This window comes from Streptomyces sp. NPDC051636 (assembly GCF_044453765.1).
Taxonomy (GTDB): Bacteria; Actinomycetota; Actinomycetes; order Streptomycetales; family Streptomycetaceae; genus Streptomyces.
Genome location: NZ_JBITDA010000010.1, coordinates 108,269 through 164,430, shown reverse-complemented (window position 1 = coordinate 164,430; position 56,162 = coordinate 108,269). Strand labels below are relative to the sequence as shown.

Sequence of the window (56,162 nt, the reverse complement as noted above, 5' to 3'; positions counted from 1 at the left end):
CGATGTTCGTCGTCTTCATCGTCGGCATGTTCTGGAAGCGGGCGTCCGCGAAGTCCGGCTTCTGGGGGCTGCTCGCCGGGACGGTGACCGCGATGGTCAACTACTTCGTGATCTACAAGAAGGGCATCATCGGCATCCCCACCGACCAGGGCGCCAACTTCGTCTCCGCGATCGCCGGGTTCGTCGCGGGCGCGGTCGTCATGGTCGCGGTGTCACTGTTCACCCGGCCCAAGCCGGCCCATGAGCTCCAGGGCCTGGTGTACGGCACCCGCTCCCCCGGCATGTCCGAGCCGCCCGCCGCCGGGGACGACGCCTGGTACCGCCGGCCCGCGCTGCTCGGCTGGGGCGCAGTGATCCTGGCCGCCGCCTGCTACATCCCGTTCTCGTTCTGACCGCGGGAGAATGGAGAGACCATGTCCGAGTACTCCGGGTATTCCGAGGAAGACGTCCAGCGGGAAGTCACCGAGCTGGAGCACAAGTCGGCGACCGCCGCGCGGATCTTCGACCTGCGGCGGATCATCGGTGGGCTGTTCGTGCTGTACGGGATCATCGTGACGATCGCCGGGATCACCGACTCCGACGCGGAGATCAACAAGGCGCAGGGGGTGAACATCAACCTGTGGACCGGGATCGGGATGCTGCTGCTGGGGCTGTTCTTCCTGGCGTGGCTGAAGCTGCGGCCCACGCCTCCGCCGGTGGTCCTGCCGGACGAGGACGAGTCACAGGTGCCGTGAGGGGTAGGGCACCCGCCGTCGATGCGGGCGGCGCTGGGGGCTGCCGCCCCCGGACCCCCGCTTCGGCCCAGAACGGGCCTCGTCCTCAAAGGCCGGACGGGCCGAGTAACACGGACCGGCACCGTCCATCCGCCCCCGGGCCTCACTCGGGCCCCGTTGACGCCCGATCCAGCAGCCCCGTCCGCGCGGCCAGCGCCGCCGCCTCCAACCGGGAACCCACCCCCAGTTTCATCAGGACCCGCTGGACATGCGTGCGAGCAGTCGACGGGGCGATGCCCATGCCCGCCGCGATCACCCGCGTGTCCTCGCCGTCGGCGACCCGGACCAGGACCTCGACCTCTCTCCGGGTGAGCATCTGCAACAGGCGCTGGCCCTCGTCGTCGGGCTGGGCCGCGGGATTCAGCAGCTCGCTGAAGGCTCCCTGCAACAGCTGTGGAGCGACGGCCGCCTCCCCGGTCCTGGCCTTCATGATCGCCCGCTCGACGCCCTCGATGCGCTCGTCGTGGCGTACGTAGCCGGAGGCGCCCGCCGCGAAGGCCGCCGCGATGCCCCGGGGCGACGGCACCGGGCCCAGTACCAGGACCGCGACCTGCGGGCGCTCCCGCTTGATCTTCACCACGGGGTCGAAGGCCCCCGGCTCGGCCGGCGCCGCCGTGCCCAGCAGGCACACCTCGGGTGCCCGGCTGATCACCAGGTCCGCCGCGCCCGCGGCCGGCGCCGCCGCCGCGAGCACCCGGTGTCCCCGCAGCTTGAGCGCCGAGGCCAGCGCCTCCGCGAGCAAGCGGTGGTCGTCGACCACGATGAGCCGCACTCCCATAGAGCAACCCCCCAGTCCCCCCATGGATGCCCCACTATGGATCCCCACGGTCCTCTTGGACAGAGGGCCCCCCGGCACCCCGCCCTTTCATGCCGGGGAAGCTACACGCTTGTTCGACATTGCGCTGCCCTACCGGTGAGAAGTGCCCGGATCTGATGACGACCGGATCAGCCACCCGCGCCGAACGCGACCACCAGGTACTCCTCGCTGTCCGTGGAGTCGTTTTTGTCCGCGTAGACCGCCGACATGTACAGGTGGCCCTGGGAGTAGAGGATCTCCGCGTAGTCCGGCAGCATGCTGGTCTCCGTGTCGCGGACCGACTCGGTGGCCGGGTTCTCCAGCAGCTTGGTCTCCTTGAAGGAGCCGCCGTCGATGCTGACGATCTGGCCGCCCTTGTCGTACGGCGGACGCTTGTACGCGATCAGGTTGCCGCCGTCCATACGCAGCGGGGAGATCGAGTAGCCGTCGCCGGCGTCGGCGCGCTGGCCGGTCTGCTTGCCGGTGCCCAGGTCGAACGCGACGATCTCGTTGGTCCTGCTGTACTGGCCGGTGCCGTCGTGCTCCTCGGTCGGCACGTACAGCTTGTCGTTGCCGACGACGATCTCCTTGCAGTACTCGATGCGGGTGATGCCGTCGCAGCGGCCGCCGAAGGAGTCGCCCGGCGCGGAGATGCGGGTACGCAGCTTGCCGGTCTTGTTGTCGATGGAGAAGTAGTCCGAGATGCCGCTGCCGTCGCCCGCGCTGTCGCCGACGTCGGCGGCGACCACCAGCGGGTTGGTGGAGACGACGGCGGCGTAGTCGATGCCGGAGGCCATCTTGTACTCGGAGATCACCTTCCCGGACTTCGGGTCGATGGTCTGGATGTGCAGCTGCCGGTTGTCGTAGTCGCCGCACTTGCGCACCGCCACCAGCTTCTCGCCGCCGCCGTACCCGGCGTCGTAGCAGGTGTCGTCCGGCTTGGGCTGCCACAGCACCTTGCCGGAGCCGATGTCGAAGGCGGCGCCGCCGCTGGTGCTGCCGACGGCGACCGTGTTCTGCGCGACCGTCACGTTCTCGAAGCTGACCGGGTAGTCACCGGAGTCGACCGACTTCGTCCACAGCTTCTTGCCCGCGTTGAGGTCGATCGCGGCGACCTGGCTGCATCCCGCGGAGGAGCCCTTCGCGGGCATCTTCGGCTGGAAGGTGATCGCCGTCCGGCCGTCGGAGGTGACGTGGTTGGTGGCCGAGCAGACCGGGCCGGACAGCTTGATCGTCCACAGCCTGGTGCCCTTGTCGGGGTCGTAGCCGACGATCTGCGCGATGCCGCTCTTGGCGTACACCTTGTCGGTGAGCCAGGAGCCGGAGGTGACGACCGTGTCGTTCGCCTTGGGGGACGGGACGTTGAAGAGGGGCTCGGCCGCGGTGTTGGCGGGCACCTTCTCCTCGCCGCCGGAGGACGTACCGCCGGTGCCGCCCTTGTTGTCGCTGCCGCCCGTGCCGCCGCTGGAGCTCGCGGTGTCCTTCTTCTTGCCGTCGTCGCCGGAGGACTTGGCGTACCAGACGCCGCCGCCGATGATCAGGGCGACCGCGACCAGCGCCGAGACGACGATGACCAGTGAGGTGTTCGGCTTGCGCCCGCCGCCGCCCGGCTGCCCGGGCTGCGGGTGCATCGGCATGGTCGGCTGCCCCGGGTAGCCGTAGCCGGGCTGCTGGCCGTACGCGGTCGGCTGCTGGCCGGGGTGGCCGTAGCCCTGCGGGGGCTGCGGCGCCTGCGGGTAGCCGTAGCCCTGCGGGGGCTGCGGCGCCTGCGGGTAGCCGTAGCCCTGCGGGGGCTGCGGCGCCTGCGGGTGGCCGTAGCCCTGCGGGGGCTGCGGGGGCTGCGGGTAGCCGTAGCCCTGTGGCGCCTGCGGGTAGCCGTAGCCGGACTGCGGCTGCTGGGCCGGCGGCGGTGGCGGAGGCGTCGGGGGGCTCTGCGGCGGCTGGGGCGGCTGGGATGGCTGCGGCGGGCCGAAGCCGCCCTGCGGGGGCTGGTGGGGCGGCGGAGGAGGCGGCTGGGTCATGGCTGGTGTACCTCGGCAGAAAGCTCGGGAAAGGCGGGAGGGAAGGCGACGAAGGGAACCGGTCTCACTTGCCGAAGGCGAGCATCAGCTTCTCCTTCGCGTCGTCGTTCCCCGACAGCCGGGTGGAGGAGATGTAGAAACGTCCGTCGGCCCAGTCCACGGCCCCGTCGTAGAAGCCGTCCTCGATCTCCGCGGCGCCGCTGGGGTTCTGCAGCAGCTTCGTCGTCTTGTGGCCGGCCCCGCCGGTCGGGATCGACACGACCTGGCCGCCGGTGTCGTACGACGGCCGCACGTACGCGACGAGCTTGCCGTCCTCGACCTTCACCGGGGTCATCGACTCGTCCGTCGGGGACTTCACACGCCACTTCGCCTTGCCGGTCGACAGGCTGATCGCGACGATCTCGTTGGCGCCGCTGGTGGTGTCGGTGGGCAGGTAGAGGGTGTTGGCGTCGGCCGCGACGCCCTGGCAGCCCTGGAGGTCGCGTTCGAGGACGGTCCAGCCGCAGTTCGGGGCGAACTTCTCGTCGACCTTCACCTCGGAGCGGAACCTGCCGTCGGGGGTGAAGGTGGCGATGTTCCAGGCCTTCTTGTCCTCGTTGGTCAGATAGACCACGAGCGGCTTGACGGAGTAGGTGCGCGCGACTCTCCAGCCCTTCTTGACCTTCTGGGTCCACTTGACCTTGCCGGTGGCCGGGTCGAGCCACTGGATCTCGTCGTGTTCGTCGCTGCCGCTGGCGTCGCAGGAGGCGACGGAGATCAGCCGGTCGGTGCCGCCCGCGAACGCGGTCGGGAAGCAGTCGGTGCCGTACTTCTTCTTGTCGTACAGCTTTTTGCCGCTGCCGAGGTCGTACGCCGTGCCCGACTGCGAGCGGCCCACCATCAGCGTCCTGCCGCTGATGGTCAGTTCGACGCTGATCGCGCTGTCGAACAGGCCGCCGTCGGCGACCGTGCCGCTCCAGCCCTTCTCGCCCGTGTTCAGGTCGATCTGCTGGAGCTGGTTGCACTTGGCGCGGTCGCTGGTGCCGCTCATGTACGCCACGACGACCTTGTCGTCGGCCGACTTCTGCGGGGTGACCGCGCAGACTTTCTGCGGGAAGGTGATGGGGTCCCAAGTGGGGGTGCCGTCACCGACGTTGTAGGCGAAGACCTGCTTGTACGCCGCCTTCACCGCCGTCTTGTCCGTGATCCACATTCCGGGTGCGTCGGCGCCGGAACCGGGCGCGTCGGGCGCCGTCTTGTACCAGAGCACCTTGGCCTCGCCGGACTTGCGGCCCGCGTTGAGGTTCTCCGGGTCCGAGCCGCCGTCGCCGCTGCCGTCACCGGGGTTGACCGGCGTGTCGGTGGCGGAAGGCCCCGAGGACTTCGCGTCGTCGCTCTCGTGGGCCACCGGCTTCTTCTTGCCGTCACCGCCGCTGGTGACCGCGTAGACGGTGCCGCCGATGACCAGCAGCGCGGCCACCGCGGCCCCGATGACCAGCGCGGGCTTCCCCTTGAAGAGGCCGCGCGGGCCGCCGGGCGGCGGGGTGCCGGGCGTGCCGGGGTACTGCGGCTGCTGCGGGTGGCCGTACCCGGGCTGCCCGCCGTACGGCCCCGGCTGCTGCGGCTGCCCGTACGGACCGGGCGTTCCGGCCGCGTACGGGCCGGGCTGGGCGTAGGGGCCGGGCTGCTGCTGCTGCGGGTAGCCGTATCCCGGCTGGGGCTGGGGCTGCGGCTGGGCCGGTGGAGGGGGCGCGGGGGCTCCGAACCCGCCCTGGGGCGGCTGGTCCTGCGGCGGGCCGAAACCGCCCTGCTGCGGCGGTTGGTTGGGCGGCTGGGTCATCAGCGCGTCTCCCCCTCGTTCACTGACTTTTAGCCACGCCCCGAGGTTCCTTCAACGGACCCAAGGTCGTACTCACACGGTTCACGGTTCTCAGACCGCTCTTTCTATCACTCGCCTCCGACAGCACGCCGGGCCGGATCATCCCCTGTTCCCAAGGGAGGACCGGCCCGTGATGCCGCCGTTACGCGCCTTCACGCCCCCTTCACGTGCTGCGCGCCCCCGCTACGCGTCCTCGGCGAGTTCCAGCCAGCGCAGCTCCAGTTCCTCGCGCTCCCCGGCCAAGTCCCGCAGCTGGGCGTCGAGTTCGGCGACCTTGGCGAAGTCGGTGGCGTGCTCGGCAATCTGGGCGTGCAGCCTGGACTCCTTCTCGGAGACGCGGTCCAACTGCCGCTCGATCTTCTGGAGTTCCTTCTTGGCGGCGCGCTGGTCGGCGGCGCTCCTCTCCGGGGCGGCGGCCTTGGGCGCCGACGCGGCGGCGGAGGCGGCGACCGCCTCCTCCATCCGCTGCCGCCGCTCCAGGTACTCGTCGATGCCGCGCGGCAGCATCCGCAGCGTGCCGTCGCCGAGGAGGGCGTAGACCCGGTCGGTGGTGCGCTCGACGAAGAAGCGGTCGTGGGAGATGACGATCATCGAGCCGGGCCAGCCGTCGAGGAGGTCCTCGAGCTGGGTGAGGGTCTCGATGTCGAGGTCGTTGGTGGGCTCGTCCAGGAAGAGGACGTTGGGCTCGTCCATGAGGAGACGCAGCAGCTGGAGCCTGCGCCGCTCACCACCCGACAGGTCCCCCACCGGCGTCCACTGCTTCTCCTTGTTGAAGCCGAACGTCTCGCACAGCTGTCCGGCGGTCATCTCACGCCCCTTGCCGAGGTCGACGCGCTCGCGCACCCGCTGGACGGCCTCCAGGACCCGCAGGTTCGGGTCGAGTTCGCCGACCTCCTGGGAGAGGTAGGCGAGCTTGACGGTCCTGCCGACGGCGATCCGCCCGCCGACCGGCTGTGCCTCGCCCTCGGTCCGGGCCGCGTCGGCCATGGCGCGCAGCAGGGAGGTCTTCCCGGCGCCGTTGACGCCGACCAGGCCGACGCGGTCGCCGGGGCCGAGCTGCCAGGTGACGTGCTTGAGCAGCACCTTGGGGCCGGCCTGGACGGTGATGTCCTCCAGGTCGAAGACGGTCTTGCCGAGCCGGGAGGAGGCGAACTTCATCAGCTCGCTGCTGTCCCGGGGCGGCGGCACGTCCGCGATGAGCTCGTTGGCGGCCTCCACGCGGAAGCGCGGCTTGGAGGTACGGGCGGGCGCGCCGCGCCGCAGCCAGGCCAGCTCCTTGCGGACCAGGTTCTGCCGCTTGGTCTCCTCGGTGGCGGCGATGCGCTCGCGCTCGGCCCGGGCGAAGACGTAGTCGGAGTAGCCGCCCTCGTACTCGTACACGGTGCCGCGCTGGACGTCCCACATGCGGGTGCACACCTGGTCGAGGAACCAGCGGTCGTGCGTGACGCACACCAGCGCCGACCGGCGCTCCCGCAGGTGCCGGGCCAGCCAGGAGATGCCCTCGACGTCGAGGTGGTTGGTGGGCTCGTCGAGGACGATCAGGTCCTGCTCCTCGATGAGCAGCTTGGCCAGCGCGATCCGCCGCCGCTCGCCACCCGACAGCGGCCCGATGACGGTGTCGAGCCCCTTCGGGAAGCCGGGCAGGTCGAGTCCGCCGAACAGCCCCGTCAGTACGTCCCTGACCTTGGCGTTCCCGGCCCACTCGTGGTCGGCCATGTCACCGATGACCTCGTGCCGGACGGTGGCCGCGGGGTCGAGGGAGTCGTGCTGGGTGAGCACCCCGATCCGCAGCCCGCCGGAGTGCGTGACCCGCCCGGTGTCGGTCTCCTCCACCTTGGCGAGCATCCGGATGAGGGTGGTCTTGCCGTCGCCGTTGCGTCCGACGACCCCGATCCGGTCCCCTTCCGACACGCCGAGCGAGACACCGTCCAACAGGGCACGGGTGCCGTACACCTTGCTGACGTTCTCGACATTGACCAGGTTGACGGCCATTTCACTCCTGCGTGCGGGGGTCGGTCAGCCTTCTAGCGTAGGGCCTGGGGCGCGGGGGACGGCGCGCGAGGGGCGGTCACTCTTTGTGATGACGTGATCGGGAATCGACCGCTACCGTGGAGGGCAGGCAGCAGGATCCCGTCCATGGGAGGAACCATGACCGCCGAGTCCGCAGAGCACCGCATGCAGTGGCCGGTGCCGCCGCAGGACGGCTACACCGTGGACGACCTGTTCACGCTGCCGGATCTCCCGCCGCACACCGAGCTCATCGACGGGAGCCTGGTCTTCGTGAGCCCGCAGCGCTACTTCCACTTCGCCACGATCGACCTTCTGGCGAACGGGCTGCGCAGCACCGTGCCGCCCGGCTTCAAGGTCGCGCGTGAGATGACGGTGGTTCTGGATCGGCGCAACGGCCCCGAACCGGACATCTCGGTGGTCCGTGCCGAAGCCGTCACGGACCGACGTCAGACCCACTTCAAGGCGGCCGACGTCCTCCTCGCCGTCGAGGTGGTCTCACCGGACTCCGAGGCCCGCGACCGCGACTACAAGCCGCACAAGTACGCCGCGGCCGGTATTGCGCACTTCTGGCTGGTCGAGATGGCGGGCCAGGACGACCACCCCGTGGTCCAGGTGTACGAACGCGGCGAGGCCACCGGCACCTACGCACTCACCGGCATCTACCACGATCACGTCAAGGTCGGTGTGCCTTACGACATCGACATCGACCTGACCGCCATCGACGCCCTCTGAGCCTCAGACGACCGTCGCCCCCGGCACCGGCCCCTCCGCGGTCCGCACCGTCCGGCACGTCCCCGACGCTCGCAGCGCCTGCGCCGCCTTCTCCGCCGACTCGGCGTCACGCGCGAGGAACGCCGTGGTGGGCCCCGACCCGGAGACCAGCGCGGCAAGCGCGCCCGCCGCCCGCCCCGCGTCCAGCGTGTCCGCCAGCTCCGGGAACAGCGACAGCGCGGCAGGCTGAAGGTCGTTCGACACAGCCCCCGCCAGCGCCTCCGGGTCGCCCTTCGCCAGCGCCTCCAGCAGCTCCGCCGAAGCCACCGGCTCGGGAATCTGCCGCCCCTCCGCCAGCCGGTCGAACTCCCGGAAGACCGCCGGCGTCGACAGCCCCCGCTCGGCCATCGCGAACACCCAGTGGAAGGTCCCGCCGACCTCCAGCGCCGTCAGCCGCTCACCGCGCCCGATGCCCAGCGCCGCCCCGCCCACCAGGCCGAACGGCACGTCGCTGCCCAACTCGGCGCAGATGGAGAGGAGTTCGGCCCGCGAAGCACCCGTACCCCACAGCGTGTTGCACGCGAGCAGCGCGCCCGCGCCGTCCGCGCTGCCGCCCGCCATGCCCCCGGCGACCGGGATGTCCTTGGCGATGTGGAGGTGCACGGCGGGCTCGATGCCCCGGCGCTCGGCGAGGGCGACGGCCGCGCGCGCGGCGAGGTTCGTGCGGTCCAGGGGGACCTGCTCGGCGTCCGGCCCGGCGCAGGTGACGCGCAGCTCGTCGGCCGGGGTGACCGTGACCTCGTCGTACAGGCCGACCGCGAGGAAGACGTTGGCCAGGTCGTGGAAGCCGTCGGGGCGGGCGGCTCCCACGGCGAGCTGGACGTTGACCTTGGCGGGGACGCGTACCGTGACGCTCACTGCTGACCGGACTCCTTCTTCGGGGGTGCGGGGGTCGCCCCCCGCGATGACGCGGCCTCGGCGATGCGCGCGAACTCCTCCACCGTCAGGGACTCCCCGCGTGCCTGCGGCGAGACACCGGCGGCGACCAGGGCCGCCTCGGCGGCCGCCGCCGACCCGGCCCACCCGGCGAGCGCGGCCCGCAGGGTCTTGCGGCGCTGCGCGAACGCCGCGTCGACGACGGCGAAGACCTCCCGCCTGGAGGCCGTGGTCCTGATCGGCTCGGGCCGCCGGACGAGCGAGACCAGTCCGCTGTCGACGTTGGGCGCGGGCCAGAAGACGTTGCGGCCGATGGCGCCGGCCCGCTTGACCTCGGCGTACCAGTTGGCCTTCACGGACGGCACGCCGTACACCTTCGAGCCGGGCGGGGCGGCGAGCCGGTCGGCGACCTCGGACTGCACCATCACCAGGGTGCGTTCGATGCTGGGGAAGGTCTCGAGCATGTGCAGCAGCACCGGCACGGCCACGTTGTACGGCAGGTTCGCCACCAGCGCGGTCGGGGCGGGGCCCGGCAGCTCGGTGACGTGCATCGCGTCGGAGTGGACCAGCGCGAACCGGTCCGCCCGCTCAGGGCTGCGGGCCGCGATCGTCGCGGGCAGCGCGGCGGCGAGGACGTCGTCGATCTCGACGGCGGTGACGCGGTCGGCGGCCTCCAGCAGTCCCAGGGTGAGGGAGCCGAGCCCCGGACCGACCTCGACGACCACGTCCTCGGGACGGACCTCGGCGGTGCGGACGATACGGCGGACCGTGTTCGCGTCGATCACGAAGTTCTGGCCGCGCTGTTTGGTGGGACGCACGCCCAGCGCTGCCGCGAGCTCACGGATGTCGGCGGGACCGAGGAGGACGTCTGGGGCGGGGCTGCTGCTCACGGGACAAGACTACGGGCCCGCCCGAAGACCGCCTCACCCGTGCAGCCGCGCCCCGCAGTGCGGCCAGGGACTCTCCCCCTGCCGCATGTACAGCTTCTTCGCCCGGTACGTCTGTTCCGCCGCCGGCGCGTCCTGGGGACGCCCCGTGCCGCCGAGGGCATGCCAGGTGCGGGTGTCGAACTGGTAGAGGCCGCCGTACGTGCCGGAGGGATCCACCGCGTCGGGCCGCCCCCCGGACTCGCAGGCCGCGAGCCCCTTCCAGTTGAGGTGGTCGGCGCCCCGCACGGACGGGGGATGCGGCTTGGTGCCCACCTTCACGAGCTGCGTCCGCGGCCTGCGCACGACCTCGGATCTCTCCCGGCGCGGCGTCTGCTTGACCCCGTTGACGGTCCGCTGGAAGTAGGTGACCCGCCGCAGCCCCGGCTGTCCGGGCCGCTCGACGACCTCCGTGCCCGTGAACAGGGAGGGGTCTTCGGTCCGCCGCACCTGGAAGGGGATCGCCTCCTCGCGGACCTCCTTCGCGCCGGTGATCCGCAGCACGGTCACCGTCTGCCCGTCGCGCGGGAAGCTGTCGGGCGAAACGGAGGTGGTGTCCTGGCCGTGCAGGGTGATCCCGGCCTCCTCCACCACCTCCCGTACGGTCGCCGCGTTGGTGCGGATGGTGCGGGCCCGGCCGTCCGCCATGATCGTGACCGCGCGCTCGGTGCGCACGTCGAGGGCGAGCCCGGCGCGCCCGATCCGCTGGGACCGCGAGGCCGACAGATACGCGCCCTCCGCCCGCACGCCCATCTGCTCGAGCGCCTCGTCCACGGTGTGCGCCGTCGTCCACACCTCGCGCCGGTGACCGTCGAGGGTGAGCCGCACGGGGCGCCCGTAGCGCACCGCGACCTCGTCGCCGCTGGCCAGAGCCGTGCCGGGGGCGGGCGCCACCACGTCGTGGGCGCCGACCGCCACGCCCTCCTCGGCCAGCAGCTCGGTCACGTCGTCGGCGAAGGTGTGCAGCGTGCGCGGCCTGCCGTCGACGCTCAGCTCGACCGCTTTGTCCTTGGCGACGAACGCGGTGGTGCCGCCGGCGAGGAACGCCACAACCAGCACCCGCGGCAGCAGCCGGCGCACCGCGGCCTCCGGGCGCTCGGTGCGGCGCGCCCTGCGCCGGTGCGCGGCACGCCTGCCGGCCTCGGCGGGCACGGCGGGCACGGCGGGCACGGGGGGCTCGGGGGTCACCGCCTCGGGCACGCTCGCCACCTGCCGCGGCACCGCCGGCTCGGTGACGAAGTACGCCTGTGCCTCGTAAGCGGGCCGATAGGTGTCCCCGTACCTCCCGTACGGCGGTGTCTCCGCGGGGTGCACGGAGGCGTCATGGCCGTACGGTCCGTACGTCTCGTACTGCGACTTGCTCACGCCGACACGCTCCAGGGGGCCAGAGGGGTCCGATCGGGCCCCCAGAACCTAGCGGAGCGGACGTCACTCTCCAAAGCGACGCGACTACACAGAGTAGTACCCGTCAGTAGCTGAACGCGCGTGCCGTGTTCGCGGCGAGCGCCGCCGCCAGGATGTCCTCGTCGATGCCGCGCACGGCGGCCATGGCACGCACCGTGACCGGGATCAGGTACGGGGCGTTCGGCCGCCCGCGGTACGGCGCCGGCGTCAGGAAGGGCGCGTCGGTCTCCACCAGGACCAGTTCCAGCGGGGCGACGACGAGGGCGTCACGCAGGTTCTGGGCGTTCTTGAAGGTGACGTTGCCGGCGAAGGACATGTAGTAGCCCTCGCGGGCGCACACCTCGGCCATCCCGGCGTCGCCGGAGTAGCAGTGGAAGACGGTGCGCTCGGGGGCGCCCTCCTCCTTCAGCACGCGCAGGACGTCGGTGTGGGCGTCGCGGTCGTGGATGACCAGCGCCTTGCCGTGCCGTTTGGCGATCTCTATATGAGCCCGGAAGGACCGCTCCTGCGCCGCCTTGCCCCCGGGCCCGGTGCGGAAGTAGTCGAGCCCCGTCTCACCGACGCCCTTCACCTGCGGCAGCCCGGCCAGCCGGTCGATCTCGGCGAGGGCCTCGTCCAGCGCGGCGTCGCCGCCCGGCTCGCGGGCGCCCTGCCGCGACCAGCCGTCGGGGTCGCCGTGGACGATGCGCGGCGCCTCGTTCGGGTGCAGGGCGACCGTCGCGTGCACGCTCTCGTACGCCGCCGCGGTCTCGGCGGCCCACCGCGAGCCCTTGATGTCGCAGCCGACCTGGACGAGCGTCGTCACACCCACCGACGCGGCCTTCGCGAGGCCCTCCTCGACCGTGCCGGACTGCATGTCGAGGTGGGTGTGGGAGTCGGCGACCGGCACCCGGAGGGGGTCCGGGAGCGGCGGGGCGGCGTTCTTTTCGTGCGTGCCGCCCGCGGCGGAGGCGTTCGAAGGCATGCCCCGATCCTACGAAAGGGGCATGCCCGGCCGGTCAGCTCGCCTTGCGCTGGAAGGGATGGAGGAGATCGGACAGATGCCAGTGGTGCTGGGCATTGCCCTCCGCGGGTCCGGCCGCCTCCGCCGGCGGCTTCGGCGCCTCGACCGGCCCGGCATGCGGAGCGCGGTGCCGCTCGGCCGCGTCGCGCACCGACGAGACCTGGCCCGCCCGCATGATCCGCACCACGTGCCCGTCGCAGTTCTGGCAGGCGGGCCTGCTCAGCGGGGACGGCACGACCTGGCCGCCGACTACGTACCTGACGAACTCGTGGCCGTCGGCGTCCGTGTGGTGCTCTATCTCGTACGACTGCTCCCAGCCGTGCCCGCACCTCATGCAGGCGAAGGAATACGACTCGTGAACGACTGCGGTCGCCGTACCGCGCGGGCCGGTCTGCCCAGCGATCTCACTCATGCCAGCTCCTCCCCTTGGGGGCGAGGGACAGGTGCGTCCCTTCGACCAGTGGACGCTTCCACCGGCGTGAACGCAGCAGCCCTGCCGAGTGTTGAAGGCGATTTGGACTCTGCTTGCCGAACCGGTCCCGGCGGCGGGTCTGCGCTTTGCCTTCCACGACAGCCCTTTGCCCGCCCATGGGGCGCCCGCTCATGGGAGAAGAGACCTGCTCACAGGGGGTGTGAGCCCCTTCACTACCCTGCGGCGTTCTTCGCCGCCACCACCGCGTCGAACACCTCCCGCTTGGGGATCCCGGCCTCGGCGGCCACCGCCGCGATCGCCTCCTTGCGGCGCTCCCCGGCCTCCTCGCGAACCCGGACCCGGCGCACCAGTTCCCCGGCGTCCAGTTCCCCGGGCCCGCGCTCGGGGGCGCCCTCGACGACGACGGTGATCTCGCCGCGCACGCCCTCGGCCGCCCAGGCCGCCAGCTCGGCCAGCGGGCCGCGCCGTACCTCCTCGTACGTCTTGGTCAGCTCGCGGCAGACGGCGGCCCGCCGCTCGGCGCCGAAGACCTCGGCCATCGCCGCGAGGGTGTCGTCGAGGCGGTGCGGGGCCTCGAAGTAGACCAGCGTGCGGCGCTCCTCGGCGACCTCGCGCAGCCGCGACAGCCGCTCCCCCGCCTTCCTCGGCAGGAAGCCCTCGAAGCAGAACCGGTCGACGGGCAGCCCGGACAGCGCGAGCGCGGTGAGCACGGCGGACGGGCCGGGTACGGCGGTGACCTTGACGTCCTTCCCGACGGCCGCGGCGACCAGCCGGTACCCCGGGTCGGAGACCGACGGCATACCCGCGTCCGTCACCAGCAGCACGCGCGCGCCGTTCAGGAGCTCCTCGACCAGCTCCGGCGTCCGCGCGGACTCGTTGCCCTCGAAGTACGACACCACCCGCCCCTTGGGCGTCACGCCCAGCGCCTGCGTCAGCCGGCGCAGCCGGCGCGTGTCCTCGGCGGCGACGACATCGGCGCCGGCCAGTTCCTCGGCCAGCCGGGGCGGCGCGTCCGCGATGTCGCCGATGGGAGTGCCCGCCAAAACAAGGGTTCCAGTCACGCTGTCATCCTCTCAGGGGCCGGCGGGGAGGCCCGCCGGGGCGGAACGAACGCCGACCGGTACCACCCATGCACGGGACTCACACAGAAGGGTTCCCTACGATGGCGCGGTGACCAGTACCGCGTCCTCCATGGACACCCGGCAGGGCCGGGCCCCGCACGACCAGCGGCCGGCCTGGCAGCAGCGGCTGCGCCGATTCGGCTACACGGCAGGGCCGAGAAGCGACCTGCGTGACCGCCTGGTGCCGCCGTACGCCGAGCCCAGCCCCCGTCTGTGGCTCGCCCTGGGCGTGCCGCCGACCCTGGCCGCGCGCATCACCCGCTGGTCGAGCTGGCTCGGCCCGCTGCTGGTGACGCTGATGGCGGGCGCGATGCGGTTCTGGAACCTGGGCAACCCGAAGGCGGTGATATTCGACGAGACGTACTACGCCAAGGACGCCTGGGCGCTCGTCCACCGCGGCTTCGAGGTCAACTGGGACAAGAACGCCAACGACCTGATCCTGCAGACGAACGGCCACGTCACCATTCCGGCGGACGCGGCGTACGTCGTGCACCCGCCGGTCGGCAAGTACGTCATCGGGCTCGGCGAGCAGTTCTTCGGGTTCGACCCGTTCGGCTGGCGCTTCATGACCGCCCTGCTGGGCACGCTGTCCGTGATGCTGGTCTGCCGCATCGGGCAGCGGCTGTTCCGCTCCACCTTCCTGGGTTGCCTGGCGGGCGCGCTGCTGGCAGTCGACGGCCTGGCCTTCGTGATGAGCCGCACCTCGCTGCTCGACGGCGTGCTGATGTTCTTCGTGCTGGGCACCTTCGACTGCCTGCTGCTCGACCGGGACATGGCGCGCGCGAAACTCGCCGCCGCGCTGCCGGCCGACGAGGACGGCCGCCTGCGTCCCGACGAGCACGTCGCCGACACCTTCCGCTTCGGCCTGCGCCCGTGGCGCTGGGCGGCCGGTGCCCTGCTGGGCCTGGCCATCGGCACCAAGTGGAACGGCCTGTACATCCTGGCCGCGTTCTGCGTGATGGCCCTGCTGTGGGACGTCGGCGCCCGCAAGGTGGCCGGCGCCCGGCACCCGTACCAGGCCGTCCTCAAGTACGACACGGGCCTGACCTTCCTGGCCACGGTCCCGGTGGCGATCGCCGTCTACCTGCTGTCCTGGATCGGCTGGATCCTCTCCCCCACCGACGGCTCCGGCGGCTACTTCCGCAACTGGGCGGCCACCGACGGCAAGGGCGGCCACTGGACCTTCCTGCCCGACTGGCTGCGCAGCCTGTGGCACTACGAGCACGAGGTCTACAAGTTCCACGTCGGACTGTCGTCTCCGCACACCTACCAGTCCAACCCCTGGAGCTGGATCGTCCTGGGCCGCCCGGTCTCGTACTTCTACGAGTCCCCCTCCCCCGGCACCGACGGCTGCCCCTCCGACGCCGGCCAGAAGTGCGCCCGCGAGGTCCTCGCCATCGGCACGCCCCTGCTGTGGTGGGCGGCCTGCTTCGCCGTCCTCTACGTCCTGTGGCGCTGGCTCTTCCGCCGCGACTGGCGTGCCGGCGCCATCGCCTGCGGCATCGCGGCCGGTTACCTGCCCTGGTTCATGTACCAGGAGCGCACGATCTTCCTCTTCTACGCCGTCGTCTTCGTGCCCTTCCTCTGCCTGGCCGTGGCCATGCTCATCGGCGCGATCATCGGTCCACCCGGCTCCAGCGACACCCGACGCGTGGTCGGCGCGGCGGGGGCGGGGGTGCTGGTGCTGCTGATCGCGTGGAACTTCATCTACTTCTGGCCGCTGTACACGGGAACGGCGATCCCGATCGACTCCTGGCGGTCGCGGATGTGGCTGGACACCTGGGTCTGACCGGGCGGACAAACACGAGGGCGCGGCGACCGGCCGCGCCCTCGTGGTCGTGAAATGCGGTCCTCGCGGTCCGCGAGATGCCGTGGGAAAAGCCGAACGATAAGCTTGACACTGCATCACATCCAACATGAGACGCTTTGCAGCCGAACCGGCGCATTGTTCACGCCGGGTGACAGGTGCTCGGCCTGACGGAGCGATGCCACCCACCCCTCACTGACCTGGGCGACCGCTGCCACGGGTGACCAACCGCCGCGCGCCGACGGCCGCACTGGCAGGCACTCAAGGGAGGTTGAACATGAACCGCACACGTCGTCTCGGAACAGCCGTGTTCCTCATCACCCCCGTGCTCGCGGTGAGCCCTGCGGTCGGCGCACGCGCAGCGACCGCCACCGCGCCCGACATTCCCTCACGCGCCACGTGCAACGTCGAGACGGAGTCGAACGGCAAATACCACCTATGGGGTGTCGGATTCCCCGCCTACGCGCAGGTGGCCTATTCGGGTTCCAGCACCGGCACCGTCTCCACGGACCAGTCGGGAAGGTTCGACCTCGGCGGTCTCAGCGGCAGCAAGTGGGCCGTCAAAACGGCCGACGGGAAGACGTACACCTGCGCCCTGGTCCGTCACTGACCCTCAGCTTCGCCGCCCTGTACACAGGCACCGCGATCCCGATCGACTCCTGGCGTTCACGTACGTGACTGGACGCCTGCATGAGAGGCATTTGCGGGCACACTCCTGATCTCTGTTCGGACACCATCCGAAAACACTCCTCACAGCGGCCCCTCCGGCCACTTACAGTGCGAGCACTGGAACGGGGGACGGGGGAGGAGAACGCGCCATGCGCAAGGGGGCCAAGGCCGCTGTCATAGGCGGGGTGTTCGCGGTGTTGGTGGGAGGGGCCGGGTATGGGGCCCTCAACATCATGTCCGCGTTGAGCGACGACGGGGGGACGGGGGCCGCGGCCGTGAAGACCGGGCCGCCGAGCGGGGACGAGGTGAAGGAGGCGACCGCGAAGTTCTTCGCGGCCTGGGAGAAGGGGCGGGCGGCGACCGCGGCGTCGTACACGAACTATCCGGAGGACGCCGAGTCGCTGCTGACGGCGTACGGGCAGACCGCGCACATCACCAAGGTGCGCATCACGCCCGGCACCGCGAGCGGGGACACCGTGCCGTTCACCGTGCAGGCGACCGTCTCGTACGACGGGAAGTCCAAGCCCCTCGACTACAAGAGCCGGCTGACCGTGGTGCGCGGCGAGACCACGCACCGCGCGCTCGTCGACTGGCAGCCGTCCGTCGTGTACCCGGAGCTGGGCAAGGGCGACACGCTCGAAACCGGGGAGGCGGCCACCCCGCCGATCGAGGCCGTGGACCGCGACGGGAACGTCCTGACGAAGGAGAAGTACCCGTCGCTGGGGCCCCTCCTGGACGAGCTGCGCAAGCGCTACGCCGACAAGGCGGGCGGCACGCCGGGCGTCGAGCTGGTGATCAAGCACGCTGATCAGAACAGCGCCGACACCACCCTGCTCACCCTCGCCAAGGGCAAGGCGGGCAAGCTCCCGACGACGCTCAGCGCGAGCGTCCAGGCGGCGGCGGAGACGGCCGTCGAGAAGTACGCAGAGTCGTCGGCGGTCGCCGTCAAGCCGAGCACCGGTGAGGTGCTGGCGGTCGCCAACCACCGCGCCGACGGGTTCAACGCCGCCTTCCTCGGCGAGCTGGCGCCCGGCTCCACGATGAAGATCATCAGCGCGGCCACCCTCATCGACAACGGGATCACCACGGCGAACGGCCCGGCCCCGTGCCCGCCGACCGCGACCTGGCAGAGCCAGACCTTCAGCAACCTCAAGAGCCTGGACCCCGACGAGCACGCCACCCTCGCCGACAGCTTCGCCCGCTCCTGCAACACCGCCTTCGTGCAGTACGCGGACAAGGTGAAGGTGGACTCCCTGACCAAGGAGGCCGAGGAGCGGTTCGGGCTGGGCGGCGACTGGAAGGTCGGCCTCCCGTCCTTCGACGGCCGGGTCCCCGCCTCCGGCGGCCCCGACACGGCCGCCGCCCTGATCGGGCAGGGCCAGGTCCAGATGAGCCCGCTGAACATGGCGTCGGTGACGGCGACCGCGATGACGGGCACCTTCCGGCAGCCGGTCATCGTGTCCCAGAAGCTGGACGGGCGCGAGATCGCCACCGCACGGGGCCTGCCGGCGGCCACGGTCGCCCAGTTGCGCTCGATGATGAACCGCACCGCCACCAGCGGCACCGCCGCCGGGGTGATGTCCGGCCTGAGCGGCAGCATCGGCGCGAAGACCGGCTCGGCGGAGGTCGACGGGCAGGCCAGGTCCAACAGCTGGTTCGCCGGTTACCGCAACGACGTCGCCGCCGCGGCGATGGCCCAGGACGGCGGCCACGGCATCGACGCCGCCGGTCCGATTGTCGCAAGCGTGCTACGGACAGGTGGCTGACGTCACGCCCCAAGGCAGGGACTCTAGGGTGGTTGCCGTCGTTGGGGACTGTGAGGGACACGAGGGCGACGGGAACCCGGGGAATCGCGGAGGATCGGAAAGCTGTGGGCAAGAGAAGACGCGTCGCCGAGCGGCGGAAGACCTCTCCCGCCGTGCTCGGCGGGATGATCGCCGTCGTCGTCGGCGGTGCCGGATTCGGTGCCTACGCGCTCTACGGCGGCGGTGCGGCGGCCGACGACGGCACGCGCTCCGCCTCCGCGGCCTCCGACCACAAGCCGGTCAAGACCGGCCCGGTGTCCGCCACCGAGGTGCGCACCACCGCCGAGCGCTTCCTGACGGCCTGGCAGCAGGGCAAGATCACGCAGGCGGCGGCCGCCACCGACGGCTCCAGCGCCGCCGCCGCCCTGCTCACCGGCTACACCAAGGACGCCCACATCAAGGGCCTCACCGTCACGGCCGGCACCCGCGCCGGAGCCAGGGTCCCCTTCTCCGTGAAGGGCACGGTGTCGTACAAGGGCGTCAGCAAGCCGCTGGCGTACGACAGCGCGCTCACCGTCGTCCGCCGTGCCAGTGACGGCAAGCCGCTGGTCGACTGGCACGCCTCGGTCGTCCACCCCGACCTGAAGGACGGCGACAAGCTGGTCACCGGCGAGTCCGGCACCCCGCCCGTCAAGGCGCTGGACCGCGACGGCGGGGAACTGACCGCCGCCACGTACCCGTCGCTCGGCACGGTCCTGGACGGGCTGCGTGAGAAGTTCGGCAAGACGGCGGGCGGCAAGGCGGGCGTGGAGCTGCGCGTGGTGCGCGGCAAGGCGTCGGCGAAGGCCAAGCTGTCCGACAAGACGCTGGTGGAGCTGAGCAAGGGCACGCCGGGCACGGTGAAGACCACACTCGACCCGACCCTGCAGGCCGCCGCCGAGCGGCAGGTGAGCAAGCAGGCGCGGGCGTCGGTGGTCGTGATGCGCCCGTCGACCGGCGAGATCCTGGCCGTCGCGAACACCTCCCACGGCTTCAACACCGCCTTCCAGGGCTCGCTCGCGCCCGGCTCCACGATGAAGATCGTGACGTCGACGATGCTGTTCGAGAAGGGGCTGGTCACCCCGGACGCGTCGCACCCCTGCCCCAAGACGTACAAACTCGCCGGCTGGACGTTCCACAACGACGCCGACTCCGAGATCAAGAAGGGCACGTTCAAGCAGAGCTTCGGGGCCTCCTGCAACAACGCCTTCATCAACTTCGCGCCGAAGCTGTCCAACAGCGACCTCACGAAGGAGGCGCAGCAGGTCTACGGCCTCGGCATGAACAACTGGGCCGTCGGCGTCCCGTCGTTCGACGGCTCCGTCCCGGTGCAGAGCGGCGCGCAGATGGGCGCCTCGCTGATCGGACAGGGCGGGGTCCGCATGAACCCGCTGAACATGGCCTCGGTGGCGTCGACGGTGAAGACGGGCGTCTTCCACCAGCCGTACCTGGTGTCCCCGACGGTGGACGACCGCACGCTGGCGAAGGCCTCGCGCACGATGTCGTCCAGGACGCAGGCCGAGCTGAAGGAGGTCATGCGGTACACGGCGGCGTACGGCACGGCAGCCAAGGCGATGGCGGGCCTCGGCCCGGACTACGGCGCGAAGACCGGCTCGGCCGAGGTCGACGGCCAGAAGAAGCCCAACGGCTGGTTCACGGCGTACCGCGGCGACCTCGCGGCGGCCGGCGTGGTCCAGGCGGGCGGCCACGGCGGTGACACGGCGGGCCCGATCGTGGCGACGCTGCTGAGGATGGGCGGCTGATCAGCGGACCGGACGGCGGCTGGTCAGCGCCGGACGGGCTCGCCGGCCATATAGGTCCGGCGCAGGAACCGGATGAGCGTCTTCGACTCGAACTGCACCACCGAGACGCCCTGCTCGTCGTGGAACTCCACGACGGCCTGCACACGCCCGCACGGCCACACCCGTACGTCCCCGCTCTCGGCCGGCGCCCGCAGGCCCCGCTCCAGCAGCGACCGGGAGAGCGTCCACTCGTGCGGTCCGGGCAGGCCGACCCGTACCGAACGCGGGTCGGTCTCGGGGTCGTAGCGCAGCACGACCCGGACCGCGGGGTCCTCCGTGATGTCCTCGTCGGTGACTATGTGGGCCCGCGCATACTGTTCGACTACAGACATCGGACCAGCCCCTTACGCTCAGTGACCTGTGCGGAAGCTGTGCATCCACCTCTCGTCCAATGTCCCACATTCTCCAAATCATGCCCGCCGGGCCGACGTATCTCTCGCTCTTGCAAGACGTTCGCAACAACCCCCTAAAATCAAACGGTGCACGTACCTGACGGATTCATCGACGCCCCCGCCTCCGCGGTCACCGGCGTGGTCGCCGCCGGCGCCCTCGCCGTGAGTCTGCGCGGCGCGCGGCGAGAACTCGACGAACGTACGGCGCCGCTCGCCGGACTGGTGGCGGCGTTCATCTTCGCCGTGCAGATGCTGAACTTCCCGGTCGCGGCCGGAACCAGCGGCCATCTGCTCGGCGGCGCGCTCGCCGCGATACTCGTCGGTCCCTGTACGGGGGTCCTGTGCGTCTCCGTGGTCCTGCTCATGCAGGGCATCCTCTTCGCGGACGGCGGGCTGACCGCGCTCGGCGTGAACATCACCGACATGGCGGTCGTCACGACCGTCGTCTCCTACGCCCTCTTCCGCGGCCTGGTGAAGGTGCTGCCGCGCAGGCGACGCTCGGTCACCGTCGCCTCCTTCGTCGCCGCGCTGGTCTCCGTGCCGGCCGCCGCCGTCGCCTTCACACTGATCTACGCGGTCGGCGGCACCACCGACGTCGCCCTCTCCAAGGTCGCCACCGCGATGATCGGCGTCCACGTCCTCATCGGCATCGGCGAGGCCGCGATCACCTCGCTCACGGTCGGCGCCGTGATCGCCGTACGGCCGGACCTGGTGCACGGCGCGCGCGGTCTCCAGCAGCGCCTGAAGCTGCGCGTCAACGGCGAGCTGGTCGACGCTCCCGCTACCCCGGTACCCGTCGCCGCCCGGACCTCGCGCCGCGGGCTGTGGATCACCGGCCTGGTCACCTCCCTGGTCCTCGCAGGGTTCGTCAGCTTCTACGCCTCCGCCAACCCCGACGGCCTGGAGAAGGTCGCCCACGACAAGGGCATCGACAAGAAGGCGGAGCGGCACGCGAGCGACGGCTCCCCGCTCGCCGGGTACGGCGTCAAGGACATCTCCGACGCCCGCCTCTCCGGCGGTCTCGCGGGCGTCATCGGCGTCGGCGTCACCGTCGTCGGGGGCAGCACGGTGTTCTGGGTGGTCGCCCGCAGGCGCCGTACGAGCGAACCGGCCGAGGCCGCCTGAGATGGGCGCCGGACACGCACACCGGCTCTACCGGCACGGCCACTCCCCCGTGCACGCCCTGCCGCCGCACACCAAGCTCGCCGCCGCCTTCGCCTTCGTGGTGGTCGTGGTGTCGACCCCCCGCGAGGCGATGTGGGCGTTCGGGCTGTACGCCGTCCTGCTGGGCGGGGTGGCGTACGTCGCGCGCGTGCCCGCCGGGTTCCTGCTGAAGCGGCTGCTGATCGAGGTGCCCTTCGTCGCCTTCGCCGTGCTCATGCCGTTCGTGGCGGAAGGTGAGCGGGTCGGCGTCCTCGGGCTCTCGCTGAGCGTGAACGGCCTGTGGGGCGCCTGGAACGTGCTCGCCAAGGGCACGCTCGGCGTCGCCGCCTCCGTCCTCCTGGCGTCCACCACCGAACTGCGCGAACTCCTCCTCGGCCTGCAGCGCCTCAAGCTCCCGCCGCTGCTCGTGCAGATCGCCTCCTTCATGATCCGCTACGGCGACGTCATCGCCGACGAGATGCGCCGCATGCGGATCGCCCGGGAGTCGCGCGGCTTCGAGGCGCGCGGCGTGCGCCACTGGGGCGTGCTCGCCAAGTCGGCCGGCGCGCTGTTCATCCGCTCCTACGAACGCGGCGAGCGGGTGCACCTGGCCATGGTGAGCCGCGGGTACGCCGGTTCCATGCCGGTGATCGACGAGGTGACCGCGTCCCGGGCGCAGTGGTCGTACGCCCTCGCCCTGCCCTGCGCCGCCCTCGTCGTCTGCCTGCTGGGATGGGCCCTGTGAATGATGTGACACCTTCGCTGGAAGTGGCCGGACTGGCCTTCGCCTACCCCGACGGGCACCAGGCCCTGTTCGGCGTGGACTTCTCCGTCGCGCGCGGCGAACGGGTCGCGCTGCTCGGCCCGAACGGCGCCGGCAAGACCACCCTCGTGCTGCACCTCAACGGCATCCTGGGCGGCGGCGCCGGGACGGTGACCGTGGCCGGGCTGCCGGTGGGCAGGAAGCACATGGCCGAGATCCGGCAGAAGGTCGGCATCGTCTTCCAGGACCCCGACGACCAGCTGTTCATGCCGACCGTGCGGGAGGACGTGGCGTTCGGCCCGGCGGCGGCCGGAGTGAAGGGGGCCGCGCTGGAGGAACGGGTGCGTACGGCCCTGGAGCGGGTCGGGATGCGGGAGTTCGCCGACCGGCCGCCGCACCACCTCTCCTTCGGCCAGCGCCGCCGGGTGGCCGTCGCGACCGTCCTCGCCATGGAGCCGGAGATCCTCGTCCTGGACGAGCCCTCCTCCAACCTCGACCCGGCCTCCCGGCGCGAACTGGCCGACATCCTGCGCTCGCTCGACGTGACGGTCCTGATGGTCACCCACGACCTGCCCTACGCGCTGGAGCTGTGCCCGCGCTCGCTGATCCTCAGCGACGGCGTGATCGCCGCCGACGGCCCGACCGGCGCGCTGCTCTCCGACGACGCGCTGATGCGCGCCCACCGTCTGGAGCTGCCCTTCGGCTTCGACCCGCGGTCCGTGACAATGGGCGCGTGACGAACCAGGACGAGTACGAGGGCACCGACGGGGCCGCCGGGTCGCTGCTCCTGGACGACCAGCTGTGCTTCGCGCTGTACGCCGCCCAGCGCGCGGTGACGGCCGCGTACCGCCCGCTCCTCGACGAGCTCGGGCTCACCTACCCGCAGTACCTCGTCCTGCTGGTCCTGTGGGAGCGCGGCGAGACCACGGTGAAGGAGCTCGCGACCGCGCTGCGGCTCGACTACGGCACGGTGTCGCCGCTGCTGAAGCGGCTGGCGGCGACGGGGCTCGTACGGCGTGAGCGGTCGGCGCGGGACGAGCGGTCGGTGCTCGTCGCGGTCACCGGACGCGGGGAGGCACTGCGGGAGCGCGCGGCGCGCGTGCCCGGCGCGCTGCTCGCGGCGACGGAGCTCGGCACGGGAGAGGTCGCGCGGTTGCGCGAGGAGCTGTGGCGGCTGGCGGAGCGGGCGGAGGCGGCAGCGGACCGTAGCCGCTGACCGCAGCAGCACGACGTTACCCAGGGTTGCACACCCCTGACAGGAACAGCCGGGCTACCGGCCAGTACCTTGTGCACGATGCACTTGCGCACATCTGTTCTGGGGGAGGGCCAGCCATGACTGACGGCACCGCCGTCGACACCCGGCCGACGAAGATCATGTACATCGCGGAGGCCACCGCGCACGGCGGCCGGGACGGCTACGTCACCAGCCAGGACGGGCAGATCGACCTGAAGGTCGCGATGCCGCCGGAGCTGGGCGGCGACGGCAACGGCACCAACCCCGAGCAGCTGTTCGCGGCCGGCTACAGCTCCTGCTTCCACAACGCCCTGATCCTCGTCGGCAACCGCGCGGGCTACGACCTCACCGGCTCCACGGTCGCCGCGAAGGTCGGCATCGGCCCGAACAGGACCCGCGGCTACGGTCTCGCGGTCGCCCTCAGCGTCTCCCTGCCGGTCCTCGACCCGGACCTCGCCGCCACGCTGGTGGACGCGGCCCACGAGGTGTGCCCGTACTCGAACGCCACGCGCGGCAACATCGACGTAACGATCGTCCTCGGCTAGCCGGACGCAGGAATCGCAGGCTGACAGTGGGTGTTGCGCCCACTGTCGAAGGCGAGCCGAAGGAGTGCGGGCGTGGACGTGAACGGTGCGGTGGCCGGGGGCTTCGAGCCGGTCAGGGAGGCGTTCGCAGCGAACTTCGAGCTGCTCGGCGACCGGGGCGCGGCGGTGGCCGTGTACCGGGACGGGCACAAGGTCGTCGACCTGTGGGGCGGCACGAAGGACGTCGACGGCACGGCCCCCTGGGAGCGCGGCACCGCCCAGATCGTGCGCTCCGCGACGAAGGGCGTCGCCGCCGCCGTACTGCTGCTCCTGCACCAGCGCGGCGAGCTGGACCTGGACGCGCCGGTGGGTGAGCACTGGCCGGAGTTCAAGGCGGCGGGCAAGGAACGGACCCTGGTCCGGGACCTGCTCGCGCACCGCGCCGGTGTCCCCGTCCTCGACCGACCGCTGACTCCGGAGCAGGCCGCCGACCCCGATCTGGGCGCCGCGGCCGTCGCCGCCCAGGCACCGGCGTGGGAACCGGGCACCGACCACGGCTACCACGCGCAGACCTACAGCTGGCTCACCGGCGAACTCGTCCGCCGGATCACCGGCCGCCCGATCGGCGAGTGGATCGCCGCCGAGATCGCCGGGCCGGCCGGCGCGGAGCTGTGGCTCGGCCTGCCGGAGACGGAGGCCGCGCGGGTGGGCCGGGTCGGCCCGGCCGAGGCCCCCGAGACGGCCGGCGCGCTGAGGACCCGCCCGAAGCGCGCGGTCGCCGAGGCCTACGCCGACCCCGCCTCCCTGACCCGCCGCGCCTTCGCCGCGATCACCCCGCTGCCCGACGAGAACGCGCCCGCCCACCGCGCCGCCACCCTGCCCGCCTCCAACGGCATCGCCACCGCCGACGGCCTGGCCCGCTTCTACGCATCCCTGATCGGCGACCTGGACGGCGGGACGCGCCTGTTCACCCCGGAGACGGTGGAGCTGGCCCGGGCCGAGCACTCCGCCGGCCCGGACCGCGTGCTGGTGGTGAACACGCGGTTCGGCCTCGGCTACATGCTGCACGGCGGCGCGTCCCCGCTGCTGGGCGCGGGCTCCTTCGGACACCCCGGGCGCGGCGGCGCCCTCGGCTTCGCCGATCCCGGAACCGGCATCGCCTTCGGCTACGTCACCAACGGTTTCCGTACGAGCGTGACGGCGGACCCGCGGGCCCAGGCGCTGGTGCGGGCGGTGCGCGAGGCGGTGCCGGTCACACGTTGATCGGGTGGGACGTCCGCCCGGACGCCTCGTCGATCTCCCGGTGCGCCTTGGTCAGCAACTGCATGGCCAGCTCGTTGAGAGCGCGGGCGCCCGCGATCTCCTCGCCGACCCTCGGTTGATTGGAGTCGGAGCGGTGGCGGCTGGCGTGGCCGTGCGCCCGCACCTCCGTGCCGTCGGGCAAGCGGACCAGGGCCGCCGCCCGCGTGTGCTGATCGTCCTCCTGGAACTCCAGCTCGACGTGCCATCCCACGGTGGTATGCATCATGACGAAACACCTCCGGAACCACTGATTCCAGGGTGCTCCTCATGGACCTCGGCGTCACGTCGGCGCCCGGTCGCTGTCCCTGTGGAGCAGGAGTCGGCGCGCGGGAGCGGAAGCGGGCCCGTCAGGAGGCCGGCTTCTCGTCGAAGCCGGCGAAGCAGGCGGCGGCCATGTCCTCGTCCGCGTGGCCCGCGCGGCGGCCCGCGCGAGGCGTTCGGCGGTCGCCTACGCGACGTCTAGAGGGACACCGCCCCGGGGGAGGGCTGCGGTGTCGTCGGCGTCAGTGGCGGCTGTCGTCGTCATGCGGGGAACGGTAGCGGTGCGTGTACGGGGCAGCCGACCGGGTTGCGCGGGGCGGGGGCGGAAAGGAGCCGGTGAGGGCGCGCCGTCCCCACGGCGCCCTCACCGGCGTTCTTGTCAGGAGCGGGCGTCAGACGCGTACCAGCTCCCGGTCCTCGTCCTCGTCGCCGTCCTTGGAGTGGGACCCGTCCCGCGTGCGCAGGCCCTCGCCCTCGACGTCGACGTTGGGCAGGGCGCGGTCCAGCCACTTCGGCAGCCACCAGGCCTTTTTGCCGAGGAGGGCGAGCACCGCCGGGACGAGGGCCATGCGGACGAGGAACGCGTCGAAGAAGACGGCGACCGCGAGGCCGAAGCCGATCATCTTGACCATCGACTCGCTGGAGCCGATGAAGCCGGAGAAGACCGCGATCATGATGACGGCCGCGGCCGTGACGACCCGCGCGCCGTGCTTGAAGCCGGTCACCACCGCCTGGCTCGGCTTCTCCCCGTGGACGTACGCCTCCCGCATCCGGGTCACGAGGAACACCTCGTAGTCCATCGCGAGGCCGAAGACGACGCCCACCATGAAGATCGGCATCATCGACATCACCGGACCGGTCTCCTCGACGCCCATCAGGCCGGACAGCCAGCCCCACTGGAAGACCGCGACCACCGCGCCGAGGGCCGCCATCACCGACAGCAGGAAGCCCAGGGCCGCCTTCAGCGGGACCAGGACCGAGCGGAAGACCACGATCAGGAGCAGGAACGCCAGGCCCACCACCAGGGCCAGGTACGGCAGCAGCGCGTCGTTCAGCTTCTGCGAGACGTCGATGTTCATCGCCGTCGCGCCCGTCACCAGGACCTTCGCGTCCGTGTCCGACGTGACGTCCGCGCCCTTGTCGCGGATGGCGTGGACGAGGTCCTCGGTGGTCGTCGAGGAGGGCTTGGAGTCGGGGATGACGGTGATCGTCGCGGTGTCGCCGGCCTTGTTGAAGGCCGCCGGGGTGACCGTCACGACGTCCTTGAGGCCCTTGATCTCGTCGCTCACCTTGGCGACGGCGGCCTTCGGGTCGGCGCTCGCCCTGGCGTCGGTCACCACCATCAGCGGGCCGTTGAAGCCGGGCCCGAAGCCCTTGGAGAGCAGGTCGTAGGCGCGGCGCTGCGTCGTGGACACCGGCTGGGAGCCGTCGTCGGGCAGGCCCAGTTCCAGGGACGCGGCGGGGACGGCCGCCGCGCCGAGGCCGATGACGCCGAGGAGGAGGACGGCGACCGGGCGGCGGACGACGAAGCTCGCCCAGCGCGTGCCCATGTTGGGCCGGGCCGCCTTCTTGGCACTCGCCGTGCGGCCACCGCCGAGCAGCTTGCTCTTCTCGCCGGCCGGCTTGACCTTGCGGCCCACGTAGCCCAGCAGCGCGGGGATCAGCGTCAGCGCGATCAGGACCGCGATCGCGACCGTGCCCGCCGCCGCCACGCCCATCTTCGTCAGCATCGGGATGTTGACCACCGACAGCCCGACCAGCGCGATGACCACGGTCAGGCCCGCGAAGACCACCGCCGAGCCCGCCGTGCCGACGGCCCGGCCGACCGCCTCCTCGCGCTCGCGCCCCGCGGCCAGTTCGGCGCGGTAGCGGGAGACGATGAACAGCGCGTAGTCGATGCCGACCGCGAGGCCGATCATCGAGGCGAGGGTGGAGGTGGTCGAGCCCAGGTCCAGGGCCTTGGCGAGCGCGGCGATCGTGGAGACGCCGATGCCCACGCCGATGATCGCCGTCAGCAGGGGCAGGCCGGCTGCGATCAGCGAGCCGAAGGTGATGACGAGGACGACGGCGGCGATGGCGATGCCGATGACCTCGCTGGAGCCGGTCTCGGGCGTGGCGTTCAGCGCGTCACCGCCGATCTCGACGGTGAGCCCGGCGTTCCGCGCGTCCTGCGCGGCCTCCTTGAGGGCGTCCCGCGAGGAGTCCTCCAGCTCCATGCCGGAGACCTTGTACTTGACCGACGCGTACGCGATCGTGCCGTCCTTGCTGACGGCCTTGCCGGTGTAGGGGTCGGCGACGGAGACGACCTCGGAGCCGTCGGAGAGCTCCTTCACCGTCTTCTTCACGGTCGCCTTGTTGCCGGCGTCCGTCATCTTCCCGCCCGCGGGCGCCTTGAAGACGACCCGCGCGGTCGCGCCGTCGGCGCTCATGCCGGGGAAGCGCTGTTCCAGCAGGTCGAAGGCCTTCTGGGCCTCCGTACCGGGGATGGAGAACGACGTGTTGCCGGCCGCGGGGGCACTCGCCGCGCCGACGCCCGCCAGGGTCAGCAGCGCCACCCATATCAGGGCGACGAAGTGCCGTCGCCTGAAGGCGAGTCGGCCGAGTTTGTAGAGGAACGTGGCCACGAGGGCGTACTCCCGGTCAGGTCGTGGGGTTCTTCAGGGCAGGGTTGACCATCCCTGTGGGTGGCAGGGGTGATCGGCCCGACGACGTGAGCGGTTGACGTCAGGTACTGCGGTGGGGATGGCTTCAGGCGGTGGGAACGCCCAGGGCGGGGAGGACCACGGCGTCGAAGTACGACAGGATGAAGGCCTGGGTCGGCGGCTGGTCCTCCAGCAGCGCCCGAGAGGCGAACGCGCCGATCAGCATCGGGACCAGGAAGTCCAGCGCCGGGCAGTCCGGCCGGATCTCGCCCCGGTCGACGGCACGCTGCAGGACGCGCCGGAACCCGGCCACCTCCGGCTCGACCAAGTGTTCCTTGAACGCCTGGCGCAGGTCCGCATTCTGATGCATCGCCATGGCCACGCCCCGCATCAGCGCGGAGTTCTGCTCCATCGTGCAGTCGTCCTCGCGGGCCGCGAGGGCGTGCAGGTCACCCCGGATCGAGCCGGTGTCGACCTCGTCGGCCAGGCCGGGCTTGGCGCGCTTCAGGGCCTTCACGACCAGCTCGGCCTTGCCGCCCCACTGGCGGTAGAGGGTGGCCTTGCTGGACCGGGTGCGGGCGGCCACGGCGTCCATGGTGAGGGCGTCGTAGCCGACTTCCCGGAGCAGGTCGAGCACGGCCGCGTACAACTCGGCCTCACGCTCGGGCGTGATCCGACTGCGGCGCACGGTGGCGGCCTCGGTCATCTCCCTCACCCTCCCGCTCCGAACGACTCGGTTGCGTACGTCGAACGCGTACGGGAAGAATGTAGCGCAAACGCCGTTCGAAACGAAACCGTTTCGTACGTGTCCTGGGTCACGCCTGCTCACGGCGGTGGCTTTTTTCACGAGTTGCTCCAGTGCGTCCCCGGCGAAAGTCTGGGGAGGTGAGCTATCTGCGCCTGCCGCATCTCAGCGGCGATCTCCTGTGCTTCGTGGCCGAGGACGACCTCTGGCTGGCCCCCATCGACGCGCCGGGCCGCGCCTGGCGGCTCACGGTCGACCGCACCAAGGCCGGACACCCGCGTTTCTCGCCCGACGGACGCCACATCGCGTACACGACCTGGCGCAGCCTGGTGCCCGAGATCCACCTGGTCGGGGTCGACGGCGGTCCGGCGCGCCAGCTGACCCACTGGGGCAGTCCGGACACCCAGGTCTGCGGCTGGGCCCCGCCCGACCCGGACGGGCACACCGACATCCTCGCCGTCGCCTCCCACGGTGAGCCCTTCTCGTACTTCACCTGGGCCTACAAGGTCTCCCCCGACGGAGACCCCGGCCGCAAGCTGCCCTGGGGCCCGGTCTCCGACATCCAGGTCGCCGACCTCGACGAGGGGCACAGAACGCTGCTGCTGACCGGCACCCCGCCACACGAACCGGCCGCCTGGAAACGCTACCGGGGCGGCGCCATGGGCCGGCTGTGGCTGCACGGGCAGCGGCTGCTGCCCGGCATCGGCGGGCACCTGCACTCCCCGATGTTCGCCGGCGGCCGGATCGCCTTCCTCTCCGACCACGAGGGCGTCGGCAACCTCTACTCCTGCGCCCACGACGGCTCCGACCTGCGCCGGCACACCGACCACGACGCCTTCTACGCCCGGCACGCCTCGAGCGACGGCACCCGGGTGGTCTACCAGTGCGCGGGCGACCTGTGGATCGTCGACGACCTGGCGGCGGACTCGGTGCCCCGCAAGCTGGACGTGCGCCTGTCCGGGCCGCGCGCGGGCCGCCGCACGTACCAGGTCCCGGCCGCCCAGCACGTGGACGGCATCTCGGTCGACGAGACGGGCCGGGCCAGCGCCGTCGTCGTACGCGGCAGCCTGTACTGGCTCACCCACCGGGACGGCCCCGCCCGTACGATCACGGACACACCCGGGGTACGCATCCGGCTCCCGGAGATGCTCGGCTCGACCGGGCAGGTCGCCTACGTCACCGACGCCGAGGGCGAGGACGCGATCGAGATCGCCCACCTGCCCCGCGCGACCGGCGACCGCGAGCCCCGCCGGCTGGCCTCCGGGCAGCTGGGCCGCGTCCTGGAGACGGCCTCCGACCCCGAGGGCGAGCGGCTGGCCATCGCCGCGCACGACGGGCGGCTGCTGCTGCTCGACGTGACCGACGAGCCCGATGGCTCCGGCGGCGAGGTCACCGAGCTGATCCGGTCCGTCAACGGCCCGGTGCGCGACCTCGCCTTCTCCCCGGACGGGACGTGGCTGACCTGGTCGCACCCGGGGATCGGCCGCACCCTGCGGCAGATCAAGATGGCCCGCACAAAGGACCGGCTGATCGTCGACGTCACCCATGGCCGCTTCGAGGACGAGAGCCCGGTGTTCACCCGGGACGGCCGCTACCTGGCCTTCCTGTCCTGGCGGGGCTTCGACCCGGTGTACGACGTGCACACCGGGGACCTGTCCTTCCCGCTCGGCTGCAAGCCGTACCTGGTCCCCCTGTCCTCGGCGACCCCCTCCCCCTTCGCCCTGAACCCCGAGGGCCGTCCGGCGGCCGGCGGCCTGGACCCGGTGGAGGACGAGGAGACCGGCGAGGGCGGCGCGGTGACCGTGGAGATCGAGGGCCTGGAGAACCGCGTGACCCCGTTCCCGGTCATCGCCTCCAAGTACTCCGCGCTGCAGCCGGTCGCGGGCGGCGGCCTGGTCTGGCTGCGCTGGCCGATCTCGGGCGCGCTCGGCGAGACCTTCGCGAACCCGGACGACACGACCGGCCGGCCGACGCTGGAGTACTTCACCATCACCAAGGCGAAGAAGTCCGAACTCGTCGGCCACCTCGACTGGTTCGCGGTGAGCGGCGACGGCACCCGGCTGGTCGTGGTCGACGAGGGCGACCTGCGCGCGGTGCCCTCCACCGAGTCCGGCGACGCCGACACGACGACCTGGATCGACGCGCGCCGGATCCTGCACTCGGTCGACCCGGCCGCCGAGTGGCGCCAGGCCTACGAGGAGGCGGGCCGCCTGATCCGGGCCTACTTCTGGGAGCCGGACATGTGCGGCATCGACTGGGACGGGGTGCTCGACCAGTACCGCCCGCTGGTCGAACAGGTCGCCTCCCCCGACGAGTTCGCCGACCTGCTCCGCGAGGTGCTGGGCGAGCTCGGCACCTCGCACGCCTACGTCAGCGCCGCCCGCCGCAACGAGGGCCCGCCGCACTACCAGCGCTGGCAGGGCCTGCTCGGCGCCAACTTCGTGCGCCGGGACGCCGGTTGGACGGTCAGGCGGATCCTGCCCGGCGATTCCTCCGACTCCAAGGCCCGCTCTCCGCTGGCCGGCACCGGCATCCGGGAGGGCGCGGTCCTGACCCACGTCGACGGCCGTCCCGTGGATCCGGTGGCGGGGCCGTACCCGCTGCTGGCGGGCTCGGGCGGTACGACGGTGGAGCTGACGTTCGCGCCGCCGGCCGGCGAGGAGGGCCCGGCCCGCCGGGTCGCCGTCGTCCCGCTGATCGACGAGCGGCCGCTGCGCTACCAGGACTGGGTCGCCAAACGCCGCGCCCTGGTACGGGAGTTGAGCGGCGGCAAGTGCGGCTATCTGCACATCCCCGACATGGGCGGCTCGGGCTGGGCCCAGTTCAACCGCGACCTGCGGATGGAGGTGTCCCGGCCCGCGCTGATCGTGGACGTGCGCGGCAACGCGGGCGGGCACATCAGCGAGCTGGTCATCGAGAAGCTGACCCGGACCATCCTCGGCTGGGACCTGACGCGGAACGCCCAGCCGGTGTCGTACACCTCCAACGCGCCCCGCGGGCCGGTGGTGGCGCTGGCCGACGAGGCGACCTCCTCCGACGGCGACATGATCACGGCCGCCTTCAAGCTGCTGAAGCTCGGGCCGGTGGTCGGGCAGCGCACCTGGGGCGGGGTGGTCGGGATGACCGGCCGGCACCGGCTGGGCGACGGCACGGTGATCACGGTGCCGATGAACGCGGCCTGGTTCGACGCCTACGGCTGGTCCGTGGAGAACCACGGCGTCGCCCCCGACGTGGAGGCGCTGCGCACCCCGCTGGACTGGGCGGAGGGGCGGTACGCGCAGCTGGCCGACGCGGTCGGGCTGGCGCTGGACCTGCTGGCCGCCGAGCCGGCGGCGACCCCGCCGGACCACCGGGACGTACCGGACCGGTCGCGGCCCAAGCTGCCGCCGCGCACGGCGGACACATGAGAAGGGAGACGTGAGGAGGGGCGCCCCTCGTCAGGGGCGCCCCTCCCGGTCAGGAGACCGCGTCAGGCGTCGTAGTCCTGGTTGAAGCGGTCGTCCATCTCCCGCTCGGTGTCGTCGATGTCCTGACGACCGCGCTCGCGCTGCTGCTGGCCACGCTGCGGGGACTGCTGCCCACGCTGCGGGGACTGCTGGCCGCGCTGCGGGGACTGCTGGCCGCGCTGGCCGGCCTTCTCACGGGCCTCGCCGAGCTTCTGCTTGCCCTGCTCCTGCATGTCGCGAGCCTTTTCCTGGAACTGGTCCTTCATACCCATGTGGGTTCACTCCCGTGGTGGGTGAGGGGGATTGGCCCCTCGATGGGGCCTCGACCAGATTCACACGGGCGGACACACTGCGCATTTCGATCATTAACGGTGCGTAACGGCCGCTGGTCCGGAGCTAGTTCCGCCGCACCGCCCGCTCCTGCTCGTCGGCCGCTCCGCCCGCGCCGACCAGGCCCGTCCGCATGCCCTGGAGCCGGGGCGCGAACCGCCGCATCTCGCGCCGGCCGACTGTGCCGATCAGGCCCGGCAGGTATCCGCGCACCCCCTGCATCCCGCGCAGCCACCACTGCCCGTACACATGGCCGGCCCGCCGCTCGATCCCGGCCACGATCCGGTCGACCGCCGGGCCCAGCGGATAGGTCTTGTTGGACGGCCACGGCAGCCGCTGCCTCAGCTCGCGCATGACCTCGTCCTGGTCGGCGCCGCGCACCATGTCCGTGTCGGTCCAGGAGAGGTAGGCCACGCCGACCCGCACGCCCTGGTGGCCGACCTCGGCGCGCAGGCTGTGCGCGTACGCCTCCACGCCCGACTTGGACGCGCAGTACGCCGTCATCATCGGCGCCGGGGTGATCGCGGCGAGCGAGGCCACCTGGAGCAGGTAGCCCCGGCTCTCGATCAGCACCGGCAGGAAAGCGCGGGCGGTCACCGCCGAGCCGATCAGGTTGACCTCGATCACCCGCCGCCAGGCCTCCGGGTCGGAGTCCAGGAACGGACCGCCGTTCGCCACCCCGGCGTTGGCGACGACGATGTCCACCTTGCCGAACCGCTCCTTGACCTCCCGGGCGACCCGCGCCATGGCCACGTGATCGGTGACGTCGGCGTACCAGTGGCCGCTGTCGCTGTGCAGCCGCCCGGAGACCTCCTTCAGCGCCTCCGGTTCCAGCCCGACCAGCGCCACCTTGGCCCCGCGCGCGGAGAGCTTGCGCGCGAGCAGCTCGCCGACTCCCCGCGCGGCTCCCGTGACCACCGCGACCTGCCCCTCGAGGCCGACCCTGCTCATGCGCCCTCCTTGACCGCGTCCGTCACGTATGCGGAGACCAGTTCCCGGATCGTCCCGGTCACCAGTTCCGGTGCCTCCACCGGCGTCATGTGCCCGACACCGGGCAGCTCGGTGCTCCCGACGCAGTGCGGCAACGCGGCCACCAGCGAGCGCGCGTGCACCGGTGGGGTCATCCGGTCCGCCGTGCCCACGACCACCGCTGTCGGCAGCCGCAACTCCCGTACGGCGTGGTCGAGATCGAGCGCGTCCAGCATCCGCGACCAGGCGTGCCGCACGGCGCGCGGGCAGGCGTGCACGATCCGCGCGCACGCCTCCACCATGTGCGGGGCCGAACCGGCGCCCATGGTGGCGTACTTGAGGATGCGCAGCGCGACCGGCGTGACCGGCCCCAGCGGGGCGCGCGAGCCCAGAATCCGCGCCGTGAGCCAGGTACGCACGCGCCCCGCGGGCAACGGCACCACCAGCGACTCGGCGACCAGCCGCGAACTGCCCGTACTGCACAGCAGGACGGCCGCCGCATGATCCCGGAAACGGGGGCGCGCCGAGGCGGCCAGCACCGTCATCCCGCCCATGGAGTGGCCCACGATCACGGCCTTCTCCCCCGGCGCGAGGGTCTTCGCGAGCACCGCCTCCAGGTCGTCCGCCAGCGCCTCGGTGGTGCAGGCGGGGCTCGCGGGACTGCGGCCGTGCCCGCGCTGGTCGTAGGCGATGACCCGGTGGTCCACGGCCAGCTCTCGGATCTGCGCCGCCCAGAACGCGGTCGAGCAGGTCCAGCCGTGGGCCAGGACGACGGGGGGCGCGTCGTCGGGGCCGTGCACCTCGACGTGCAGCCTGGCGCCGTCGGCGGAGACGGCCGTCAGCACGCGGTCGGGCGTGGGCGGGGCGTACGGGCCGAAGGCCACGTGGGTGAGGCGGCTCATGCGGTGACCTCGCTGGTCTCGGTAGGGGCGGTCGTCTCGAGGGCGGGCGGCCGGACCACCTGGTACTCCGCCAGGTCCACCCGCCGGGTCGCCCGGCGGAACTCCGTCGTCGTGCCCGGCCAGATGGTGGTGTTGCGGCCGCTCGCGTCCAGGTACCAGCTGGTGCAGCCGCCGGTGTTCCACACCGTGCGCTTCATCCGCTCCTGCACCTTGTCGTTCCAGGCGCGTACCGCGCCGGGGCGGGCGTCCAGGGCGACCCGGCCGCCGAGGACGTCGAGCTGCCTGACGAAGTCGGCCATGTAGTTCAGCTGGGACTCGATGATGAGAATCATCGAGGAGTTCCCCAGGCCGGAGTTGGGCCCGATGATCGTCATCCAGTTCGGGAACCCGGCGGCCGATGTCCCGCGCAGCGCCTGCATCCCGTCCTGCTTCCAGGCCTCGGCGAGGGTGACGCCCTCCGCCCCCACCACCCGCTCGGCGATGGGCAGGTCGGTGACGCGGAAGCCGGTGCCGAAGACGATCGCGTCGACCTCGGCCTCGCTGCCGTCGGCGGCCACCGCGGTCGAACCGCGCACCTCGACGAGCTCGCCGGTGACGACGTCGACGTTGGGGCGGGTGAGGGCCGGGTAGTACTCGCTGGACAGCAGGATCCGCTTGCAGCCGATGCGGTAGTCCGGGGTGAGCCTGGCGCGCAGGGCCGGGTCCTTGATCGCGCGGGCCATGTTGCGCTTGGCGAGCTGCTCGACCAGGCCGAGTTCGTCGGGATGCTTGGTGAACGCCTGGACCTGCAACTCGCGGATGCCCCAGAGCAGTCCGCGCCTGAGCCGGGTGGTGAACGGCAGGGAGCGGTGCAGCCGGCGCTCGACCCCGCTGATCGCCCGGTCCACGCGGGGCAGCACCCACGGCGGGGTGCGCTGGAAGAGGGTGAGCTTGCCGACCCGCGGCTGGATGGCGGGCACGATCTGGATCGCCGACGCCCCCGTCCCCACCACGGCGACCCGCTTGCCGGTGAGGTCGTAGTCGTGGTCCCAGCGGGCGGAGTGGAAGACCCTGCCCGGGAAGGAGTCCAGGCCCGGGATGTCCGGCACCTTGGGGTCGGACAGCGGCCCGGTCGCGGAGACGACGATGTCCGCCGACAGCGAGCCACCGGTCGTCTCGATGTCCCACCGCAGCTTGACGCTGTCCCAGGTCATCCGCTTCACCTCGGCCCCGAGGCGGATGTGGGGCCGGAGCCGGAAGACGTCCGCCACGTGCTCCAGGTAGCCGCGGATGTGCTCCTGCCCGGAGAAGGCGCGCGGCCAGTCGGGGTTGGGCGCGAAGGAGAAGGAATACAGATGGGAGGGCACGTCACAGGCGCACCCGGGATAGCTGTTGTCCCGCCAGGTGCCGCCGACGCTGTCGGCCCGCTCCAGGACGACGAAGTCGGTGATCCCCTCGCGGCGCAGCCGCACGGCCGCGCCCAGCCCGCCGAATCCCGACCCGATCACCGCCACCCGTACGTGCTCGTGTTCGGCCATCCCGAAGCCTCCAGGCATCGCGTTGAACTATGCCAGTGAACACTGGCGCAGTGGGACTGTAGAGCAGCTCCGTACTGATGGGTAGGGGGCGGGGCGAGGAAAGTAACCCCGGGTACGACATAGGGTGCGTGGGTGGCAGAGAAGCGTGAGTACCGCATGGAGGAGCTGGCCCGGCTGGCCGGCATCACAGTGCGCACGCTGCGCTTCTACCGCGAACGCAAGCTGATACCGCCGCCCCGCCGCGAGGGCCGCATCGCCTGGTACGACGACCACCACCTGGCCCGCCTGCGCACCATCGCGGCACTGCTGGAGCGCGGGCACACCCTGAGCGGCATCGCGGAACTCGCCGATGCCCTCGACCAGGGCCGCGACGTCGCCGACCTCCTCGGCGTCGGCGGCCCCACGGAGGAGGAGCCGGTCCGCCTCACCCCCGAGGAACTCGCCGCCCGCTTCGAGGGCCAGGTCACCCCCGAGAACCTCGCCGCCGCGATGGAGCTGGGCTACCTGGGCACCGACGGCGACCAGATCGTCCACATCAGCCGCCGCCTGCTGGACGTCTCCTCCGCCCTGGTCCGCGAGGGCATCCCGCTCGCCGAGGTCCTCGCCGTGGGCAAACGCGTCCGCGAACACGCCGACGCCCTCGCCGAACTCTTCACCGACCTCGTTCTGCGCCACGGCCCCGAGGAGGACCTGCGACGCCTGCGCCCGCTGGCACGGAGCGTGGTGGAGGCGGAGCTGTCACTGGCGCTGGACCGGCGGCAGCGGAAGCGGGACTAAAGGTCGTAGACCACCGTCACCGGCGCATGGTCGGACCAGCGCTCGGCGTGCGTGGCCGCCCGCTCCACGAAGCCCTTGACCGCCTTGGCCGCGAGTCCGGGCGTGGAGACGTGGTAGTCGATGCGCCAGCCTGAATCGTTGTCGAAGGCCCGCCCGCGATAGGACCACCACGAGTACGGCCCCTCCACCTCGGGGTGCAGGGCGCGGACGACGTCGACGTACCCGCCGTCGGCCGGGTCGAGGACGCTGCCGAGCCACTCCCGCTCCTCCGGCAGGAACCCGGAGTTCCTGGTGTTGGCGCGCCAGTTCTTCAGGTCGGCCCGCTGGTGGGCGATGTTCCAGTCGCCGACGACGAGCACCTCGCGCCCGTCGGCGGCGGCGCGCTCGCGCAGCCCCTTCAGGTAGCCGAGGAACTCGCCCATGAAACGGACCTTCTCGTCCTGCCGCTCGGTGCCGACCTCGCCAGAGGGGAGGTAGAGGGAGGCGACCGTGACGCCGGGCAGGTCGGCCTCGACGTACCGGCCGCTGGTGTCGAACTCGGCCGAGCCGAAGCCGATCTGGACGCGGTCGGGTTCGCGGCGGGTGTAGAGGGAGACGCCCGCGCGGCCCTTGGCGGCGGCGGGGGCGTGCACGACGTGCCAGCCGCCGGGCTGCCGTACGGCCTCGGGCAGTTGCTGCGGCTCGGCGCGCACCTCCTGCAGGCCCACCACGTCCGCCGAGGTGTCCGCGAGCCACTCCACGAAGCCCTTCTTCGCGGCGGCCCGCAGTCCGTTCACGTTCACCGAGGTCACAGTCAGCACCAGGGCACGATACCGGCACACTGGACGGGCTCCGTTTTCCGCGGTTCCCGACAGCCCCGACTATGTATGAATGTACGATACCCAGCATGAATATACGTCGCGTCCCCTTCGACCACCCCGACGCCGTCAAGCTCAACGACGAGGTCCAGGCCGAGTACCACCTGCGCTACGGCGACGGCGGTGACGCGACACCCCTCGACGCGTCGGACTTCAAGCCGCCGAGGGGCGTGTACCTGATCGCGTACGACGAGTACGACCGCCCGGTCGCCACCGGCGGCTGGCGCAGCCAGGACGCCAATGGCGAGGGCAACGAGGACGGCGACGCCGAACTCAAGCGCATGTACGTGGTCGGGGAGATGCGCGGCCGGGGCCTCGCCCGCCGTATGCTGACCGCCCTGGAGGACGACGCCCGCGCGGCCGGCCGCGTCCGCATGGTCCTGGAGACCGGCACCAAGCAGCCGGAGGCCATCGCCCTGTACGCCTCCAGCGGCTATGAGCCGTGCGCCAAGTTCGGCTACTACCGCCACTACGAGGACAGCCGCTGCTTCGCGAAGAAGCTGTAGCCGAACGTGGAGGGATGTCTCTCCCTCACCTGAGGGTGGTCAGCGCTCGGGCGCGAGCAGGGTCAGCCCGAGCAGTGCGGCGACGGCCAGCCCGGCCGGGACGGCGTACCACCATCTGCGCAGCCACTCGGCTATGACGAACCCGGGTGAGCAGGGCCGTGACAAACAGGGCCTCCTCCCGTTGCGTTCACTGCGCCGGACCCGGTCGGGGCACGAGCTGCTCGGCTGCAATCGTCCCGCAACGCGTCGCACCCAACGACGAGATCCGGGTCAGACGGTGACCGTCTGACCGGGATCTCGGGACCGATTCCCAGGTGCCCCGGGAACGGTGCTGCGTGGACCTGAGGGGATTTGAACCCCTGGCCCCCTCGATGCGAACTACGGGCGCGACGGTCAATGGGGTCCGCTCGCCTGGTCAGACGGTCATGTGGGGCTGCTGGCGGTTGACTCCGGTCGCGATGGTTGCTGTACCTCGCTGCTGTACAGCAGCGAACTGCGCGATGTACAACAACGCCATGACGACTCGACCGACACAGGCGATGTGGTGGGCTGAAATGGCAATCTGCTTTGCCGTGGCAGCCGCGACTCTCACGGCGATCGCCTGTCTGGGGCCGCTGGCAGCCGGGGGCCGCCACGTGACCCTGGACGTCGGGCTTTCGGGCAGGTGAGAGGTACGGCGCTTGCCAGGGGCGGCTGCTGAGCTTCACTCCCATGCTGCTTTGATCAGCGCGTGACTCCTGCTGATGAACCGACTGGCGACAGATCAGGACGGATGAGTCTTGCCGTCGTTTTCGGCGGGGCTTCCGTAGCGTTCTGGTTCTGCTGCCCGTTCTGGATGCTCGTCTGGTTGCTGGCCTTGCCGCTGGGCCTGACGGGCCTTGTCCGGGGTTCCGTCGAATACCGCGCCGCCTCGCGTCAAGGCGCGAGCCGCGCTCAGCCTCTGACCGGCCTGGTGCTCTCATCCGTCGGGACAGTGGCTGCGGTCGCATACATGATCTTTGTCTTCACGCATCCGGACCTGCCGATTCAGGAGTAGGTCGGCGGAGCGGCTTCGGGCGGGAGCTGCCATGGGGCGAGTGATCATGGACCCGTAAGCTGATGGCGAGTCGGGCAGTCTGTGGACCTGCTCTGCGTCGCGGCCCTCCAGCTGCGGCGGAAGGAGCAGGAGCTTTCCCGGCAGGCGGCTGGTGAGCTGTGGACGGCCAACGACTTCGTGTTCACCACGCGCTACGGGACGCCGTTCGAACCGCGCAACTTCAACCGCCGGTTCATGGACCGCTCCGCCCGCGCCGGCGTCCGCCGCATCCGGCTGCACGACACTCGGCACACCTGCGGCTCGCTGCTCGCCGCCCTCGACGTTCATCCCCGCATTGCCATGCAGATCCTTCGGCACAGCAAGATCGCAGTGACCATGGAGGTGTACACGCACGTCCCGTCCGAGGCGACTCGGCGGGCACTGCGGAAGCTGGGCTAGCACCTGGGGAAGCAAGATCCGAAGTAGTTGCTGTACTTCGCTGCTGTACGACACGTCAAAGCCCCGGTCGGGAGATCCCTACCGGGGCTTTGAGCTGCGTGGACCTGAGGGGATTTGAACCCCTGGCCCCCTCGATGCGAACGAGGTGCGCTACCGGACTGCGCCACAGGCCCTTGCAACGAGTGAAACTTTAGCATCCCCGTCGGGGTGCTTGGAAATCCGTTTCTCGACTGGTCAGAGGGGGGGCCGGCGGGTGTGGCGGCCGTCACTCGTTGGCCGCGCGGGGCCGGTCGCCGTCCTCGTACTGGTCGAAGAGCGGGGTGCGTCCGCGCTCGCGGGCCCGGCGCGCGGAGGCGGCGCGGCGGGCGTCGGTGCGGCCGTCGGCGGCCGGTCTGTCCTCGGCGTCGTGCGTGGGCTCGCCCGCCTCCGGCTCGCGCGCGGCGGCCTGCGCCTCCTGCTCGGGCGCGACCGGGCTGGACCGCGCCGAGCTCCAGGTGTCGGGCGCTCCCAGGTCCACGTCGGAGGTGGCCCGCGGCGCGACGGGAGCGGTCACGTACGTCGGCAGCGGCACCGGTACCGGGTCCCAGCTGTCCCCGTGTCCGGGCCGGCGCTGACGCTCGCGCTGCTGGTCGACCCACTCGGCGTGGTCGGTCTGCTCGACGAGGGCGCGGCGGTCCGCGGCGAGCGCGGACAGTCCGGGGGCGGTCTCCGACTCGCTGCCCTCGTCAGGTTGCGGAGCGCCGGCACTTGCATCCAGGGGCGCGCGCCGGCGCGGCTGGCGCTCGCGCAGCCGCTGGGCCGCGGCCTCGGCCCGGCGCCGGTCCATCTGGTAGGCGAAGCGGCGGCGTTCCTGGGCGCGCAGGTAGACGATGTACGCGCTGAGCAGGACGGCGGGTAGACCGGGCGCCCACAGGAACGCGAGCCCGCCGACGGCGGCGACGATCGCGCCGAGCGTGAACGCCAGGAAGAGCATGACGGTGGTACGGCGACGGCGCGCGAGCACCTTCGAGCGCCGGGCGCGTGCCGCGGCCGCCTCGGTGGAGGGCGCGCGCCGCGGGGCAGGCACCCGCTTGGGCGAGGAGGCGGGTGCGGGGGTGGACCTGGGCGGGGGCGTGACCGTCTGGTCGCGTGCCGGTTCCGGACGCTCGGGAGCCTCCGGCTCGGTCTCCGCCCGTACCTGCCGACGGGTCGGCGGCATGGCGAAGGCCCGGACGTCCACCGAGTCGGTGGCGGCGTCCGGAGCGTCGACGTCGTACTCCCCCTCTTGGGCGGAGCGCGCCCGCAGGTCCCTGGCGTACCGACGCTCCATTCCCGCCCGTCCGGACAGCAGCCGGATGGCGGTGCTGAAGCGTTCCGTCGGACGGGCCTCGTTCAGCTCGTCCTGCCTACGGAGCCACATGGGCACCAAGTAGGCGGCCCAGGCCCCGACAATGACTGCGTAGATGAGGCCGCTGCTGCTCACGCCTCACACGGTAGAGGGGTTTGCGTGAGGCCATCCGCCAATTGGGCCGGTGTGTCGCACGATCTGGCTGATATTTCCAGCTTTTCTTGCGCCCGATGCGATGAACCGATCGATTTCGAACGGTTATTCGATTTAATCTCGGTCTTCATTCAATTGGAGGCGTTCCGCGAGCGTGCTCGCCGCCAGCGGCTCAGCAGACCCTCCGGCACCTCTTCCGCGGTGAGCGCGAAGACGAGGTGGTCGCGCCAGGCTCCGTCGATGTGGAGATAACGCGGTCTGAGCCCCTCTTCGCGGAATCCGAGTTTCTCCACGACCCGGCGGCTGGGCCCGTTCTCGGGGCGAATGCAGACCTCGATGCGGTGCAGTCCGACGGTGCGGAAACAGTGGTCCACGACGAGCGCCACGGCCGTCGGCATCACCCCGCGGCCGGCCACCGCCTCGTCCACCCAGTAGCCGATGTGCCCCGAGCACATCGAGCCCCAGGTGATCCCGGCGACCGTCAACTGGCCGACCAGTTGCCCCTGGTACTCGATGACGAACGGCAGCATCCGGCCCGCGTTCGCCTCCGACCTGAGGTGCCGGACCATCTGCCGGTACGTCGGCCGGTGCGCGACCGGCCCGGTGGGCGTGGGCGGCGGAATGGTCGCCTCCCAGGGACGCAGCCAGTCCCGGTTGCGCCGGTTCACCTCGCGCCACGCCCGCTGGTCGCGCAGCCTTATCGGCCTCAGGACGATGTCGCCGTCCGTCAGCACGGCGGGCCAGGATGGGCCGTTCAGCTCGCACCCCCACTACTGGCGCCGGGTCTGGGATGGTCGCCGCCGCGGATCTGGTCGACGGCGTGCACCAGGAGGGGTTCCAGGACGGCCAGTCCGTCCTTCACCCCGCCCGTGGAGCCCGGCAGATTGACGATCAGCGTGCCGCCCGCCACCCCCGCCAGGCCCCGCGAGAGCGCCGCGGTCGGCACCTTCTCCCCGCCGAACGCCCGGATCGCCTCCGCGATGCCCGGCACCTCGTACTCGATCACCCGGCGGGTCGCCTCGGGCGTGCGGTCGGTGGGCGAGATACCGGTGCCGCCGGTGGTCACGACGACGTCGTACCCCGCCTCGACGGCCGCGCGCAGGGCCGCCTCCACCGGATCGCCGTCCGGGACGACCTGCGGCCCGTCCACGGCGAAGCCGGAACGCTTCAGGCCGTCGGCGGCCAGCGGGCCGCCCTTGTCCTCGTAGACCCCGGCGGCGGCCCGGTTGGAGGCGGTGACCACCAGCGCGCTGTACGGCGCGAGCAGCGCACCGCCGGTCGGGGCGTCAAGGGTCATGCCCGGCTCCAGTCGCCCGACTTGCCGCCCGTCTTCTCCTCCACCCGTACGTCCGTGATGACCGCTCCCTTGTCGACCGCCTTGACCATGTCGATCACGGTGAGCGCGGCGACCGACACCGCGGTGAGGGCCTCCATCTCGACACCCGTACGGTCCGTGGTCTTCACCGTGGCCTGGATCTCGACGGCGTCGTCCGCGACCGACAGTTCCAGTTTCACACCGGACACCGACAACGGGTGGCACAGCGGGATCAGATCCGGGGTGCGCTTGGCCCCCATGATCCCGGCGATGCGCGCAGTGGCGAGGGCGTCGCCCTTGGGCACCCCCTCACCGCGCAACAGTTCGACCACGCGCGGGGAGACGAGAACGCGGCCGCTGGCGCGGGCGGTGCGGGCGGTCACGTCCTTGTCCGACACGTCGACCATGCGGGCCGCGCCCGCCTCGTCGATGTGCGTCAGTCGGTCCTGCACAGGGGGTCCGGGGGTCTCCCCCCGGGAAGGCACTGTCATGGTGTGTGGCGCTCCCGGTCCGGGCCCGTCGCGGTGCGGCGCACGGGCCTGTTGTGCGCGACACGGTACCGCCAACCAGCGCCGCTCAGCCGAGCAGGACCGCCTCGACCTCCGAGCCGGGCTCGACGCTCTCCACGTCCTCGGGGACGACGATCAGCGCGTCGGCCTGGGCCAGGGCCGCGACCAGGTGGGATCCGGCGCCGCCCACGGGCGTCACCTCACCGTCGGCGTAGGAGCCGCGCAGGAACTGCCGGCGCCCCTTCGGCGAGCTGAGCGCCTTGTCCGTCTTCAGGACCGCCCTGGTCGTGGGCCGGTGGACGTCCTCCAGCCCCATCAGCGTGCGGATGGCGGGGCGGACGAACAGCTCGAAGGAGACGTACGAGGACACCGGGTTGCCCGGCAGAGCCAGCAGCGGTGTGTGGTCGGGGCCGATGGAACCGAAGCCCTGGGGCTTGCCGGGCTGCATGGCGAGCTTGCGGAACTCCACCCCGGCGCCCGGTTCGTCCTCGTCGCCGACGTGCGACAGCGCCTCCTTGACCACGTCGTACGCCCCGACGCTCACGCCACCCGTGGTGACCAGCAGGTCGGCGCGGATGAGCTGGTCCTCGATGGTGGAGCGGAGGGTCTCGGCGTCGTCGACGACGGCGCCCACCCGGTAGGCGATCGCGCCGGCGTCCCGGGCGGCCGCGGTGAGGGCGAAGCTGTTGGAGTCGTAGATCTGCCCGCTGCCCAGCTGCTCGCCGGGCTGGACGAGTTCGCTGCCGGTGGACAGCACCACCACGCGCGGGCGCGGGCGCACCCGGACCGTGCCGCGGCCGATCGCGGCGAGCAGCGCGATCTGCGGCGGGCCGAGGACGGTGCCGGCCTCCAGAGCGCGGTCCCCGGCCTGCACATCGCTGCCCTGGGGCCGCACGTGCGCGCGTGCCTCCGCCGGGCGGTACACGCGCACATGCCCGGTGGCGCCCTCGGGGGCCAGGCTGCGGGCGCGCATCCCGCCGACCGGGCCCTGGCCGAGCCCGCCGTCGGTCCACTCCACGGGGACGACGGTCTCGGCTCCGGGCGGCAGCGGGGCACCGGTCATGATGCGGGCGGCCTGCCCCGGCCCGACCGGGGTCAGCTCGGCCGCGCCCGCCGCGACGTCCCCTACGACGTCGAGGACGGCCGGGAACTCCTCGCTCGCGCCCGCGACGTCCGCGACCCGTACCGCGTACCCGTCCATGGAGCTGTTGTCGAACGGCGGCAGGGAGACCGGCACCGTGACGTCGTCGACCAGGACGCACCCCTGCGCGTCGAGCAGTTGCAGCTCGATGGGTTCGAGGGGGCGGACGGTGGCGAGGATGTCCGCCAGGTGCTCGTCCACCGACCACAGGTGGTCCGGGCCGGCGGGACTGGTCGCGGCGCTGCTCACCGTTGCTGCATCTCCTCGGCTACGTAACTGCGAAGCCAGGTCCGGAAGTCCGGGCCCAGGTCTTCACGTTCGCATGCGAGTCTGACAATGGCACGCAGATAGTCGCCACGGTCGCCGGTGTCGTAGCGGCGGCCCTTGAAGACGACGCCGTGCACCGGGCCGCCGACCTTCTCGTCCTCGGCCATCTGCTGGAGGGCGTCGGTCAGCTGGATCTCGCCGCCGCGGCCGGGCTCGGTCTTGCGCAGGATGTCGAAGACGTGCGGGTCGAGGACGTACCGGCCGATGACCGCGTAGTTCGACGGGGCATCCGCCACGTCCGGCTTCTCCACCAGGCCGGTCACCTTCACGACATCGCTGTCCTGAGTGGGTTCGATGGCGGCGCACCCGTAGAGGTGGATCTGCTCGGGGGCGACCTCCATGAGCGCGATCACGCTGCCGCCGTGCTGCTCCTGGACATCGATCATGCGCTTCAGGAGCGGGTCGCGCGGGTCGATCAGGTCGTCACCGAGCAGGACCGCGAAGGGCTCCCGGCCGACGTGCGGGGCGGCGCACAGGACGGCGTGGCCAAGGCCCTTGGGGTCGCCCTGGCGGACGTAGTGCATGGTCGCGAGGTCGCTGGACTCCTGCACCTTGGCGAGCCGGTCGGCGTCACCCTTCTTCTGCAGAGCCGACTCCAGCTCGTAGTTGCGGTCGAAGTGGTCCTCCAGCGGGCGCTTGTTGCGTCCCGTGACCATGAGGACGTCGTCGAGCCCCGCCGCCACGGCCTCCTCGACCACGTACTGGATCGCGGGCTTGTCCACGACCGGCAGCATCTCCTTGGGAGTGGCCTTGGTGGCCGGCAGGAACCGGGTGCCGAGGCCTGCTGCGGGGATGACAGCCTTGCTGATCCTGGGGTGCGACTGAGTCATGCCGCAACCTTATCCGGTGCCTTTGTAGGGAAACTGCAGCTCCGGCCATTTGAATCTCATATGAGCACATTGAGGAAGGTGCGGGTGCGACCTGTGGACCATGACGGACGCGCGGCCGATCCTGACAAGCGAATGTTGCGGCGAGAGTTCCTCGCGGTGAGGAACAGGTTGACGCCCGATGACGTGCGGGAAGCCGCCGGCGCGCTGGCCCGGCGCGCCCTGGAGCTGCCCGAACTGGCGCGTGCGCGCACGGTGGCGGCGTACGTCTCCGTAGGGAGCGAACCCGGCACGCTCGCGCTGCTGGACGCGCTGCGCGCGCGGGGCGTGCGGGTGCTGCTCCCCGCGCTCCTGCCGGACAACGACCTGGACTGGGGCGTGTACACCGGTGAGGGCTCCCTCGCCCGCGTCCAACACGGCGGGAAGATGGCGTTGTTCGAGCCCTCCGGCGAGCGCCTCGGCCCGGACGCCGTGACGGCCGCCGACGCCGTCCTGCTGCCCGGGCTCGCGGTGGACGGCCGCGGGATGCGACTGGGGCGCGGCGGAGGGTCGTACGACCGCGTGCTGGCCCGTCTGGAGCGCGCGGGCGCGGATCCCGCGCTGGTGGTGCTGCTGTACGACTCGGAGGTGGTCGAGCGGGTCCCCGAGGAGCCGCACGACCGGCCGGTGCACGCGGTGGTGACGCCGTCGGGGGTGCGGCGCTTCCGGCGGGCCGCATGAGCCTCACGAAGAAATGGCCCTCCACGTGCGTGGAGGGCCATTGCGGTGCCGTGCCGTCAGCGGCTCACGGCTTCAGCACGAGGGTGTCGCTGGTGCTGCCGTCGACCGCCTTGTCCGAGAACGACCACGGCAGCAGCTCACCCTTGGCCCACTTGCCGGTCTGGTCGGTGTAGTGGGCGCTGTAGGCGTGCCCGGAGGCGCCGGTGAGGTTGATCCACTTCGACTTGTCGAGGTCGTCCAGGTTGACCACCATCCGCATCGACGGCACCCACACCACGCCGTAGCCGCCGGCCGCGTTCCAGCCGCTCGCGTTGACCGTCGCCTCGCCGCCGCTGAGCTTCCAGGGGCCGCGGTTGAGGACGTACTTGATGATGCCGGGGCCCTCGGTGCCCAGGGTCTGGTTCTTCAGGAACAGGCGGTGCAGGCGGCCCCAGCTCCAGGAGTCGATGTCCTTGCCGAGCTTGGCGGTCAGCTCCCAGCGGGCGTCGATCAAGGCACGCCTGAACAGCTCGTCACGGTTGTCCGCCTCCGGACGGGTGCCCGACTTGGGCGTCTTCCACCAGTCGCTGTCGGGCTTGTCCATCAGGTCGCGGACCACCTCGAACCAGCGGTCGCCGCCGTCCGGCTGCGCCTGGTCGGCGTCGCGCTCCCCGCACTCGCGCACCTCGGTGTCGTCGTCCACCGGGCCGGTGCTGTCGATCTTGTCCACCCACAGGCACTGGCCCTTGACCCGCAGCTCCTTGGGCATCTTGTTGCCGAAGGCCAGCTTGAGGATGTTGCGCCAGACAGCGTTGAAGTAGGCGGCCGCCGCGGAGTCGGCCTCCTGGGTGTAGTCCCAGCCCTCCAGCAGCTTCTGCGCCTCGCGGACGTCCTTGTCGTCGAGGTTGATCTTCAACAGCTTGGGCACCAGCAGCTTGGCGATCTCGCTGCTGTTGTCCATCTGCATCTGACGCATGTCGTCGGTGGAGATCTTGCCGCCGCCCTTGATCTTCGACTCGATCAGGTCGGTGATGCGCTGGCTGCGGGTGCCGTAGGCCCAGTCGGTGGTGAGCGTGTAGGGGTACTTGGCCTTGTCGGCCACGGCCTGGTTGGCGGTGACGATGTAACCGCGCTCGGGGTCGTACTCGTGGGGCAGCTCGTCCTGCTTGATGTAGCCGGTCCACTTGTACTTGGGGTCCCAGCCCGGCGCGGGGATGGATCCGTCGTCGCCGTCCGCGCGCGTGGGGATCCTCCCTGGCAGCGTGTAGCCGATGTGCTTCTTGGTGTCGGCGTAGACCAGGTTCTGCGAGGGCACGTCGAACAACGCGGCCGCCGAGCGGAAGTCGCCCCAGTCCGCCGCCTTGTCCATGGCGAAGACGGCGTCCATGGAGGTGCCGGGCTGCAGGGCGGTCCACTTCAGGGCGATGCCGTAGCCGTCGCCCCGGTCGGGCGCGGCGGTGTCGACGGTGGCCTTCTTGCCGACCTTGACGAGTTCGTCGTCGCGGTCGGACAGCAGGGGCATCCCGTCGTTGGTCTGCCGGACGACGATCTTCTTGGCCGTCCCGCCGGCGACCTTGATGGTCTCCTCGCGGGTCTTGAAGGGCCGGACCTTGCCGTCGTACAGGTAGCCGTCGCCGCTGAGCTTCTCCAGGTAGAGGTCGGTGACGTCGACCCCGGAGTTGGTCATGCCCCAGGCGATGTCCGCATTGTGGCCGATTATCACACCGGGCATGCCCGCGAAGGTGTAGCCGGTCACGTCGTACTGGCACTTGGCGGAGACGCTCCTGCAGTGCAGGCCCATCTGGTACCAGACGGAGGGCAGCGAGGCCGACAGGTGCGGGTCGTTGGCCAGCAGGGGCTTGCCGGTGATGGTGTACTTCCCGGCGACCACCCAGGAGTTGGAGCCGATGCCCTGGCCGTTCACGCCGACGGCCGTGGGGACGTCGTCCAGGACGTTGTAGAGGCCCTCCAGCTGGCTCGTGAGGGCCGAGCCCGACGCGGACGAGGTGGAGGACGCCGAGGACCCGGTGGCGCCTGTCGTGCCCGTCGTGCCGGTCGTCCCCGTGGTGCCGGCCGCCCCCTGCGTGCCGCTCGTACCGCTGCCCTGCTCGAACGTCTTGGTGAGCTCGTTGTACTGGCCCTCCTGGACGATCGCCTTGTTGCGGCTGTACGGGTAGTCCGGGTACAGGTCGGCGATCTGCTGGGGACCGAGGCGGCTGGTCATCAGGGCGCGGTCGATCTCCTCCTGCATGTTGCCGCGCAGGTCCCAGGCCATCGCCTTCAGCCAGGAGACCGAGTCGACCGGGGTCCACTTCGCCGGCTTGTAGTCGTTGGTGAAGCCCAGGGCCGCGTACTCCAGGGAGATGTCCTTGCTCTCCTTGCCCTGGAGGTAGGCGTTGACCCCCTTGGCGTACGCCTGGAGGTACTTCTTGGTGGAGGCCGACAGCTTGGTGTCGTACTCCTCCCGGGCCACGCGGTCCCAGCCCATGGTGCGCAGGAACTCGTCGTTCTTGACCTGGCCCTTGCCGAACATCTCCGACAGGCGCCCGGAGGTCATGTGGCGGCGCACGTCCATCTCGTAGAACCGGTCCTGCGCCTGCACGAAGCCCTGCGCCATGAACAGGTCCTCGTCGGACGAGGCGTAGATCTGCGGGATGCCGTTGCCGTCCCGCTTGACGTCGACGGGCCCGGAGAGGCCGTCGAGCGTGAGGGAACCCGTGGTCTGCGGGAAGGAGGCGCGGACGGTGCTGATGGACCAGTAGGCCCCGTAGGCGATGCCTCCGATGATGGCCAGCACCAGTACGAGCACGATCAGACGGGCTTTGCGCCCCTTCTTCCTGCCGGACTTGCCGGGCTTGTCACCCGTTGAGGCGGTGGTGTTGGGGGGCATCGCTGTCCTTGCTGTCCTAACGCGAGCGGCAGGCGGTACTGGAGTGCTGGAGCAACCATAGGCGCAGGGCCCGGTGCCACTTGACGCGGAGTCGGGTCCAGGCGCGGACGGACGTTCGATCTTGCCTCGGGAAGCGTCAAGAAATCGTCAAGAGTTAGGTAAGGTAACGAAGTAACTGGAGAAGTTGACCGGAAAGCTCCGGGAACCCGCTTGCCGGGAACCCACCTGGCGGGAACCCGCTTGCCGGAGACCCAGGGGAGGCACCGCCGCTGACTGTTCACCACCTCAACCAGCTCCTGCTCGTCTGCTCCCTCGTCCTGCTCGTCGCCGTCGCGGCGGTCCGGATCTCCTCGCGCAGCGGGCTCCCCAGCCTGCTCGTGTACCTGGGGATCGGCGTCCTCATGGGCCAGGACGGCATCGGGGGCATCCACTTCAACAACGCCGAGCTGACCCAGGTCATCGGCTACGCGGCCCTGGTCGTGATCCTGGCCGAGGGCGGCCTGGGCACGAAGTGGAAGGAGATCCGGCCGGTCCTGCCGTCCGCCTCCACCCTGGCACTGGCCGGGGTCGCGGTGAGCGTCGGCGTGACGGCGGCGGGCGCGCACTATCTGATCGGGCTGGAGTGGCGGCAGGCGCTCATCGTCGGGGCGGTGGTGTCCTCGACGGACGCGGCGGCGGTCTTCTCGGTGCTGCGGAAAATCCCCCTCCCCGCGCGCGTGACGGGCACGCTGGAGGCGGAGTCCGGCTTCAACGACGCCCCGGTGGTCATCCTGGTCGTCGCCTTCTCCGCGGCCGGCCCGGTCGAGCACTGGTACGTGCTGCTCGGCGAGATAGCCCTGGAGCTGGCCATCGGCGCGGCCATCGGCCTCGCGGTGGGCTGGCTCGGCGCCTGGGGCCTCAGGCACGTGGCGCTGCCCGCCTCCGGCCTCTACCCGATCGCCGTCACGGCCATCTCGGTCACCGCGTACGCGGCCGGCGCCCTGGCCCACGGCAGCGGCTTCCTCGCCGTCTACCTCGCCTCGATGACGCTGGGCAACGCCAGGCTGCCGCACTGGCCAGCCACGCGCGGTTTCGCCGAGGGGCTCGGCTGGATCGCCCAGATCGGCATGTTCGTCCTGCTCGGCCTGCTGGTCACCCCGCACGAGCTGGGCGACGACGTGTGGCCCGCACTTGTCATCGGCCTGGTGCTGACCATGGTGGCGCGCCCGCTGAGCGTGGTGCTCAGCCTGGCGCCGTTCCGGGTGCCGTGGCAGGAGCAGACCCTGATGTCCTGGGCCGGGCTGCGCGGCGCCGTGCCCATCATCCTGGCGACGATCCCCATGGTGAACGGCGTCGACGCCAGCCGCCGCATCTTCAACATCGTCTTCGTGCTGGTCGTCGTCTACACCCTCGTCCAGGGCCCGACCCTGCCCTGGCTGGCGCGCACGCTGCGGCTGGGCGAGGAGGGCACGGAGACCGCCGACCTCGGCATCGAGTCGGCCCCCCTGGAGCGGCTGCGCGGTCACCTGCTGTCGGTGTCGGTCCCCGAGGGCTCTCGCATGCACGGCGTCGAGGTGAACGAGCTGCGACTGCCGGCCGGGGCCGCCGTCACCCTCGTCGTCCGCGAAGGAAAATCGTTCGTCCCGCTGCCGACCACGGTCCTGCAGCACGGCGACGAACTGCTCGTGGTCGCCACCGACCCGGTCCGGGACGCGGCGGAACGGCGGCTGCGGGCGGTCGCGGCGGGCGGCAAGCTGGCGGGGTGGCTCGGGATGGACGGACCCGGCACGCAGCGCTGAGCGCGAGGCATGCGTTAAGGGTGTGTTTCGTGCGGTTCACACCACTGGCATTCCCAGGTGCATGCGGGTCTTGGTGCTCATTTTCACAGGTGTTCCCGGTCGTGATCCCTGTACGATGAAGGCATAAGTAACCCTGATCGGACCAACTCTGCCTGACGCAGAGCTGGCGCGACCGTATGGCGGCCGGGACGCCCCGCAGTGGGCGCCGGTATCTACCGCAGTTCCGCGCAAGAGGACAGCTCTCGGCGCCCGGCCCATGAAAGCGGGTCGCGCTACCAGGCGGCAGAAAGGCACGGGCCGTGGCATCCACGGTCACCACCGAGCCGTCGGAGGACTCGGCGGCCCCGTCCCGCCCGGGATACGGACAGCTGCTGCGCACCCGCGGCGCCTGGACGTTCCTGCTCCCCGGCTTCGCGGCACGCCAGCCGTTCGCGATGCTCACCATCTCCATCGTGCTGCTGGTGCAGCACACCACCGGCTCCTACGGAGCCGCGGGCGCCGCCGCGGCGGCCACCGGTGTCTCCATGGCCCTGTTCGCGCCCTGCAGCGGCCGCCTCGCCGACCGCTACGGGCAGCGTGCCGTACTGGTCCCCGGCGTCCTCGTGCACGCGCTGTCGGGCCTGGTCCTGACAGCGCTCGCGCTGTCCCACGCGCCTTTGTGGGCGTTGTTCGCGGCGGCCGTGCCGACCGGCGCCTCGGTGCCGCAGATCGGCCCGATGGTGCGCGCCCGCTGGGGCGTGAAGCTCCAGTACTCGCCCCTGATGACCACCGCGGCGGCCTTCGAGTCCGTCACGGACGAGCTGACCTTCGTCGTCGGCCCGCTGCTGGCGACCGCCCTGTGCACCGCCGTGGACCCCGCGGCGGGCCTGGTCGCCGAGGCGGCGCTGACGCTGGTCGGCGGCCTGCTGTTCGCCGCGCAGAAGAGCACCCAGCCTCCCGTGGACGCCGATGCCGGGCACGCGCGCGTGGAGCGCGGCTCCGCGCTGCGCATCCCCGGAGTGCGCGTCCTGGTGGTGACCTTCCTCGGTATCGGATCGGTCTTCGGCGGCATGCAGGTCGGACTCGCCGCGTTCACCGAGTCGATCGGCGAGCCCGGCCTGAACGGCGTGCTGTACGGCACCTTCGCGGCCGGCAACATGCTCTCCGGCATCGCCTGCGGCGCGATCGCCTGGAAGGCCGCCCCGCAGCGGCGCCTGGTCCTCGGGTACGCGGCGCTCGCGCTGACCGCGTCCGCCCTGTGGACGGCCCACTCGGCGCTCGTGCTCGCCGGGCTCGGCCTGCTGGTCGGCATGTGCATCGCGCCCGCCCTGATCACCGGCTACACCCTGGTCGAGGACCTGGTCCCGGCCGGCGCCCGCACCGAGGCGTTCACCTGGCTGACCGGCGCGGTCGCGCTCGGCCAGGCGGCCGCCGTCACCGTCGCCGGGCAGTTGGAGGACCGCCTGTGGGACGGCGCCGGTTTCCTGGTGCCGATGGCCGGCACCTCGCTGGCCCTGGCGACCCTGGCAGCGCTGCGCTCACGGCTGGCCGCCCGGCCCCGGACCCGAACGGTCGCACGTGGCGTCGGTCACCGCGTGCCGGTCACGGTGGACTGATCCCCGGGAATGCGTCACTATGGACCATCGTTAGCACTCATTGAGTGAGAGTGCCAGGAGGAAGACAGTGCCCACCTACCAGTACCAGTGCACCGAGTGCGGCGAGGGCCTCGAGGCGGTGCAGAAGTTCACCGACGACGCCCTGACCGACTGCCCCAGCTGCGGTGGCCGCCTGAAGAAGGTGTTCTCCGCGGTCGGCATTGTCTTCAAGGGCTCCGGCTTCTACCGCAACGACAGCCGCGGCTCCTCGTCGAGCAGCAGCCCGGCGTCCAAGTCGTCGAGCTCCTCCTCGTCGAGTTCCTCGTCCTCGAGCTCCTCCTCGTCTTCGAGCTCCTCGTCGTCCGGCTCTGGCTCGTCGGCCTCGGGCTCGGCCAGCAGCTCCGCCGCCTGACCTTTCTCCTCCGGGACCCTGCCGTCGTAGGACGGCGGGGTCTTCGGCGTCTTCCCGGGCGGCTACTGTGCTGTTCATGGCGAACGCAGAGATCGGCGTAATCGGCGGCTCCGGCTTCTACTCGTTCCTCGACGACGTGACCGAGATCCAGGTGGACACCCCCTACGGGGCGCCCAGCGACTCCCTCTTCCTCGGCGAGGTCGCCGGCCGGCGGGTCGCCTTCCTGCCCCGGCACGGCCGCGGCCACCACCTGCCGCCGCACCGCATCAACTACCGGGCCAACCTCTGGGCACTGCGCTCCGTCGGCGTCCGCCAGGTCCTCGGCCCCTGCGCGGTGGGCGGTCTGCGCCCCGAGTACGGCCCCGGGACGCTGCTGGTGCCGGACCAGTTCGTGGACCGTACGAAGTCCCGGGCGCAGACGTACTTCGACGGGCTGCCGCTGCCCGACGGCACCATCCCGAACGTCGTGCACGTGTCGCTGGCCGACCCCTACTGCCCCACCGGCCGGGCCGCCGCGCTGAAGGCGGCACACGGACAGGACTGGGAGCCCGTGGACGGCGGCACCCTGGTCGTGGTCGAGGGCCCGCGCTTCTCCACCCGCGCCGAGTCACTGTGGCACCAGGCGCAGGGCTGGTCGGTGGTCGGCATGACCGGCCACCCCGAGGCCGCTCTCGCCCGCGAGCTCGAACTCTGCTACACCTCCCTGACCCTGGTCACCGACCTCGACGCGGGCGCGGAAACCGGCGGCGGCGTCTCCCACGACGAGGTACTGCGCGTCTTCGCCGCCAACGTGGACCGGCTGCGAGGCGTGCTGTTCGACGCGGTGGCGGCACTGCCGGACACAGGGGCGCGGGACTGCCTGTGCGCGAACGCGCTGGGCGGGATGGATCCGGGGTTTGTGTTGCCGTAGGGGAAGCCGGTGCTGTTGCGGCGCGGGAACTCGGACGCTGTGCGGGAGCGGGGGTGCTTGTGCGGAAGCGGGGCTGCTTTTGCGGAAGCGCGGCGCTGCTGGCGCGGAAGCCGCCGCTGATGCGCCGAGCCATGCGGCTGGGGCAGCCCGGGCGTGACTGCTGTCGCGGAGACGGGCGGCCACCCCCGCTCTAGCTCGGCTGCCGGGGCCGGCCGCCCGCCGCCGGCGTCGCGGAAGCGCACCTTCGGGTGAGCGGGTTTTCCACAACCCGTCGGTAGTCCACCGGCTCCGGGCGAGCTTCGGCGCGAGGCCTCATCGTGGGATCGCAAGCCGATTCCTCGTCTCCTCGCCGCAGGTGGTGGTCCTCGTGCAGATGTCCCCGTCGCCGTCCTTCCCCTTCCCGCGCCCGCTGGGCACCGACGCCCCCGCGACCTGCGAGGTCCCGCACTTCGCGCCGGTGCGAGTGCGGGGCGGGCGGTACCAGCTGCAGCGGCTGGTACGGCACCGCAGGCGAGCGGTGGCGGCCGGCCTCGCGGTGACCGCGGCCGCGCTCGTGGCGGCCGGGCCGCGTGCCGCGACGGAGCCGCAGCTCGGTGAGCGGGCCCGCGGGCATCCCGTGGCGGAGCCGGTACGGCGGCACCGCGCGGCCGACCTGGTGACGGCGCCGGTGCGGATCGCCGACGCGGCCACCGTCCGGCTGCTGCGGCCCGGCGACCGGGTCGACGTCATCGCCGCCGAGGACCCGGCGGCAGGCGGCGACGCCCGGGTGGTCGCGCGCGGGGCGCGGGTCACCAAGGTGCCGCAGGCCCTGGACGGCGGCGCCGAGAGCGGGGCGCTGGTGGTGCTCGCGGTGCCGCGTCCCGCCGCGGCGCGGCTGGTCGGTGCGAGCGCGACGGCACGGCTGGCGGTGACACTGTGCTGAGTCCCCCGCTCGAGCCACCGCGGTGGACGGGGTCGCCGAGTCGTGCCGTAGGTTGCGGAGCGCTTTGTTCCACACCCTGTGCACGCGAAGAGAGGCCCCGAGGTGAGCGAGAAGAAGGAACCGAGCGTCTGGCAGGGCTTCAAGGCCTTCCTGATGCGCGGCAACGTCGTCGACCTGGCGGTCGCGGTGGTCATCGGCGCCGCCTTCACGAACATCGTCAACTCGGTGGTGAAGGGGATCATCAATCCACTGGTCGGCGCGGTCGGTACACAGAACCTGGACAACTACAGCTCGTGCCTGAGCTCGTCCTGCAAGGGCACGCACGGCATCCGGCTGATGTGGGGCTCGGTGCTCGGGGCCACGCTCACCTTTGTGATCACCGGCGCGGTGGTGTACTTCCTGATGGTCCTGCCGATGTCGAGGTACCTGGCCCGTATAGAAGCCCGCCGGAAGGCGCGGGAGGGCACGAAGGAGGTCGTCGAGGTGACCGAGCTGGAAGTGCTCAAGGAGATCCGCGACGCACTGCTCACCCAGCAGGCCTCGGGCGCCGGCAAGCGGTAGCGGCGGCCCCGCGGGCCCGGGCTCAGAGGTGGTGGGGCGGCTTCTCGTCGAGGAAGCGCTTGAGGTCCGCGGCAGAGTCGCCCTCGCCCCGCTCGCCCCACCCGCGGTCGGTGTCGTCCGAGGACTGCTGGCTCAGCGGGTCGTCGAAGACCAGCGCGGGCTTCGGCTCGCGGGGTTCGGGAGTGGGGGCGCTGCTCATACCCCCAGGGTACGGCCCTCCCCCGGACGCCCTGCCCCCGGCGCCCGCCGCCCCAGGGCCCGGCCCACCACCCGCCCCTGCGCCGGCATCGGCGTCCGCCCCCTGACGCCACCTCAGCGGTCCCCGGCGTTGGGCCAGACTGGCCCGCATGACAGTTGACGCATTGACGGACGTCACAGGACTGCGGGTGGGGCACGCCACCCAGGTAGGCGACGGCCGGCTCACCGGCACCACGGTCGTGCTCGCCCCTGAGGGCGGGGCGGTCGCCGCCGTGGACGTGCGCGGGGGCGGCCCCGGTACCAAGGAGACCGACGCGCTCGATCCCCGCAACCTGGTGCGGAAGGTCGAGGCGGTCGTCCTGACGGGCGGCAGCGCGTACGGCCTCGACGCGGCGTCCGGTGTGATGGCCTGGCTGGAGGAGAACGGTCGCGGGGTACGGGTCGGGCGGGATCCCGCGCACGTCGTGCCCGTCGTACCCGCGGCCTGTGTCTTCGACCTGGGCCGGGGCGGTGACTTCCGGGCACGGCCGGACGCGGCCACGGGCCGGGCGGCGGTCGAGGCGGCCGCGGCCGGCGCGCCCGGGGCGCGGGTGCCGGAGGGGTGTGTGGGCGCCGGTACGGGTGCCGTCGTGGGCGGGCTGAAGGGCGGGGTCGGCACCGCGAGCACGGTGCTCGGCTCGGGGGTCACGGTGGCCGCGCTGGTGGTGGTCAACGCCGTGGGGTCGGCGGTGGATCCGGAAACGGGGGTGCTGTACGGGGAGTTGTTCCAGGGGCGGGTGGA

At 71.5% G+C, this 56,162-nt stretch carries 54 protein-coding genes and 1 tRNA gene (2 of these 55 running past the window's edge); 26 read left to right on the top strand and 29 right to left on the bottom strand.

Features of this window, described 5'->3' with window-relative positions:
- A protein-coding gene (locus ACIBBH_RS19965) for a sodium:solute symporter family protein (protein WP_399406312.1) crosses the window boundary here: on the top strand, window positions 1-392 show its 3' end. The gene continues 1,288 nt to the left of window position 1, outside the view; the window shows 392 of its 1,680 coding nt (coding positions 1,289-1,680); its start codon lies beyond the left edge, outside the window; its stop codon occupies window positions 390-392.
- 21 nt (window positions 393-413) lie between these two features.
- Window positions 414-734: a hypothetical protein gene (locus tag ACIBBH_RS19960; RefSeq protein WP_399406310.1), complete on the top strand. Its 321-nt coding sequence runs from the start codon at window positions 414-416 to the stop codon at window positions 732-734.
- Window positions 735-876: 142 nt separating this feature from the next.
- On the opposite strand, the gene ACIBBH_RS19955 is transcribed toward ACIBBH_RS19960, so the two are convergent.
- The 4 genes from ACIBBH_RS19955 to ACIBBH_RS19940 form a co-directional block, all read right to left on the bottom strand.
- Complete coding sequence (locus tag ACIBBH_RS19955; protein ID WP_399406308.1) at window positions 877-1,551, bottom strand: LuxR C-terminal-related transcriptional regulator; 675 nt, start codon at window positions 1,549-1,551, stop codon at window positions 877-879.
- Window positions 1,552-1,718: 167 nt separating this feature from the next.
- Window positions 1,719-3,590, bottom strand: a complete 1,872-nt coding sequence (locus ACIBBH_RS19950; RefSeq protein WP_399406306.1) for a PQQ-binding-like beta-propeller repeat protein — start codon at window positions 3,588-3,590, stop codon at window positions 1,719-1,721.
- Window positions 3,591-3,654: 64 nt separating this feature from the next.
- Window positions 3,655-5,409: a PQQ-binding-like beta-propeller repeat protein gene (locus ACIBBH_RS19945; RefSeq protein ID WP_399406304.1), complete on the bottom strand. Its 1,755-nt coding sequence runs from the start codon at window positions 5,407-5,409 to the stop codon at window positions 3,655-3,657.
- A gap of 222 nt (window positions 5,410-5,631) precedes the next feature.
- Window positions 5,632-7,440, bottom strand: coding sequence for an ABC-F family ATP-binding cassette domain-containing protein (locus ACIBBH_RS19940; RefSeq protein WP_399406302.1), 1,809 nt, complete (start codon window positions 7,438-7,440; stop codon window positions 5,632-5,634).
- Between the two features lie 156 nt (window positions 7,441-7,596).
- Between ACIBBH_RS19940 and ACIBBH_RS19935 the strand changes: the two genes are divergently transcribed.
- Window positions 7,597-8,190 carry a Uma2 family endonuclease gene (locus tag ACIBBH_RS19935; protein ID WP_399406300.1) on the top strand — a complete coding sequence of 198 codons (594 nt, stop codon included), beginning with the start codon at window positions 7,597-7,599 and terminating at the stop codon, window positions 8,188-8,190.
- Window positions 8,191-8,193: 3 nt separating this feature from the next.
- On the opposite strand, the gene ACIBBH_RS19930 is transcribed toward ACIBBH_RS19935, so the two are convergent.
- The 6 genes from ACIBBH_RS19930 to rsmI all read right to left on the bottom strand — a co-directional run bounded on the left by ACIBBH_RS19930 (window position 8,194) and on the right by rsmI (window position 13,932).
- Entirely contained in the window at window positions 8,194-9,087 is an 894-nt protein-coding gene (locus tag ACIBBH_RS19930; RefSeq protein ID WP_399406299.1) for a 4-(cytidine 5'-diphospho)-2-C-methyl-D-erythritol kinase, read from the bottom strand.
- On the bottom strand, window positions 9,084-9,995 hold the full coding sequence (gene rsmA / locus ACIBBH_RS19925) for a 16S rRNA (adenine(1518)-N(6)/adenine(1519)-N(6))-dimethyltransferase RsmA (protein ID WP_399406297.1): 912 nt from the start codon (window positions 9,993-9,995) through the stop codon (window positions 9,084-9,086). The genes ACIBBH_RS19930 and rsmA overlap by 4 nt, the downstream gene beginning before the upstream one ends.
- A gap of 33 nt (window positions 9,996-10,028) precedes the next feature.
- Entirely contained in the window at window positions 10,029-11,396 is a 1,368-nt protein-coding gene (locus tag ACIBBH_RS19920) for a ubiquitin-like domain-containing protein (protein ID WP_399406295.1), read from the bottom strand.
- 103 nt (window positions 11,397-11,499) lie between these two features.
- A complete protein-coding gene (locus tag ACIBBH_RS19915) occupies window positions 11,500-12,399 on the bottom strand; it encodes a TatD family hydrolase (protein ID WP_399406293.1) in 900 nt (299 codons plus the stop codon).
- 34 nt (window positions 12,400-12,433) lie between these two features.
- Window positions 12,434-12,850: a hypothetical protein gene (locus ACIBBH_RS19910; protein ID WP_399406291.1), complete on the bottom strand. Its 417-nt coding sequence runs from the start codon at window positions 12,848-12,850 to the stop codon at window positions 12,434-12,436.
- Between the two features lie 233 nt (window positions 12,851-13,083).
- Window positions 13,084-13,932 (bottom strand): 16S rRNA (cytidine(1402)-2'-O)-methyltransferase, encoded by an 849-nt coding sequence (gene rsmI / locus ACIBBH_RS19905; RefSeq protein ID WP_399406289.1) that lies wholly within the window; start codon window positions 13,930-13,932, stop codon window positions 13,084-13,086.
- Between the two features lie 109 nt (window positions 13,933-14,041).
- Here rsmI and ACIBBH_RS19900 point away from each other — a divergent pair, with 109 nt between their 5' ends.
- From ACIBBH_RS19900 to ACIBBH_RS19885, 4 genes are all read left to right on the top strand, one after another.
- Complete coding sequence (locus ACIBBH_RS19900; RefSeq protein ID WP_399406287.1) at window positions 14,042-15,781, top strand: dolichyl-phosphate-mannose--protein mannosyltransferase; 1,740 nt, start codon at window positions 14,042-14,044, stop codon at window positions 15,779-15,781.
- Between the two features lie 295 nt (window positions 15,782-16,076).
- A complete protein-coding gene (locus tag ACIBBH_RS19895) occupies window positions 16,077-16,409 on the top strand; it encodes a hypothetical protein (RefSeq protein WP_399406285.1) in 333 nt (110 codons plus the stop codon).
- 208 nt (window positions 16,410-16,617) lie between these two features.
- Window positions 16,618-18,234 (top strand): penicillin-binding transpeptidase domain-containing protein, encoded by a 1,617-nt coding sequence (locus ACIBBH_RS19890; protein ID WP_399406283.1) that lies wholly within the window; start codon window positions 16,618-16,620, stop codon window positions 18,232-18,234.
- Window positions 18,235-18,338: 104 nt separating this feature from the next.
- Window positions 18,339-20,015, top strand: a complete 1,677-nt coding sequence (locus tag ACIBBH_RS19885) for a penicillin-binding transpeptidase domain-containing protein (RefSeq protein WP_399406281.1) — start codon at window positions 18,339-18,341, stop codon at window positions 20,013-20,015.
- 23 nt (window positions 20,016-20,038) lie between these two features.
- Here the strand turns inward: ACIBBH_RS19885 and ACIBBH_RS19880 are convergent, their stop codons facing one another.
- Window positions 20,039-20,386: an SsgA family sporulation/cell division regulator gene (locus tag ACIBBH_RS19880; protein ID WP_399406279.1), complete on the bottom strand. Its 348-nt coding sequence runs from the start codon at window positions 20,384-20,386 to the stop codon at window positions 20,039-20,041.
- Window positions 20,387-20,533: 147 nt separating this feature from the next.
- Here ACIBBH_RS19880 and ACIBBH_RS19875 point away from each other — a divergent pair, with 147 nt between their 5' ends.
- From ACIBBH_RS19875 to ACIBBH_RS19850, 6 genes are all read left to right on the top strand, one after another.
- Window positions 20,534-21,571: an energy-coupling factor ABC transporter permease gene (locus ACIBBH_RS19875; protein ID WP_399406277.1), complete on the top strand. Its 1,038-nt coding sequence runs from the start codon at window positions 20,534-20,536 to the stop codon at window positions 21,569-21,571.
- A 1-nt stretch (window position 21,572) separates the two neighbouring features.
- Window positions 21,573-22,334, top strand: a complete 762-nt coding sequence (gene cbiQ / locus ACIBBH_RS19870) for a cobalt ECF transporter T component CbiQ (protein ID WP_399406275.1) — start codon at window positions 21,573-21,575, stop codon at window positions 22,332-22,334.
- A complete protein-coding gene (locus tag ACIBBH_RS19865; protein WP_399406273.1) occupies window positions 22,322-23,089 on the top strand; it encodes an energy-coupling factor ABC transporter ATP-binding protein in 768 nt (255 codons plus the stop codon). The genes cbiQ and ACIBBH_RS19865 overlap by 13 nt, the downstream gene beginning before the upstream one ends.
- On the top strand, window positions 23,086-23,568 hold the full coding sequence (locus ACIBBH_RS19860) for a MarR family winged helix-turn-helix transcriptional regulator (RefSeq protein WP_399406271.1): 483 nt from the start codon (window positions 23,086-23,088) through the stop codon (window positions 23,566-23,568). Before ACIBBH_RS19865 ends, ACIBBH_RS19860 begins: the two co-directional genes overlap by 4 nt.
- A gap of 116 nt (window positions 23,569-23,684) precedes the next feature.
- Complete coding sequence (locus ACIBBH_RS19855) at window positions 23,685-24,131, top strand: organic hydroperoxide resistance protein (protein ID WP_399406269.1); 447 nt, start codon at window positions 23,685-23,687, stop codon at window positions 24,129-24,131.
- A gap of 72 nt (window positions 24,132-24,203) precedes the next feature.
- Window positions 24,204-25,373: a serine hydrolase domain-containing protein gene (locus ACIBBH_RS19850; RefSeq protein ID WP_399406267.1), complete on the top strand. Its 1,170-nt coding sequence runs from the start codon at window positions 24,204-24,206 to the stop codon at window positions 25,371-25,373.
- Here the strand turns inward: ACIBBH_RS19850 and ACIBBH_RS19845 are convergent.
- The 3 genes from ACIBBH_RS19845 to ACIBBH_RS19835 all read right to left on the bottom strand — a co-directional run bounded on the left by ACIBBH_RS19845 (window position 25,363) and on the right by ACIBBH_RS19835 (window position 29,021).
- Complete coding sequence (locus tag ACIBBH_RS19845; protein WP_399406266.1) at window positions 25,363-25,638, bottom strand: DUF1876 domain-containing protein; 276 nt, start codon at window positions 25,636-25,638, stop codon at window positions 25,363-25,365. The two genes, ACIBBH_RS19850 and ACIBBH_RS19845, sit on opposite strands and share 11 nt — an antisense overlap.
- Before the next feature lie 427 nt (window positions 25,639-26,065).
- On the bottom strand, window positions 26,066-28,297 hold the full coding sequence (locus ACIBBH_RS19840) for an MMPL family transporter (RefSeq protein WP_399406264.1): 2,232 nt from the start codon (window positions 28,295-28,297) through the stop codon (window positions 26,066-26,068).
- Window positions 28,298-28,421: 124 nt separating this feature from the next.
- Window positions 28,422-29,021 (bottom strand): TetR/AcrR family transcriptional regulator, encoded by a 600-nt coding sequence (locus ACIBBH_RS19835; RefSeq protein WP_399406262.1) that lies wholly within the window; start codon window positions 29,019-29,021, stop codon window positions 28,422-28,424.
- Between the two features lie 179 nt (window positions 29,022-29,200).
- Here ACIBBH_RS19835 and ACIBBH_RS19830 point away from each other — a divergent pair, with 179 nt between their 5' ends.
- Entirely contained in the window at window positions 29,201-32,467 is a 3,267-nt protein-coding gene (locus ACIBBH_RS19830; protein WP_399406260.1) for a S41 family peptidase, read from the top strand.
- Between the two features lie 62 nt (window positions 32,468-32,529).
- Here the strand turns inward: ACIBBH_RS19830 and ACIBBH_RS19825 are convergent, their stop codons facing one another.
- The 4 genes from ACIBBH_RS19825 to ACIBBH_RS19810 form a co-directional block, all read right to left on the bottom strand.
- Window positions 32,530-32,778 carry a hypothetical protein gene (locus ACIBBH_RS19825; protein WP_399406258.1) on the bottom strand — a complete coding sequence of 83 codons (249 nt, stop codon included), beginning with the start codon at window positions 32,776-32,778 and terminating at the stop codon, window positions 32,530-32,532.
- Between the two features lie 124 nt (window positions 32,779-32,902).
- Window positions 32,903-33,787, bottom strand: coding sequence for an SDR family oxidoreductase (locus ACIBBH_RS19820; RefSeq protein ID WP_399406256.1), 885 nt, complete (start codon window positions 33,785-33,787; stop codon window positions 32,903-32,905).
- Window positions 33,784-34,707, bottom strand: a complete 924-nt coding sequence (locus ACIBBH_RS19815; protein ID WP_399406254.1) for an alpha/beta fold hydrolase — start codon at window positions 34,705-34,707, stop codon at window positions 33,784-33,786. Before ACIBBH_RS19815 ends, ACIBBH_RS19820 begins: the two co-directional genes overlap by 4 nt.
- Entirely contained in the window at window positions 34,704-36,224 is a 1,521-nt protein-coding gene (locus ACIBBH_RS19810; RefSeq protein WP_399406252.1) for a flavin-containing monooxygenase, read from the bottom strand. Before ACIBBH_RS19810 ends, ACIBBH_RS19815 begins: the two co-directional genes overlap by 4 nt.
- A gap of 132 nt (window positions 36,225-36,356) precedes the next feature.
- Here ACIBBH_RS19810 and ACIBBH_RS19805 point away from each other — a divergent pair, with 132 nt between their 5' ends.
- The gene (locus tag ACIBBH_RS19805; protein WP_399406250.1) at window positions 36,357-37,001 is read left to right on the top strand and encodes a MerR family transcriptional regulator; all 645 of its coding nucleotides are present in this window, start codon (window positions 36,357-36,359) and stop codon (window positions 36,999-37,001) included.
- On the opposite strand, the gene ACIBBH_RS19800 is transcribed toward ACIBBH_RS19805, so the two are convergent.
- The gene (locus tag ACIBBH_RS19800; protein WP_399406248.1) at window positions 36,998-37,801 is read right to left on the bottom strand and encodes an exodeoxyribonuclease III; all 804 of its coding nucleotides are present in this window, start codon (window positions 37,799-37,801) and stop codon (window positions 36,998-37,000) included. The two genes, ACIBBH_RS19805 and ACIBBH_RS19800, sit on opposite strands and share 4 nt — an antisense overlap.
- Window positions 37,802-37,887: 86 nt before the next feature.
- On the opposite strand from ACIBBH_RS19800, the gene ACIBBH_RS19795 reads away from it, so the two are divergent.
- Window positions 37,888-38,364: a GNAT family N-acetyltransferase gene (locus ACIBBH_RS19795; protein WP_399406246.1), complete on the top strand. Its 477-nt coding sequence runs from the start codon at window positions 37,888-37,890 to the stop codon at window positions 38,362-38,364.
- Between the two features lie 39 nt (window positions 38,365-38,403).
- Here ACIBBH_RS19795 and ACIBBH_RS19790 read toward each other — a convergent pair whose 3' ends face one another.
- Window positions 38,404-38,529, bottom strand: a complete 126-nt coding sequence (locus tag ACIBBH_RS19790; protein WP_399406244.1) for a hypothetical protein — start codon at window positions 38,527-38,529, stop codon at window positions 38,404-38,406.
- Between the two features lie 607 nt (window positions 38,530-39,136).
- Between ACIBBH_RS19790 and ACIBBH_RS19785 the strand changes: the two genes are divergently transcribed.
- Window positions 39,137-39,400, top strand: coding sequence for a hypothetical protein (locus ACIBBH_RS19785; protein WP_399406242.1), 264 nt, complete (start codon window positions 39,137-39,139; stop codon window positions 39,398-39,400).
- 81 nt (window positions 39,401-39,481) lie between these two features.
- On the top strand, window positions 39,482-39,838 hold the full coding sequence (locus tag ACIBBH_RS19780) for a tyrosine-type recombinase/integrase (protein WP_399406240.1): 357 nt from the start codon (window positions 39,482-39,484) through the stop codon (window positions 39,836-39,838).
- A 99-nt stretch (window positions 39,839-39,937) separates the two neighbouring features.
- On the opposite strand, the gene ACIBBH_RS19775 is transcribed toward ACIBBH_RS19780, so the two are convergent.
- From ACIBBH_RS19775 to galU, 7 genes are all read right to left on the bottom strand, one after another.
- Window positions 39,938-40,011 (bottom strand) — tRNA-Ala (locus tag ACIBBH_RS19775).
- 92 nt (window positions 40,012-40,103) lie between these two features.
- Window positions 40,104-41,300, bottom strand: coding sequence for a gephyrin-like molybdotransferase receptor GlpR (glpR, locus tag ACIBBH_RS19770; protein WP_399406238.1), 1,197 nt, complete (start codon window positions 41,298-41,300; stop codon window positions 40,104-40,106).
- A 149-nt stretch (window positions 41,301-41,449) separates the two neighbouring features.
- Complete coding sequence (locus ACIBBH_RS19765; protein WP_399406236.1) at window positions 41,450-42,052, bottom strand: GNAT family N-acetyltransferase; 603 nt, start codon at window positions 42,050-42,052, stop codon at window positions 41,450-41,452.
- Between the two features lie 20 nt (window positions 42,053-42,072).
- Window positions 42,073-42,615 carry a molybdenum cofactor biosynthesis protein B gene (locus tag ACIBBH_RS19760; protein WP_399406234.1) on the bottom strand — a complete coding sequence of 181 codons (543 nt, stop codon included), beginning with the start codon at window positions 42,613-42,615 and terminating at the stop codon, window positions 42,073-42,075.
- Window positions 42,612-43,124 carry a cyclic pyranopterin monophosphate synthase MoaC gene (moaC, locus tag ACIBBH_RS19755; protein ID WP_399406232.1) on the bottom strand — a complete coding sequence of 171 codons (513 nt, stop codon included), beginning with the start codon at window positions 43,122-43,124 and terminating at the stop codon, window positions 42,612-42,614. The genes ACIBBH_RS19760 and moaC overlap by 4 nt, the downstream gene beginning before the upstream one ends.
- Window positions 43,125-43,209: 85 nt before the next feature.
- Window positions 43,210-44,532 (bottom strand): gephyrin-like molybdotransferase Glp, encoded by a 1,323-nt coding sequence (gene glp, locus ACIBBH_RS19750; RefSeq protein WP_399406230.1) that lies wholly within the window; start codon window positions 44,530-44,532, stop codon window positions 43,210-43,212.
- Window positions 44,529-45,440, bottom strand: coding sequence for a UTP--glucose-1-phosphate uridylyltransferase GalU (gene galU, locus ACIBBH_RS19745; protein ID WP_399406228.1), 912 nt, complete (start codon window positions 45,438-45,440; stop codon window positions 44,529-44,531). Before galU ends, glp begins: the two co-directional genes overlap by 4 nt.
- Before the next feature lie 132 nt (window positions 45,441-45,572).
- Between galU and ACIBBH_RS19740 the strand changes: the two genes are divergently transcribed.
- Window positions 45,573-46,157 (top strand): 5-formyltetrahydrofolate cyclo-ligase, encoded by a 585-nt coding sequence (locus ACIBBH_RS19740; protein ID WP_399406226.1) that lies wholly within the window; start codon window positions 45,573-45,575, stop codon window positions 46,155-46,157.
- 64 nt (window positions 46,158-46,221) lie between these two features.
- Here the strand turns inward: ACIBBH_RS19740 and ACIBBH_RS19735 are convergent, their stop codons facing one another.
- A complete protein-coding gene (locus ACIBBH_RS19735) occupies window positions 46,222-49,026 on the bottom strand; it encodes a penicillin acylase family protein (RefSeq protein WP_399406224.1) in 2,805 nt (934 codons plus the stop codon).
- 269 nt (window positions 49,027-49,295) lie between these two features.
- On the opposite strand from ACIBBH_RS19735, the gene ACIBBH_RS19730 reads away from it, so the two are divergent.
- The 6 genes from ACIBBH_RS19730 (at window position 49,296) to mscL (ending at window position 55,183) form a co-directional block, all read left to right on the top strand.
- Window positions 49,296-50,804 carry a potassium/proton antiporter gene (locus ACIBBH_RS19730; protein WP_399406457.1) on the top strand — a complete coding sequence of 503 codons (1,509 nt, stop codon included), beginning with the start codon at window positions 49,296-49,298 and terminating at the stop codon, window positions 50,802-50,804.
- 299 nt (window positions 50,805-51,103) lie between these two features.
- Window positions 51,104-52,399 carry an MFS transporter gene (locus ACIBBH_RS19725; RefSeq protein WP_399406222.1) on the top strand — a complete coding sequence of 432 codons (1,296 nt, stop codon included), beginning with the start codon at window positions 51,104-51,106 and terminating at the stop codon, window positions 52,397-52,399.
- Between the two features lie 67 nt (window positions 52,400-52,466).
- On the top strand, window positions 52,467-52,790 hold the full coding sequence (locus ACIBBH_RS19720) for an FmdB family zinc ribbon protein (protein WP_399406221.1): 324 nt from the start codon (window positions 52,467-52,469) through the stop codon (window positions 52,788-52,790).
- 76 nt (window positions 52,791-52,866) lie between these two features.
- On the top strand, window positions 52,867-53,700 hold the full coding sequence (locus ACIBBH_RS19715) for an S-methyl-5'-thioadenosine phosphorylase (RefSeq protein WP_399406219.1): 834 nt from the start codon (window positions 52,867-52,869) through the stop codon (window positions 53,698-53,700).
- Between the two features lie 373 nt (window positions 53,701-54,073).
- Window positions 54,074-54,622: a hypothetical protein gene (locus tag ACIBBH_RS19710; protein ID WP_399406455.1), complete on the top strand. Its 549-nt coding sequence runs from the start codon at window positions 54,074-54,076 to the stop codon at window positions 54,620-54,622.
- 102 nt (window positions 54,623-54,724) lie between these two features.
- Window positions 54,725-55,183 carry a large conductance mechanosensitive channel protein MscL gene (gene mscL, locus ACIBBH_RS19705; protein WP_399406217.1) on the top strand — a complete coding sequence of 153 codons (459 nt, stop codon included), beginning with the start codon at window positions 54,725-54,727 and terminating at the stop codon, window positions 55,181-55,183.
- Window positions 55,184-55,205: 22 nt separating this feature from the next.
- Here mscL and ACIBBH_RS19700 read toward each other — a convergent pair whose 3' ends face one another.
- A complete protein-coding gene (locus ACIBBH_RS19700) occupies window positions 55,206-55,382 on the bottom strand; it encodes a hypothetical protein (RefSeq protein WP_399406215.1) in 177 nt (58 codons plus the stop codon).
- A 148-nt stretch (window positions 55,383-55,530) separates the two neighbouring features.
- On the opposite strand from ACIBBH_RS19700, the gene ACIBBH_RS19695 reads away from it, so the two are divergent.
- Window positions 55,531-56,162, top strand: partial view of a P1 family peptidase gene (locus ACIBBH_RS19695; RefSeq protein ID WP_399406213.1) — the 5' portion only. 397 nt of this gene lie beyond the right edge of the window; only the first 632 of its 1,029 coding nucleotides appear in the window; it begins with the start codon at window positions 55,531-55,533; its stop codon lies beyond the right edge, outside the window.

Excerpts from the sequence above, each read along its gene's own strand:
- ACIBBH_RS19960 (WP_399406310.1), top strand. The coding sequence starts at position 414 with ATGTCCGAGTACTCCGGGTATTCCGAGGAAGACGTCCAGCGGGAAGTC.
- ACIBBH_RS19955 (WP_399406308.1), bottom strand. The coding sequence starts at position 1,551 with ATGGGAGTGCGGCTCATCGTGGTCGACGACCACCGCTTGCTCGCGGAG.
- ACIBBH_RS19950 (WP_399406306.1), bottom strand. The coding sequence starts at position 3,590 with ATGACCCAGCCGCCTCCTCCGCCGCCCCACCAGCCCCCGCAGGGCGGC.
- ACIBBH_RS19945 (WP_399406304.1), bottom strand. The coding sequence starts at position 5,409 with ATGACCCAGCCGCCCAACCAACCGCCGCAGCAGGGCGGTTTCGGCCCG.
- ACIBBH_RS19940 (WP_399406302.1), bottom strand. The coding sequence starts at position 7,440 with ATGGCCGTCAACCTGGTCAATGTCGAGAACGTCAGCAAGGTGTACGGC.
- ACIBBH_RS19935 (WP_399406300.1), top strand. The coding sequence starts at position 7,597 with ATGACCGCCGAGTCCGCAGAGCACCGCATGCAGTGGCCGGTGCCGCCG.
- ACIBBH_RS19915 (WP_399406293.1), bottom strand. The coding sequence starts at position 12,399 with ATGCCTTCGAACGCCTCCGCCGCGGGCGGCACGCACGAAAAGAACGCC.
- ACIBBH_RS19910 (WP_399406291.1), bottom strand. The coding sequence starts at position 12,850 with ATGAGTGAGATCGCTGGGCAGACCGGCCCGCGCGGTACGGCGACCGCA.
- ACIBBH_RS19895 (WP_399406285.1), top strand. The coding sequence starts at position 16,077 with ATGAACCGCACACGTCGTCTCGGAACAGCCGTGTTCCTCATCACCCCC.
- ACIBBH_RS19890 (WP_399406283.1), top strand. The coding sequence starts at position 16,618 with ATGCGCAAGGGGGCCAAGGCCGCTGTCATAGGCGGGGTGTTCGCGGTG.
- ACIBBH_RS19880 (WP_399406279.1), bottom strand. The coding sequence starts at position 20,386 with ATGTCTGTAGTCGAACAGTATGCGCGGGCCCACATAGTCACCGACGAG.
- cbiQ (WP_399406275.1), top strand. The coding sequence starts at position 21,573 with ATGGGCGCCGGACACGCACACCGGCTCTACCGGCACGGCCACTCCCCC.
- ACIBBH_RS19865 (WP_399406273.1), top strand. The coding sequence starts at position 22,322 with ATGGGCCCTGTGAATGATGTGACACCTTCGCTGGAAGTGGCCGGACTG.
- ACIBBH_RS19855 (WP_399406269.1), top strand. The coding sequence starts at position 23,685 with ATGACTGACGGCACCGCCGTCGACACCCGGCCGACGAAGATCATGTAC.
- ACIBBH_RS19845 (WP_399406266.1), bottom strand. The coding sequence starts at position 25,638 with ATGATGCATACCACCGTGGGATGGCACGTCGAGCTGGAGTTCCAGGAG.
- ACIBBH_RS19835 (WP_399406262.1), bottom strand. The coding sequence starts at position 29,021 with ATGACCGAGGCCGCCACCGTGCGCCGCAGTCGGATCACGCCCGAGCGT.
- ACIBBH_RS19825 (WP_399406258.1), bottom strand. The coding sequence starts at position 32,778 with ATGGGTATGAAGGACCAGTTCCAGGAAAAGGCTCGCGACATGCAGGAG.
- ACIBBH_RS19820 (WP_399406256.1), bottom strand. The coding sequence starts at position 33,787 with ATGAGCAGGGTCGGCCTCGAGGGGCAGGTCGCGGTGGTCACGGGAGCC.
- ACIBBH_RS19815 (WP_399406254.1), bottom strand. The coding sequence starts at position 34,707 with ATGAGCCGCCTCACCCACGTGGCCTTCGGCCCGTACGCCCCGCCCACG.
- ACIBBH_RS19810 (WP_399406252.1), bottom strand. The coding sequence starts at position 36,224 with ATGGCCGAACACGAGCACGTACGGGTGGCGGTGATCGGGTCGGGATTC.
- ACIBBH_RS19795 (WP_399406246.1), top strand. The coding sequence starts at position 37,888 with ATGAATATACGTCGCGTCCCCTTCGACCACCCCGACGCCGTCAAGCTC.
- ACIBBH_RS19785 (WP_399406242.1), top strand. The coding sequence starts at position 39,137 with ATGAGTCTTGCCGTCGTTTTCGGCGGGGCTTCCGTAGCGTTCTGGTTC.
- ACIBBH_RS19760 (WP_399406234.1), bottom strand. The coding sequence starts at position 42,615 with ATGACCCTTGACGCCCCGACCGGCGGTGCGCTGCTCGCGCCGTACAGC.
- moaC (WP_399406232.1), bottom strand. The coding sequence starts at position 43,124 with ATGACAGTGCCTTCCCGGGGGGAGACCCCCGGACCCCCTGTGCAGGAC.
- galU (WP_399406228.1), bottom strand. The coding sequence starts at position 45,440 with ATGACTCAGTCGCACCCCAGGATCAGCAAGGCTGTCATCCCCGCAGCA.
- ACIBBH_RS19740 (WP_399406226.1), top strand. The coding sequence starts at position 45,573 with ATGTTGCGGCGAGAGTTCCTCGCGGTGAGGAACAGGTTGACGCCCGAT.
- ACIBBH_RS19735 (WP_399406224.1), bottom strand. The coding sequence starts at position 49,026 with ATGCCCCCCAACACCACCGCCTCAACGGGTGACAAGCCCGGCAAGTCC.
- ACIBBH_RS19715 (WP_399406219.1), top strand. The coding sequence starts at position 52,867 with ATGGCGAACGCAGAGATCGGCGTAATCGGCGGCTCCGGCTTCTACTCG.
- ACIBBH_RS19710 (WP_399406455.1), top strand. The coding sequence starts at position 54,074 with ATGTCCCCGTCGCCGTCCTTCCCCTTCCCGCGCCCGCTGGGCACCGAC.
- ACIBBH_RS19700 (WP_399406215.1), bottom strand. The coding sequence starts at position 55,382 with ATGAGCAGCGCCCCCACTCCCGAACCCCGCGAGCCGAAGCCCGCGCTG.